Below are 57,671 nucleotides of genomic sequence, written 5' to 3'. Positions count from 1 at the left end.
GAATAAACTTCATGAAGTGAACCTTTCCGCCTAAATATTTGTACGAAATAGTTTGGGCGGAAGGCTCATTTTGGTAAAATATATAATAAAGTAAAATGAGGCTTTTGGGAGGTATGATTGTATGTCAAAAAAAGTACATGAATTTAATGATATGATACGAAAACTTCGAAAAGAACTTTTCGGAAAAGGACCAGAACGAATTCATACTGTTTTTGCAGAAAATATGGCTATAGCGACTCTTTATGGAAACTTAACACCTACTGAAAAATTTATTTCAAGTACGATGGACGGTGCGGAAATGGTTCATATGGCTAGAACGAAAATGATTCAAGAGGTGTATGCTGTGAATTCACGTGAACATTTGGAGGAACTTGTTGGAGCGAAATTAGTGAATTTGTTTTCAGATATGAAAGTAGAAGAAGATATTGCAGTTTCTGTATTTGTTTTTGATAAAAATATAACGTGAGAGAAGGATACTGATCGTGAAACCGATACAGGTAGAAAGAGAAATCTTTCGTTATGAACAAGGAGCATTTAAACATATAGAGGACAGCATTGTAACAGAGTTTCCTGTCACCATTAAAATGAACGGACAGGAGTTTGTTACAATGGTTAGTACTCCAGAATATATAGAAGATATGGTAATAGGCTTCTTAGCGTCTGAAGGAATCATTCGGAAGTATGAAGATATTGATAGTGTATGGGTGCAGGAGAAAGAAGGATTTGTGCATGTAACAACGACAAAAGTAAATCCGTATTATGAACAAATGCAAAATAAACGCTATATTACGTCTTGTTGTGGTATGAGTAGGCAAGGGTTTGTTTTTGCAAATGATGCACTAAGTGCAAAAAAAATGAAGGGTGTCCATGTACAGGTTGCTGCAGAGGATTGTTTTCGGTTAATGAAAGAAATGCAGCAATCTGCGGATACGTTTCATCATACTGGTGGGGTTCATAATGCAGCTTTATGTGATGTGAATGGTATTATTTTAAGTCGAATGGATATTGGTAGGCATAATGCATTAGACAAAATTTACGGTTATTGTTTAAGAAACGATATTTCTATAAAAGATAAAATCATTGTTTTTAGTGGTCGTATTTCTTCGGAAATATTATTGAAAGTTGCAAAAATCGGTTGTGAAATTATACTATCAAAATCAGCTCCAACTGAGTTAGCTTTGCAACTAGCGGAAGATTTAGGTATTACGACAATAGGATTTATTCGTAATCACTCCTTAAATGTATATACCCATCCAGAACGTGTTTTAAATATAAAATAAAAGTGAGGCAATGAAGATGAAATCAGTTACATTAGACAAGTTGCAACGTCCGTTAAAGGATTTACGTATTTCAGTTACTGATCGCTGTAATTTTCGCTGTCGATATTGTATGCCAGAAGAAATATTTGGTCCTGATTACTCGTTTTTGTCTAATGATAAAATTTTATCTTTTGATGAAATTGAAAGGATAACACGTATTTTCGTTTCTTTAGGTGTGAGAAAATTACGGATTACGGGCGGAGAACCGTTACTTCGAAGAGGGCTTCCAAAGCTTATTGAGCGCCTTAATAAAATTGATGGTGTAGAAGATATCGGTTTAACAACCAATGGATCGTTACTTAAAAAGTTTGCTCCTGATTTATATAAGGCGGGACTATCACGTGTAACAGTTAGCTTAGATTCCTTAGAAGAAGAGCGGTTTTTCTATTTAAATGGTAATAGGAGCAAAGTGCAAAGGGTTCTGGAAGGAATACAGGCTGCAGCTGAAGTTGGAATGAAAATTAAAATAAACATGGTCGTTCAAAAGGGAAAAAACGAACAGGACATTTTGCAGATGGCGCAATATTTTAAGGAAAATAAGCATATTCTTCGTTTTATTGAGTATATGGATGTTGGAAATTATAATGGTTGGGATTTAAAAGAGGTCGTCTCTAAACAAGAAATAGTAGATACGATTCATCAAGTTATGCCGTTAGAACGGATAGAAGCAAATTATTCTGGTGAAGTGGCTACTAGGTATCGTTATATAGGAAGCGATGAGGAAATAGGTATTATTTCATCAGTAACAGATTCTTTTTGCTCATCATGTACGAGAGCTCGTATTTCTGCAGAAGGAAAATTATATACTTGCTTATTTGCTTCTAAAGGAAATGATTTAAGAGAATTGCTTCGTTCTGAACATACAGATGAGGACATTACAGATGTAGTACGCGATATATGGAATAATAGGGAAGATCGTTATTCAGATGAACGCTTAAATCATACAAATAAGAAAACAATACCTAAAATTGAAATGTCACATATCGGTGGTTAATATATAAAGCTAGCTTCATAGTGAAAAATGGAAAATTTACAAGAGTTGTGGATTTTCTATTTTATAGTAAAAGTGATGATTGATATCTCTGTAAAAGATGTGCAGAGAAATTAAGCAGCATTCAAAAACCTTTATTTTGAGGAGGTTTTTTGAAGCTGCTTTTTTATTTGGAGAAAATGGAGGAATGGGTAATGGCATTTCATAAGCCGGAACAAATTGCTGAGCTTGTCATTGAGGCCGGTGTTCAAAAAGTAAGACAGACATTGCCAGCGATGCTTATTCTCGGTTTTTTAGGAGGAGCGTTTATTGCGATAGGTTTTTTACTTAACATTCGAGTTTTAGGGAATTTACCTGAGCGCTGGGGAAGTCTAGTGAATGTTTTAGGAGGAGCAGTATTTCCTGTTGGACTCATGCTCGTAGTATTAGCAGGAGGAGAATTAATTACGGGAAATATGATGTCACTGTCTATGGCGCTTTATGCAAAGAAAATTACATTGATAAGCGTACTGAATAACTGGGTTTGGATTACTGTCATGAATTTTATTGGGGCAATTTTCGTTGCGTATTGCTTTGGGCATCTTGGCGGATTAACAGAGGGAGAGTATTTAAATAAAACGGTAGCGATAGCGGAAGGGAAGTTACATGAATCATTTGGGAGAACTTTAATTTTAGCAATTGGTTGTAATTGGCTCGTTTGTCTTGCTCTTTGGCTCGCTTACGGGACGAGTGATTTTGTTGGAAAAATCATCGGAATTTGGATTCCAATTATGGCATTTGTAGTGATTGGATTTCAGCAAGTAGTAGCAAATATGTTTGTCATTTCCGCTGTTATTTTTGCTGGTCATCTAACGTGGATGGATTTGGCTAAAAATTTTGTTCCTGTTTTTATCGGAAATGTAATTGGAGGAGCTGGGTTTGTTGGTTTTGCTTACTTTGCTTGTTATCAGAAACAACATTCTAATATGAAATAGAGTTCTTGAGAGGAAGGGTATGTAATGGCTGATCGGTATTCACGACAACAGTTGTTCAAACCAATTGGGAGTAAAGGACAAGAAAAAATTCGAAATAAACATGTGTTAATTGTAGGGGCAGGCGCATTAGGAAGTGCAAGTGCCGAAAGTTTCGTACGTGCAGGTGTTGGCAAGTTGACGATTATTGATCGTGACTACGTTGAATGGAGTAATTTACAAAGGCAACAATTGTACTCTGAACAAAATGCGAGAGAGAAAATGCCGAAAGCAATTGCTGCAAAAAATCGGTTAGAACAAATTAATTCGGAAGTACAAATACATGCTTTCGTAATGGATGCAACTTCAGAAAATATGGAAGGTCTATTAAAAAATGTAGATGTAATCATTGATGCAGCAGATAATTTTGATATTCGATTTGTAATAAATGATTTATCACAAAAACATAATATTCCTTGGGTATATGGTTCTTGCGTTGGATCGTATGGTATGAGTTATACAATTATTCCGCAAGAGACACCGTGTTTACATTGTATGCTGAAAAATATTCCTGTTACAGGTGTGACATGTGATACCGCTGGAATTATTAGCCCGACTGTTCAAATCGTCGCAGCATATCAAGTGGCAGAAGCACTCAAAATTTTAGTGGAAGATTTCTCAGCAATTAGAAAAACATTTTTCATGTTTGATATATGGAGTAATCAAAATCATTTTATAAAATTAGGGAAAATAAAAACAGACGCTTGTCTCTCATGCGGTTCAAATCGAACTTATCCTTATTTATCATACGAAAACCAAACGAAAGCAGCTGTTTTATGCGGAAGAAATACAGTTCAAATTAGAACAGTAGACAATAAGAAATACAAGTTTGATGATATAGAAAAAGTATTAAAAAAATTGGGGAAAGTAGATCGGAATCCGTATTTACTATCTTGCCGATTCGATGATTACCGCATCGTTGTTTTTCAGGATGATCGTGTTTTTATTCATGGTACAAATGATATTTCGAAAGCGAAACAACTATATTATCGCGTATTCGGTTAATAGAGAGGGTGTCAATAATGGAAAGAAGAGTGCCAATTACGGTTGAAGAAGCTGTTCGTAAAGTGATGGGATTTGCTGATAAAGGCTTAAAGGAGCTATTACCAATTGAATTAGCTTATGGACGTATATTAGCAGAGGATTTAGTAGCTGACCATGATGTACCGTCATTTAATCGTTCGCCATATGACGGATTTGCTATTCGAGCAGAAGATACTAATTTAGCAAGTTATGAAACGCCAATTGTATTTGAAGTAGTGGGTGAAATTGGTGCAGGATCGCTATTCCATGAGAAAGTAGCTCCGTTTCAAGCAGTTCGAATTATGACGGGAGCACAAATTCCGAATGGGTGTGATGCGGTTGTTATGTTAGAGCTGACTTGTCAATATGAGAAGAATGGCAACAATTATATGGAAGTGAAGCGATCATTCAAAAAGGGCGACAATATTTCTTTTCAAGGTGAAGATGCTCGTAAAGGAACGGTTCTTGCAAAGAAAGGATCGTACATTAATCCAGGTATTTCAGCTCTTCTTGCTACATTCGGTTATAGTGAAGTACCAGTTGCGAGAAAGCCTGTAATTGGACTGTTAGCGACTGGGAGTGAATTACTGGATGTCAATGATTCATTACAGCCAGGGAAAATCCGAAACAGTAATACGTACATGATATTGTCTCAAATTCGAAGAGCGGGCGGAAGAGTAAAATATTTTGGGAAGTTTAGTGATGATTTTAATACGTGTTTTACAGCTGTGAAAGAAGCGCTTGGCCAAGTAGATATGTTAATTACAACGGGCGGTGTATCAGTAGGAGATTATGATTATTTACCAGCTATTTACGAAAAGTTAGGTGCATCTGTTCTTTTTAATAAAGTTGCAATGCGACCAGGAAGTGTTACGACTGTAGCACAATTAAATGGCAAGTTATTATTTGGTTTATCAGGAAATCCATCAGCTTGTTACGTAGGGTTTGAATTATTCGTAAGACCGTGTATTCGGACGTATATGTTTAGTGAAAAAGTACATTTAAAAAGAGAAAAAGCGTTATTAGGAGAAGATTTTCTAAAACCGAATCCATTTACAAGATTTGTACGAGCAAAATTGCAATATGATGAGGGGAAATTAATCGCTTATCCATCAGGGTTTGATAAATCTAGCTCAGTTTCTTCATTGGCAAAATCCAACGCGTTTATCGTATTGCCGGGCGGGACAAGAGGATATAAAAAAGATATGTTTGTCGATGTTCTTTTATTAGAAGATAACGAAGGTAGTGAATGGCCTTGGACATTTCATAAAGTGAGAGGTGGTTTTAATGGAACAAGTGCTATTTGAGATTGTAGATAATCCGATTTTAGTTGAAGAAGTAACGAATAAAGTCGCAAGAAGAGAAGCAGGTGCGATTACAACATTTATTGGTACGGTGAGAGAATTAACAAAAGGAAAACGAACGCTACATTTAGAGTATGAAGCATATAAACCGATGGCAGTAAAACAACTTATGAGAATTGGAGAAGAAATTAGTGAAAGATGGCCGGATACAAAAGTAGCAATTACGCACCGTGTAGGGCGGCTAGAAATAATGGATATTGCGGTAGTCATTGCAGTTTCATCACCGCATCGTAAAGTAGCTTATGAAGCGAATGAGTACGCGATTGAACGTATAAAACGAATTGTTCCAATTTGGAAAAAAGAATTTTGGGAAGATGGAACGATGTGGATTGGAGATCAACTTGAAAATACACCATATCCAGAAGGAAAACCAAAGAAGGAAGAATGAGAAAATGATTATAATTTTATTGTTTGCAAATTTGCGTGAGGAAGTTGGATCGGATCGATTAGTGATTTCAGAAAAGCAAGAAATGACAGTGCAACAATTAAAAGAATGGCTCAAAGCCAGCTATTGTTTACAATCGTTGGATAAAGTGATGGTCGCTGTTAACGAAGAGTTTGTAATGAATGAAGAGATGATAAAAGCTGGAGATATAGTCGCATTAATCCCGCCTGTTAGCGGTGGATGATAAGCTTTTTCACCAGATGAAGCGCCAAGAAAATGTTGTATATAAATTAGAATAAGAGAAGGGATGAATTCTATGCTTACTCAAGAACAAATAATGAATGCATTAAAACATGTAGAGGATCCAGAGTTACACAAAAGTGTTGTAGAATTAAATATGGTTAGAAATATACAAATGAACGGAACAGAGGTTAAACTTGAAGTAGTACTAACAATCCAAGGTTGTCCGTTAAAAGCAAAAATTCAACAAGATATTGAAGAATCACTTCACGCAATTGGTGCCTCTAAAGTGGAGGTAACATTTGGTTCTATGACACAAGAAGAACGTACAGCTTTAACAGAGAAATTAAAGAAAAATACTAGAACAGAAACTGGTATGCCGAGCATGCTTCGCCCGGATTCAGGAGTACGTTTTATTACTGTAACGAGCGGAAAAGGCGGAGTTGGAAAATCAACGGTGACAATTAATCTTGCAACTGCACTAGCGCGTATGGGCAAAAAAGTGGGGATATTAGATGCAGATATATATGGTTTTAGTATTCCAGCTATGATGGAAACGAATAAGAAACCAACGATGATTGATCAAACGGCAATTCCAGTCATTAGTCACGGTGTTAAAATCATGTCGATGGGATTTTTTACAGAAGGAAATAACCCAGTTATGTGGCGCGGACCGATGCTAAATAAATGGATTCAAAATTTTCTTGCGAATACGCACTGGGGAGAATTAGATTATTTATTACTTGATTTACCACCAGGTACAGGAGATGTTGCGATCGATGTTGCAGCGATGATTCCGCAAGCGAAAGAAATAATTGTTACAACTCCGCACAATGTAGCTTCATTCGTTGCTTCAAGAGTCGGTGTAATGGCAAAACATACGAAGCATGAGATTTTAGGTATTGTGGAAAATATGGCTTATTATGAAGAACAAGATGGATCGAAAAATTATCTCTTCGGAAAAGGCGGCGGCGAAATGCTTGCAGAACAATTGCAAACAGAAGTAATTGCTCAAATACCTTTTGCGAAACGTGAAGAAAATAATGGTTCATCTGTATATGATGAAGATTCTCTTGTTGGAGAAGTGTTTACATCGTTAGCTGAGGATATTATTTATAGAGGATAGAGGGGGAAGTTTAGTATGGCATGTAACATTGATCATTCTATTGAAGATGTGATGAATAAGCTTGAAAGTCAAAAGAGTTTTTTATCAGAAGGGATTTTTAAAGGGTTAAAAAATTTTTTACAAGGTAATCACTCACAAGAAATATTAAATGATGTATTTCATCTTTTAAAAAAGTATGACTTAGTAAGTGAAGAAGAAAGAGAGACGAGAAATAATCAATTATTGTTGATTATAAAATAAGTATACTTTGGCTTTTGTTTTGTAACAGGAGGGGTAAATGGAATGGATATGAAAAAGATGATTGAAATGATAGAAGCAACAAAAGTGACTAAAGAAGAATTATCAATTTCTACTTTACATCAAGAGCTTGTGAAGTTATATAGTCAAAAAAATGTTGCTCATTATACCGAGTTATTAAAGTATATTTTATCATTATCCGTGCAGCTCAACCTACATCTTGTATTGAAATATTTTGGCGTGCGACCGGTTGTTGCGACAGATGAGCGTATGCAATTTCAAGAGATATTTAAATGCTTAGCTAAGAAAGATGAGAATGGGGAATGGTTTCTAAATTTTGTTTCTTTATATGTAGGGCTAATTGTAGTTCTTCGTTTTGATGAGAAAGTGATTGAGAGCAATTTTTTTGATGATATGGTAGTGGATGAATGTAATGAAATATAGGATTCTGCTCATAACATTTTTCTATATTAAATGCTTTAACTGCGATTTTAGTTGGTTATGTAAATATGAAGGTAACTAATTAAGAAAAAGGAATGAAACTAGTTGGATAAAAAGAGTTCTTCAGTTGTTTCCGTCGTTTTTTCGTGTTACCATTAAGCGAATTTTTCATAAGGAGAGAAAGCGATGAAATGGATTTATTTTCTTATTATTAACATTATAGCTTTTAGCCTTATGGGGCTTGATAAACGAAAAGCGAAGAAGAAACAGTGGAGAACGCCAGAAAGTACGTTGTTTTTATCAGCGGCAGCTGGGGGAGCAGTTGGAGCTTGGATTGGCATGTATATGTTTCATCATAAAACTCATAAAAAGAAATTTGTTTTCGGCATACCGTTACTTGTTGTAATAACGGTATGTTTATTATTCGTTGTATGAGAAATGTCGAAAGAAATGCAGATTGATTATTGGTAAAGTGAGCATGTGAGACCGTATAATGGAGAAAAAATGAGAAGAGGAGAAAAAGGAAGATGGGGAGTCAATCAGCAGAGCAAAAAAAAGGGATACTATATGCGGCTGGTGCTTACACGATGTGGGGAATCCTACCGATTTATTGGAAATGGGTTGAGGAAGTTCCAGCAGATGAAATATTAGCACACCGCATCGTTTGGGCGTTTGTTTTTATGTTACTCGTATTAGGTGTTACGAAGAGGTTTCGCCAGTTTATTGGGGAATTTGTGAATCTTTTTAAACGACCTAAATTATTAATGTCATTAACAATAGCTTCAGTCTTGATTAGTGGAAACTGGTTTGTTTACATATGGGCCGTTAATCATAATCATGTTATTGAAGCGAGTCTTGGCTATTATATTAATCCGCTTATTAGTATTTTACTTGGTACAGTCGTTTTAAAGGAAAAGTTAAACTTCTGGCAATATGTTGCAGTTGGTTTAGCTGGAGTGGGGGTTATCATTTTAACAGTACGTTTCGGGGCTATCCCGTGGGTTTCTTTATCACTTGCCCTTTCATTTGGATTATACGGATTAACGAAAAAATTGTTAAACTATGATGCGACAATTGGACTTACGATGGAAACGATGTTAGTAACGCCGTTTGCGATTATTTATCTAGTAATGACAGGAGTACATGGTTTCGGCTCATTTGGCTCTATCTCAATGTTATCGACATTACTATTAATAGGAGCGGGTATTGTTACAGCTCTACCACTTTTTTATTTTGCAAAAGGAGCCCAACTTATTCCGCTTTATATGGTAGGTTTTTTACAATATATTGCACCAACAATTAGCTTAATTTTAGGTGTATTCGTATTTGGTGAACATTTCACATCTACTCATATGATTGCATTTTTCTGTATATGGGTTGCATTATTTGTATTCTCGGTAGCGAAGACTAAGTTTTTAGTGCAGAAACAACCGAAATTTATAAAAAATAAATCAGCAAAAGTATCATAATGCGTAGTATTTTCTACGCATTTTTCTTTATACTGATACTATATAGGATTTCCATTATAGCTAGTAAGGAGCTGAGAACATGGAAACAATTTTACATAATGATCCGCTTATGGCAGCTGTAATTTCATGGTTTTTAGCACAATTAACGAAAGTAGTCTTTAAATTAGTTAAAACAGGTGAATTTGATTTTGCAAAGTTTTTTGCTTCAGGTGGGATGCCAAGTTCTCATGCTTCAACAGTTACAGCGCTTGCTACAGGAGTTGGAGTAGTGGAAGGTGTGGAAAGCTCGATGTTTGCGGTTGCTACTATTTTTGCCATTATTGTTATGTATGATGCTTCAGGAGTAAGGCTTGCAGTAAGTAAACAAGCAAAAATATTGAATGACTTTTTTCACGGTAGAGAAACAGAATATAAGAAGTTAAATGAACTTGTTGGGCATACACCGTATGAAGTAGTAGTCGGTGCTTTATTAGGAATTATTGTCGGAGTAGGGTATTGTTTATGAGCAGAACATTTTATATGTTCTGCTTTTCTTTGTTTTTATACATATTCAGCTACCTTTTTGAATATCGTTATACGGATTTCGAAAGGGTGGGTGAGTAACTTGTTATTATATGAAAAAGTGCATGAAGAAATAGCGAGAAGAACAACTGCACTTCAAACAATGCAACGGCAAGATGGTACGTGGCGGTTTTGTTTTGAAGGAGCTCCATTAACAGATTGCCATATGATTTTTTTATTAAAATTATTAGGTAGAGATAAAGAGATAGAACCGTTTGTGAAAAGATTAGCATCACTTCAAACAAATGAAGGAACATGGAAATTGTATGAAGATGAGGTGGGAGGTAATTTATCAGCTACCATTCAATCTTATGCCGCCTTACTTGCATCGGAAAAATACACAAAAGAAGATGCGAATATGAAGCGAGCGGAAATGTTTATAAATGAGCGCGGTGGGGTAGCACGTGCTCATTTTATGACGAAGTTTTTATTAGCGATTCATGGAGAATATGAATATCCTTCTCTTTTTCATTTGCCAACACCAATTATGTTTCTGCAGAATGATTCCCCTCTCAGTATATTTGAATTGAGTAGCTCAGCACGTATTCATTTAATTCCGATGATGTTGTGTTTAAATAAAAGATTTCGAGTAGGGAAAAAGTTATTGCCAAATTTAAATCACATTGCAGGCGGGGGCGGAGAATGGTTTCGAGAGGATCGGTCTCCAGTTTTTCAAACGTTAGTAAGTGACGTGAAGAAAATTATAACGTATCCACTTTCTTTGCATCATAAAGGATATGAGGAAGTAGAACGTTTTATGAAAGAGCGTATTGATGAAAATGGAACATTATATAGCTACGCAACTGCCTCGTTTTATATGATTTATGCTTTACTTGCATTAGGACATTCTATTCAATCACCAATTATTGAGAAGGCTATAATGGGAATTACATCTTATATATGGAAGGTGGAGAGAGGGAGCCATTTGCAAAACTCTCCATCAACTATATGGGATACAGCTTTACTCAGTTATGCTTTGCAAGAAGCTCAAGTTCCGAAAGTAAGTAAAGTGATTCAAAATGCATCAGCATATTTACTAAGAAAACAGCAAAGGAAGAAAGTAGATTGGAGTGTACATGCACCGGATCTCTTCCCGGGTGGTTGGGGCTTTTCGGATGTGAATACGACGATTCCAGATATTGATGATACAACTGCTGTGTTAAGAGCATTGGCGCGAAGTAGAGGGAACGAACATGTAGATAATGCTTGGAAGCGAGCGGTTAATTGGGTTAAAGGATTGCAAAATAATGATGGTGGTTGGGGAGCTTTTGAAAAAGGGGTAACGAGCCGTATATTAGCAAATTTACCAATCGAGAATGCAAGTGATATGATTACAGATCCTTCTACACCAGATATTACAGGAAGAGTGCTAGAATTTTTTGGGACGTATACGCAAAATGAATTGCCCGAGAAACAAAAACAAAGTGCGATAAATTGGTTAATGAATGTACAGGAAGAAAATGGATCGTGGTATGGGAAATGGGGAATTTGTTATATATATGGTACGTGGGCAGTGTTGACTGGTTTACGGTCACTAGGAATACCATCTAGCGATTCATCATTGAAACGAGCCGTTTTATGGCTTGAACATATACAGCATGAAGATGGTGGCTGGGGAGAATCTTGCCAAAGTAGTGTGGAAAAAAGATTTGTTACTTTGCCATTTAGTACACCATCCCAAACAGCATGGGCGTTAGATGCCCTCATTTCTTACTATGATAAAGAAACGCCAGTTATTCGAAAAGGTATTTCATATTTGCTCTCCAACCCTTATATAAATGAAAAATATCCTACTGGAACAGGTTTACCAGGTGGGTTTTATATTCGTTATCATAGTTATGCTCATATATATCCGTTGCTTACTTTGGCTCATTATGCAAAAAAATATAGAAAATAAACCGAGAGATGTCTCTCGGTTTATTTTGTTGGGTAGTAGGTCCCTTTTGAAAAGAATAAGGTTGTGATGTACCTTATTTTTCGGTTGATTGGCGCTTTTGACGTGCATCAGCGGCATTTGCACGTGCGTTTGCTTCTAAGTCATTGTGGTCAGCGAGTTCGCGAGAGAACTCAACATCAATGCCATCAGTTGTTTTGCTTTGTTTGAAATTTTTTTTATTCATTCGACACAATCTCCTTGCAATTTATCCCGCATAACGGGTAGTAAAACTCCCACCTTAAAACTCAGATGGAACAAAGAAGCTAGGTGGGAGATTAAATGCCCGATTGGTTCAACTAATAATCAGTGGGGGATGAACAAACTTCCCACTGATTAAAGTTTCACTTTATGCGACGTTGCAAAGTTAGTTTGACACAAATAGACTTTTTTATACAAAGAGGAGTTGGAAAGTAAAAAGCCGAAATATACAGTATAAGTAATAGAAATGGGGGATAGGAATGGAGTTTTTAAATGGGAAAACAGCTGTTGTAACAGGAGCTGCACAGGGAATTGGAAAAGAGATTGCAAGGGTTTATGCAAAGCTAGGGGCGAAAGTATTAATTAGCGATGTAAATGAAGAGACGCTACAAAAAACGACACGTGAGTTATCAGATGAAGGATATGAAGTGTGCTCATATCGATGTGATGTGAGTAATCAAAATGAAGCAAAGTCGTTAATTGAATATGCGGTTCAAAAATTTGGTACATTACATATTTTGGTGAATAATGCTGGAATTACAAGAGACGCAATGTTACATAAAATGGAGAAATCTGCTTGGGAACAAGTATTACAAGTGAATTTAACTGGTGTTTTTTATTGTATGCAACCAGCACTTCTTTATATGAGACAACAAGGATATGGAAGAATTATTAATATTTCTTCTATAAGTAGAGAGGGGAATATTGGACAGGCAAATTATGCTGCAACGAAAGCTGGAGTTGTAGGATTAACGAAAACAGCAGCGAAAGAAGTTGGAAGTTTCGGTATTACTTGTAATGCGATTTGTCCGGGGTTTATGGATACAGATATGACCAAAACGATACCAGATAAAGTGAAAGAAAAGATGGTTGGCGCTATTCCAGTTGGTAGAATTGGAACGCCAGAAGATATTGCGAACGCAGCAGCCTTTTTAGCATCAGAATACGCATCTTATATTACAGGTGAAGTATTAAATGTGAGCGGAGGACTGCAAGTTTAAAGGAATACATAATGAAAAGAACCTGACCGGATAGGTCAGGTTCTTTTCATTAATTTAAGTTAAGCCAAACGCTCTTTACTTCTGTATAGTTATTTAATGCATAAGATCCCATTTCACGGCCAAGACCAGATTGTTTAAATCCTCCAAATGGAGATGCTGCATCAAACACGTTATAACAGTTTACCCACACTGTACCTGCACGTACTTTACTTGCAACATAGTGTGCTGTTTTAACATTTTCTGTCCACACACCAGCCGCTAAGCCGAATTGTGATTTATTTGCACGTTCAATTACTTCATCAATATCGTTAAATGGTATTGCAGAAATAACTGGACCGAAAATTTCTTCTTTTGCGATCGTCATTTCATCATTTACGTCAGCGAATACTGTAGGAGAAACGAAGTAGCCTTGATCGAATGGATTACTTCCTCCGCAAAGTACTTCAGCGCCTTCTTCAATCCCTTTTTCAATGTAGCCCATTACACGTTTTTGTTGTTCTTCAGAAACGAGAGGACCAATTGTTGTTTCAGGGTTAAGACCGACACCTTGATTTAGTTTTTTAGAATAGAGGACGAGATCAGCCATGACATTATCATACATTTTCTTCGGAACAAATAAGCGTGATCCAGCAGAGCATACTTGTCCTTGGTTAAACATAACACCAGAAAGTGCACCAGGAATCGCGCGAGATAAATCAGCATCCGGCAAGATGATATTTGGTGATTTACCGCCTAACTCAAGTGTAACGCGTTTTAATGATTCGGATGCTTGTCGCATAATTTGTTTACCGACAGGAGTAGAACCGGTAAATGCAATTTTATCAACGAGTGGATGATTAACGAGAGCTTGTCCAGCTGATTCACCGAATCCAGGTACGATATTAATAACACCTTTCGGGAATCCAGCTTCTTCAATTAATTCAGCTAAGTATAGAGCAGATAGTGGAGTTTGTTCTGCAGGTTTTAAAACGATTGTACATCCTGTAGCAAGCGCTGCTCCCATTTTCCACATTGCCATAAGAAGCGGGAAGTTCCAAGGAATAATTTGACCAACGACACCAACAGCTTCATGGCGTGTATAGTTAAAGTAATCACCGGAAACAGGAATTGTTTGACCAACGATTTTCGTAGCCCAGCCAGCGTAATAGCGCATATGCTCAATTGCAAGTGGGATGTCTGCTGCCATTGTTTCACGGATTGGCTTTCCGTTATCTAATGTTTCGAGCTGTGCGAGCTCTTCTTTATGTTCTTCCATTAAATCAGCTAACTTGTACATGAGACGGCTTCGCTCAGCAGTGCTCATACGAGACCAAGGACCTTCGTCAAAAGCCATACGAGCTGCGACTACAGCTTTATGAATATCTTCGCGACCAGCTTCAGAAACGACGGCAAGTGTTTCACCAGTTGCTGGGTTAGGTGTTTTAAATGTTTTGCCGGAAGCGCTTTCAATGAAAGATCCATTCACATATAACTTTTTTGTACCTTGAAGAAACTTCTCTACCTTTTCATGAAGATTTACAGCTAGTTGACTCATTGTATAACCCCCTTGAAAATATAATGTAAACGCAGTACGAGACGGCGCTTATTCCGAAATCAAGGATGTGGAAACTAGATGGAAAGCCTCTAATTAAAATCATAATTAAGAAATACTGAAAATTCAAATTTCATTTGTGTTACAATTGTAAAAAATATGTAATGTAAGAGAATCTTCTATATGATTATAAAAAAATCCTGCTTGTTTTTGCTTTCTAGTAGGAAAAACTAGAAGAACAATGGTACAATAATACATCGTGAGAGGAGGGGTAAAAATGAAAGATTATCATGATGATCCACGCTTTCGAATAGCCCATAGAGAAGCGTTAATTGGTCTTGGACTTGCTATTATTAATTTTATAATTTGGTACGGATTTGCTTATGGGCTTGGTAGTAAAAATCCGAATGAATATACATATGTATTAGGTTTTCCCGCATGGTTTTTTTATAGCTGTATCGTTGGATTTATCGTTATGGTTATTTTACTTAGTTTAGTTGTTCGTTTTGTATTTCAAGATATTTCACTCGATGAGGAAGAAAAAAGTGAGGAATAATAGATGAATTGGTATGTAATCATTCCAATGATAATTTCGTTTATCGTTGTATTTTTAATTGGTGTATATGCTTCAAGACGCGTGCAAGCAACTGCTCATAATAAATTTTTGCAAGAATATTTTCTTGGTGGGCGTGAGCTAGGCGGTTTATTATTAGCGATGACAATGATTGCTACGTACGGTAGTGCAAGTAGCTTTATTGGTGGCCCTGGTATTGCTTACAATATGGGTCTTGGATGGGTACTGTTATCTGCGATTCAAGTTGTAACAGGGTATATCGTTTTAACGGTTATCGGTAAAAAGTTTGCAATTATCGCTAGGAAGATGGAAGCAATTACTCTTATCGATTATTTAAAAGGGAGATACAATAATAAAGCAGTTGTTATACTTTCTGCGTTATGTATTATTATCTTTTTATTTTCAGCGACAGTAGCCCAGTGGGTCGGTGGTGGACGATTAATTGAGTCACTAACGGGGCTATCGTATACAACAGCACTATTTTTATTTACTTTTTCTGTACTTGTGTACGTATTAATTGGTGGATTTCGTGCAGTTGCTCTATCAGATACATTATTAGGAATCATTATGTTAGTTGGAACAACAATCATTTTAATTGCTACTGTCATTGCTGGTGGTGGAATTGAAAAGATTATGCAGGAACTTGTTCAAATTAATCCAAAGTTAATTACACCATTCGGAGCAGATGGCAGTTTAACGAAATCATATGTTACATCATTTTGGATTTTAATTGGAATTGGCGTTGTCGGTTTACCGCAAATTAGCGTGCGTGCCATGTCTTATAAAAATTCAAAAGCGATGCACCAAGCTTTAATAATTGGAACCGTTGTCGTTGGCACAATTATGATCGGTATGCATTTAACAGGTGTATTTGCAAGAGTAGTACTTCCAGGTATAACGGTACCAGATAAAGTAATGCCGCTACTTGCGATGGAAGTGTTGCCACCTTGGTTAGCTGGAGTTTTCTTAGCTGCACCGATGGCAGCGATTATGTCTACAGTAAACTCTTTATTATTACTTGTAAGCTCGTCAATTATTAAAGATATATACGTAAATTACATAAATAAAGATGCAGCAGACAGTACGATAAAAAAAGGAAGTTTGTGGATTACGGGTATTGTAGGACTACTCGTTTATGCAGCGGCAATTAAACCACCAGATTTTTTAATATGGCTAAATTTATTTTCTTTCGGTGGATTAGAAGCAGCATTCATTTGGCCAATCGTATTAGGGTTATATTGGAGGAAAGGAAATGCTACAGGAGCGCTTGCGTCTATTTTAGTTGGGGTAGGCTCATATATGTGTATTCATCTTTTCTATCCAAATCCGTTCGGTATACATACAGTTGTCTTCCCGATTTGTTTTGCGTTTATCGCTTACATCATTGGAAGTATGAGTGCTGTAAAAAAAACAGTATAGGTTAGCTGAAGAAACGTAGTCCTTATAAGACTGCGTTTTTTTGTGTGAATTTGTTCATTTTTTATTCTGTATATCCACGGTTATTCATAAATTAATAACAACTGAGGGGATGGAGTTGAGGTCGATGAAAAAAGTATTATTTTTAGGAGACCCAGGCATTGATGACTCTTTAGCAATTATGTATGGATTGTTGCATCCTGATATTGATATTGTTGGTGTAGTAACGGGATATGGAAATGTAACACAAGAAAAGGCGACAAGTAATGCCGCATATTTATTGCAAATGGCAGGACGGGAAGATATACCTGTTATTAATGGTGCGAAAATTCCTTTATCCGGAGATATTACGACGTATTATCCAGAAATTCATGGGACAGACGGTTTAGGGCCAATTAAACCTCCAAAAACTTTTTCACCAAATATAAAGCCTTTTTGTACATTTTTTGATCTTCTTGAAAAATATAAAGGAGAATTAATAATAGTCGATGCTGGTAGATCAACAACATTAGCGACAGCATTTATTTTAGAAAAGCCGATGATGAAGTATGTGAAAGAATATTATATAATGGGCGGTGCTTTCTTAATGCCTGGCAATGTAACACCAGTCGCAGAGGCGAATTTTCATGGTGATCCCATTGCGTCACAATTAGTTATGCAAAATGCCAAAAATGTAACATTAGTGCCACTTAACGTTACATCTGAAGCAATTATTACACCGGAAATGGTAAAATATATTACGAAACACTCTAAAACGAGTTTTAATAAGTTAATCGAGCCGATATTTACGTACTATTATAAAGCTTATAGAAAGTTAAATCCGAAAATAAAAGGAAGTCCAGTACATGACGTCGTTACAATGATGGTTGCGGCAAATCCATCCCTTTTAGATTATGTATATCGTCGTGTCGATGTAGATACAGTTGGAATTGCAAAAGGAGAGAGTATTGCTGATTTTCGGCCTCAACCTGATGCAAAAGCATTAAAAAATTGGGTGCGAATTGGTTGGTCGTTACATTATAAAAAGTTTCTTGAGGATTTTGTGAAATTTATGACGTAGACATAATAGGAGCATACAAGTTAAAATAATGGAGATGGTTATTTAAATGACCATCTCCATTATTTTGTTTTTAAATGATAAATAGAGAAGAGTTACACAATAGGAGAGGAATTTTACTTGAAAAAAACTATAGTATGCGCAGTAATTGTGGGTATTTTTGTTTTGCTAATATCGGGTAACTTTTTAGTGAAAAAAGTGTGGAGTTCAAATAATGATGATGCACAGTATATTGCATCTTTTATTGAAGAACATAAAGATGAAAAAAATAGTGCGCTTCTAGTAAAGAGAAATGATAAAGTTGTTTATTCTGTAAACCCAAATGTTGTATTGCCAGTTGCTAGTACGATGAAATTAATTGTGGCGCTTGAATATACGAAACAAGTTACTGAAGGGAAAATTGATTCTTCTAGTTTCGTGTCGATTAATGATGTGAATCGTTATTATGTGCCGAATACAGATGGTGGTGCACAAGATAGATGGCAAAAGTATTTGGAGAAGACGGGCAAGATAACTGAAGGAGCGGTTTCTTTAGAAGAAGTGGCAAAAGGAATGGTTAAGTTTAGTTCGAATGCAAATGCTGAATACTTAATGGAATTGTTAGGATTAGATAACATCAATCGAAATTTACAAAGTTTATCACTTCCTGCACATCAACCACTATTTCCAATCGTTTCATCTTTGTATATCCCGGGATATTTGCATAAAGAATTACATGTTCCAAAATATAAAATAGAGAAAAAGTTAAAAGAAATGTCTCAAGAGCAATATCGTGAATATGCGATGATTATTCATGAACGCTTAAAGAAGAAGGGACCATTATTACAGAAGGAAATTCCGCTTTATTTAGAGGAACGTTACGACAAAATTTGGTCAGATAGATTACCAGCAGCTTCTGCAAATGATTATATGGTATTACTTCAAAAGGCAAACCATAAAGGTGGCTTGACAGAGGCTGAAGAAAAAGTGTGGGCAAATATCGTTGAAACAGACATGAGTGCCAAGAAATACCGTAAAACATTCAGACATGCGGGGCAAAAGAATGGTTACACACCATGGACGGTTACAAAAGCAGTTTATGCTATGGATAAACGTGGAAACTGTACAGAAATTGTGTTTTTGGCGAATAATTTAAATGAAGACGATAGTGCAGAAATACGGAAGCATTTAGCAAACTTGCATTTCCAAGTGTTGCAAAGTGATAAGTATGATGCGACTTTTATTAAATAAACTCGGTGCAGAGAGCACCGAGTTTATTTTTATGTACAAGCACTTTTTTTCTATCTCTGGGTATGATGGGTAGTAATACTTAGGTGAGAGGGGAAAAGGTGATGAAACAAAGTAAAGAAGAGTTTATAAAGAGTGAAGGCGCTGATTTCCCTGGGAAAACATATGTGGATTGTGTATTACAACATGTATTTGATTTTCAACGAAATTACTTATTGAAAGATATGTTTCAAGTGCATAAAGCACATATTACGATGCTGACGGAAGAAAATTTAATGAAAAAGGAAGAAGCTAAAGTTATATTACACGCATTAAAAAAGGTAGAGGGAATTCCAGAAGAGCAATTGCTCTATACAGAGCAGCATGAAGATCTCTTTTTTTTAGTCGAACATTTAATTTCTCAAGAAGCGAAATGCGATTTTGTAAGTAATATGCATATTGGTAGAAGTAGAAATGATATGGGCGTAACGATGTATCGCATGAGTTTAAGGCGATATGTATTACGATTAATAGAACATCATTTGTTATTGCAAGAAAGTGTACTGCAACTTGCTGCTGATCATAAGGAAACGATCATGCCAGCTTATACACATACACAACCAGCACAGCCAACAACATTTGGTCATTATACGTTAGCAATTTATGATACGATGCAAAGAGATTTAGAACGAATGAAAAAAACGTACCAGCTTTTAAATCAGTCTCCAATGGGGGCGGCTGCACTCTCTACAACAAGTTTCCCGATTAAACGAGAACGAGTTGCTCATCTACTTGGATTTACAAATGTAATTGAGAACTCATATGATGCTGTTGCTGGAGCGGATTATTTATTAGAAGTTAGCTCGCTACTTATGGTAATGATGACGAATACGAGTAGATGGATTCATGACTTTTTGTTGTTAGCAACGAAAGAATATGACGGTATTACTGTTGCAAAGTCATATGTACAAATCAGTAGTATTATGCCGCAAAAACGAAACCCGGTTTCAATTGAACATGCTCGTGCAATTACGAGTAGTGCTTTAGGAGAAGCATTTACAGTATTTCAAATGATTCATAATACACCATTTGGTGATATTGTCGATACGGAAGATGACTTGCAGCCATATTTATATAAAGGGATTGAAAAGGCAATTCGTGTTTTTTGTATGATGAATGCAGTGATCCGAACGATGAAAGTAGAAGAAGAAACGTTAAAAAGTCGTTCCTATAAACATGCAATAACGATAACGGATTTCGCCGATGTTTTAACAAAAAACTATGGAATTCCATTTCGGCATGCTCATCATGCAGCAAGTGCTATTGCAAATATGTCATTGGAGCAGAAAAAAGAACTACATGAATTACACTTCAAAGAGGTAAATATGTACTTGCAAGAACATTTTAAAATAAATTTATTAGAAAAAGAGTGGAAAGAAATTATATCGCCAGAAGCTTTTATTCAAAAAAGAAATGTATACGGTGGACCGAGTAAAAAAGAGATGGAGCGCATGATCAAAAATCGAAAAGAGTCATTTCAAAAAGAAGAAGATGTATTTGAAAAGGAAAAACAGAGAATTTTACAAGCTGAAAATGCTTTGAATACATTAGCTTTGAATATTATTGAATCGTAAAAGAGGGATTTGATGAATTAATCGCCAATACTTAATTAAACTATGAATAGAGAGAAGAGATTGTCGATGATTCAATTACATGTATATGAAGAGATTTTTCATTTTAAAGAAGATGTTACACCATTTCTAGAAAAGAATGAGCAGGAAAACAATCTCATATTAGGTGTATTACAAATGGTCCAAGAACCGATATTTATGGGGATAGCGAAACAAGGAGAAGAAATTGCGGTTGTATTTCTGCAAACAGAAGAGAAGAAACAAATCATTGTTGCAACTTCTGAAATTGCGGGAGTAACTATTGAGGAACTTGCAAAAGAATTAACGAAAGTATATCCGGATATTCCTGGATTGATCGGTAATAAGAAAATTGTACAGAAATTAGCGGAAGAGATTGCCGTATTAGAAAATAAAAAAACGAATGTTGCAATGGAGCAAGGTGTGTATGAGCTGAACAGAGTAAAGAAGAAGTGTAATGCGAATGGACTTTTCCGAGCGGTAAATAATGATGAATTACCATTAATAGAACAGTGGATATATCAATTTTGTGAAGACGTAAAGCTTCCTACTACGAAAGAAGAAGCAAAACAAACTGCGTATACATTAATAATTACAAATCGACTGTTTGGTTTGGAAGTAGATGGGAAACTCGTTTCTGTAGCTGCAAAAACGAGACCAACTAAAAATAATATAACAGTCAATTTTGTATATACGCCGAAAGAAGCAAGGAAAAAAGGGTATGCATCTCATTGTGTAGCAGCACTTAGTCAACGTATGTTAGATGAAGGCTATCAGACGACTACGTTATATACTGATCTAGCGAATCCGACATCTAATAAAATTTATCAAGAAATTGGTTATGAACAAATTGCGGAATCTGTGCTCATATTTTTAGAGAAGTAAAACAAAAAGGCGTGCTATTTTAGCACGCCTTTTTGTTATTCATCAATTCTAATAACCTCGCCTTGAGGGAATTCCTCAGTTTCTAGTAAGTTACGAATAGCTTTCGCAACATATTCAGGTGATAATAGCTTTCCTTCTTCTTTTAATGCAATGAAGCGGTCTAAATTTGTGAAGTCTTCTTTAGCTGTTTCACGAATTTGTGCTTGCATATTTGTATCAACAACACCGGGGGCAAAAGCGACGATTTTTACTGGATATTCTTTTTCCCATTCTTCAGTTGCTACGCATTGTGTAAACATATTTACACCAGCTTTCGTCGTACAATAAGCGCCCCATCCGAAATAAGGATTTTTTCCTGCACCAGATGAAATATTTATAACGCGTTTATCTACTTTCCATTCTTTCGTATGTTTCATAAACGTAGATGTAAGAATCATAGGTGCAAGTAAATTAATGTGAACGTTCGTAATGAATTGTTCACTTTCTGCTTTTTCAATCGGCTTCATAGGTGCAACTGTACCTGCATTATTAATTAAATGAATAGAGGATACATTGTCTTCTTTAATGGATGAAATGATTTCTTTAAAGTTAGTTTCTAAGTTATGTACATCTTGAAGATCTAAGGAATGAAAAATGCAATTGCTGTTATATTGCTCTGCAAGTTTAGTAAGTTCTTTATTTTCTCTTCTAGAAATAGAGATGACAGTTGTACTTTCTTCTAACAACTGAGTGGCAATAGCCTCACCTAAACCTTGTGAAGTTCCTGTTATGATAACGTAGCGCATAGTTTTATAAACTCCTCTCGTATGTGCGGAATTTTGTTGGACAACGTACATTGCATAGTTTGTCTACATTTTATAGTATAGAGCACTTTTTACTATAAATGAAATGAGATGATTGTGTGCCTTTTATAAACCGTTTTACAACAACAGTACCTGGTGCCGTCACGTTCACTGGGAACACGTTAGGGCTTAGCCCTACATCACCTGCGCCAGGTAATATTTTTGGTACACTTGCTGTATTTACTACGGTAAATACAGCGCTGCAAGTACCAGGGTTCCCAGCAGGAACGACGGATGAATGGCAATTGAATTCTTCAAGTGCAATTTTAAATCTTCCGGCGGGGAGTAGTGTACTATATGCAGAGTTAGTTTGGGCTGGTACTTTTCGGACTGATACGGAAGATGTTTTACCATTTTTAAATGATGATATTACATTTACAACACCATCAGGGACGTTTGCTGTTACGCCAGATCCCGCTACCGCGCAGCAAGGTTCAGTAGGAAATCAGTTTTATTATGCTCGCTCTGCTAATGTAACGAATCTTGTTAGTGCAGGTGGGGCAGGCACATATACAACAGGTGCTGTGCCCGCTGCAAGAACTTCAGCTGATCCAACAATCAGTCGTTCAGCTGGCTGGACGCTTGAGGTTGTATATCAAAATGCAAGTTTACCTCTTCGGAATTTGTCAGTTTATGCAGGCCAAGAAATTATTGATGCTTCATCCCCGCCTGTTGATGCTACTATTTCAGGATTTGCTACTCCAGCTACAGGAGCTGTTACAGGAAGAGTACTCGTAACTGTTCAAGAGGGAGATTCCAACATTTCTGGAGATCAACTTCGCTTTGGACCAAACCCAAATGCTACAGTTGCATTATTCGGACCGAGAAATCCGGCAAATAATTTCTTTCAATCTCAAATTTGTAATGACTTTGGGGAATTAGATACAACCGGAACGTTTGGAGATTTGAATCAGCCATTAGGGATAGCTTTGGCTGTTCGAAGACAAGGATGGGATATTACAAACGTAGATGCTTCATCATCATTAGTAAATAATCAAACGTCAGCAACCGTTCGGTTCGTTACAAATGGTGATGGTTATGCAGCGGCTGGTTTTGGTGTTCAAATTGATGCGACGGGACCGATTATAAATCCTGTCAAATCTGTTGATAAAGCAGTTGCAGGTATAGGAGATATTCTCACTTATACGATTACAGTTCCGAATACAGGAACAGGAAGTGCGGACAACGTTATATTACAAGATAGTATTCCGAACGGCACAGCATTTATAGCTGGTAGTGTAACGGTTGGTGGAGTAACACAACCAAGTGCGAATCCAGCTAGTGGAATTAATTTAGGAACGATACCAAATAATGCTCAAAGAATCGTTACATTCCAAGTAAGAATTACATCGTTTCCAAATCCAAATCCTATTTCAAATCGTGCAATGGTGTCTTACCAATTTCGTCCTTTCGTTGGTAGCCTTCCTATTGCAAGTACGTCTTCTTCAAATACAGTACAAACGACAGTGAATCAAGCAACTATAAGTATGCAAAAGTCTGTAGATCTACAGACGGCAACACTTAATGATGTATTAACGTACACGGTTAATGTAACGAATAATGGAAACATCACTGCAAACAATGTTATTTTTGTTGATAGTATCCCTGCTGGAACAACATTTGTCGCAAATAGCGTTACGGTAAACGGGGTAGCACGTCCAGGAGCGAATCCAGCAAGTAGTATTAATCTTGGAAGTATTAATGCATCGCAAACGACTGTAGTGCGCTTTCAAGTTCGAGTGACATCAAACCCTCTTGTCAATCCAATTCCAAACCGTGCGAGTGTAACATTTAACTTTACTCCAGTACCTGGTCAACCACCAGTTTCAGGGCAAGCGACAAGCAATACTGTAGTTACGACAATTAATATAGCTGATATAACAACGAGAAAAACAGTGGATAAAGCTTTTGCAACGGTTAACGACGTTCTTACGTACACGGTAACAATTCAAAATACAGGAAATGTACTTGCGACGAATGTTATTTTTCAAGATCCAATCCCAACTGGAACGACTTTTATCACAAATAGTGTAACTGTAGATGGAATTTCGCAACCTGGGGCAAATCCGGCAACTGGCTTTACAGTTGCTAACATATCTCCAGGTGGGACTAGGACAGTTACATTTCAAGTACGAGTAACTTCTACGCCATCAGGAGGTACGATTCCGAATCGCGGAAATGTGTCTGCTAATTTCGTCGTTATTCCGAATCAGCCGCCAATAACGATTAATAGACAAACGAATACAGTTGTAACACAAGTTAATACAGGCGGTTTAAATGTAATAAAAGAAGTGAATACAACACAAGCAGCAGTAGGAGATACTTTAACATATACGATTGCCGTTCAAAATACAGGAAACGTTCCGCTAACAAATGTGTTATTTCAAGACACTATTTCTTCCGCTGTTTCCTTCGTTGCAAATTCTGTAACAATTAATGGAGTACAGCAAAGTGGACTAAATCCGAATACAGGATTCTCTCTTCCGAATATTCCTGCGGCTCAAACGGTTGTAGTCACATTTGACGTAGTAATTGTACAGAATCCAGAAAATGAAGATATTTTAAATCAAGCAAATGTAACAGCAAGCTTTCAAGTGAATCCGAATGAACCACCAGTAACAATCAATGTACCGAGTAACGTTGTGAATACGACAGTACAATCAGGGAACTTTGAAGTTGTGAAAGCAGTGAATACGAATGTGGCAACGGTAGGAGATGTTTTAGTATATACAATCGAAGTTATAAATGCAGGTAGTGTACCAGCTACAAGTATATTTTTCCAAGATTCAATTCCGCCAGGGACATTATTTATTGAAAATAGTGTATTGGTTAATGGTGTTTTACAAGAGGGGGCAGATCCAGGACTAGGATTCCCATTAAATGATTTACCTACTGGCGCGAGTGTAATTATTTCATTTGAAGTATTAATTGATGAAATTCCGCCAGGGAATAATGTTGTAAATAACGCGAATGTAACTGGAGATTTTCTTGTAAATCCAACAGAGCCACCAATTACTGTGACGGTTCCAAGTAATACTGTTATGACAGTTGTTAATTCCTCAGGACTAAATGTAATGAAGAGTGTAAGCGCTACTGAAGCAGGTGTAGGAGATACACTAACATATACAGTTGCTATACAAAATAGTGGAACGGTAGTAGCGACAAATGTATCATTCCTTGATCCGATTCCAGTTGGAACCACTTTTGTAGCGAATAGTGTAACAATAAACGGGACACCTCAACCAGGTTTAAACCCGACAACTGGATTTCCACTTGCTAATATTCCAGTAGGAGGTATAGTAACAGTTACTTTCCAAGTGGCAATCACGAGTGTACCACCAAATAGAGTTCTTCCGAATAATGCGAATGTAACTGCTGATTTCCAAGTAAGTCCTCTCCAGCCACCAATTACAATTGTAACGATTAGTAATATTGTTGTGACGCGAGTGAATGTAGGATCAATTAATGTAATAAAAAGTGTAAATACACCACAAGCAGGTGTAGGAGATACGTTAACGTATACGATTCTTATTCAAAATACAGGAACTGTCCCCGCAACGAATATTATTTTTCAAGATCCAATCCCATCTGGAGCTACATTTGTAGCGAATAGTGTAACGATTAATGGAGTCGTTCAGCAAGGTGCGAATCCTATAGTGGGTTTTCCTGTTACAAATATTCCAGTTGGGCAAACTGCTACAATTACGTTCCAAGTGACAGTGACAAGCGTTCCGAGTGGTGGAAATATAAGAAATCAATCGAATGTTACTGCAAATTTCCTTATAAATCCGGCAGGACCTCCTATAACGACTACTACAAATAGTAATTTTGTAGTAACACAAGTAAATACAGCGAGACTAACTATACAAAAATCTTCATCTGTACAACAAGCAGCACTTGGAGAGACTTACACATATTCTGTTGTTATACGAAATACAGGTACAGTTGCAGCTACAAATATTTCTTTCATTGACACGATTGCTCCAGAAACAACATTTGTAGCAAATAGTGTAACGATAAATGGAACGCCTCAACCTGGATTTGATCCAAATATTGGTTTCCCGCTTCCTAATATTGCAGCTGGCACATCATTGACAGTAACATTCCAAGTGATAGTTGTTGCACCATCAACGCTTGGGGCAGTTCTAAACACAGCGTCTGCTACAGCTACTTTCTTATTGAATCCTTTACAACCACCTGTAACAACAACGAACTCAAGTAATACAACGGTAGTTACAATACCGTTACCTCCTCCTGGTGAAGTGACAGCAATAAAAACAGTAAATATTGCAACTGGGGCTGTTGGGGATGTATTAACGTATACAGTGCTAATAACGAATGTAGGAATTATCCCTGTTACAGATGTACTCTTCCAAGATGTCATTCCAGAAGGGACGACGTTTGTTGACAACAGTGTAACGATAGGTGGAATACAGCAACCTGGATTAAATCCAGAAATAGGCTTTACAGTTAGTCCGTTATTAAATGCTGGTGCGAGTATTTCTGTAACGTTCCAAGTGACCATTACGGAAATTCCTGATAATGAAGTCATATTAAATGATGCTGACGTTACATTTACTTCACAACCGAATCCGCAGGAGCCACCGATTACGCAAACGATATTAACGAATTTAGTCGTTACGACAATTAATATAGCTTCAATTTTTCCAGTAAAAATAGTAGATAAAGAGGCAGCGACGGTTGGGGAAATATTAACCTATGATGTACTAATTTTTAACTTTGGAACGGTACCGGCAACGAATGTCCAATTTCTTGATTCTAGTACGAGTGGTGTAGCATTTGTTCCAGGAAGTGTGAGTATAAACGGAGTGCCAGAACCAGGATTAGATCCGTTCATAGGCTTTGCAGTTCCAGATATACCTGTAGGTGATTTTGTACTTGTCACATACCAAGAGATGGTAACGAGCATACCTCAAGGTGGAACAGTTGTTAACTTTGTGGACGTTACGGCTACGTTTGCTGTAAGTGAAACAGAGCCGCCTATTACTGAAACGACGACAAGTAACACGACATTAACAGAAATAAATGAATCTGGTTTGAATGTTTTAAAATCAGTAAGTCAGCCGGTTGTTGCAGTAGGCGATACAATCACATATACAACAGTAGTTCAAAATACGGGAACAGTGATAGCGACGAATGTTCAATATAGTGATGTATTACCATCCTCTATAACATTCGTACCGAATAGTGTAACGATAAACGGTGTGTTACAGCCTGGATTAGATCCTAACACTGGCTTCTCACTTCCGGATATAACTCCAGGTGAAAGTGTAGAAGTCACATTCCAAGTAACAGTTGTTAGCGTTCCGTCAAACGGAACAATTGCCAATACGGCAAATGTTACCGGAAACTTTATTTTAGTACCAGGAGAACCACCAGTTATAGTAAATCAGCCAAGTAATACAACACTCACAACTGTAAATAGAGGACGCTTTAATGTTATTAAACAAGTAAATAGAGCCGCTACTCTAGTTGGAGATGTATTGACGTATACAGTGCAAATAACGAATACAGGAACAGTAACAGCTAACAATGTTCAGTTTATTGATACGATTTCAACAGGTGCGTCATTTGTACCAAATAGTGTAACGATAAATGGAGCCCCGCAACCAAACTTAAATCCGATTCCTGGATTTGGAGTTGGAGATATCCCAGTTGGTGAAACAGTTATAGTGACGTTTCAAGCGACAGTTACAAACATCCCGTCATCAGGAACAATTACGAACGTTGCAAATATAACAGGAAGCTTTACTTTAGTGCCAGGAGAGCCACCGGTTGTAGTAACAGAGCCGAGTAATACGACGATAACTAGAGTGAATAGAGGACGATTCAGCGTTATAAAAGCTGTAAATAAAGAAGCGACACGATTAGGAGATACGTTAACGTATAGTGTGCAAGTTACAAATACGGGAACGGTAACAGCGACGAACGTTCAGTTTAGCGATATTCCATCACCTAGTTTAGAATTCGTTCCTGGAAGTGTACAAATAAATGGGATTCCGCAAGTAGGTTTAGATCCATTTGTAGGCTTTGCATTGCCTAATCTTGCAGTAGGGGATAGCGTATTAATTACATTTGAAGTAAATGTAATCGCAGTTCCGCCTTCTAGTAGCATTATGAATACAGCAAGAGTAACGGGTGATTTTGAATTAATTCCAGGAGAACCTCCGTTTACAATTACGAATTCAAGTAATACGACAGTCACACCAGTAAATAGAGGCAGTTTAGATATGCAAAAAGAAGTAGATCATTCAATTATTGGAGTAGGAGAAACAGTAAAGTATACGGTTCGAATATTAAATACTGGTACTGCTGATGCGATGAATATTCAATTTATCGATGTCCTATCTCCGGAAGCTGTTTTTGTACCAAATAGTGTAACTGTAAATGGAGTAGCTCGTCCGGGAGTAAATCCGCAGGTTGGATTTACGATTGTAGACATTCCAGTCGGTGAGACGGCGATTGTAACATATGAAGCTACGATTACGAGCTTTCCAGATGGTGGTACAGTAGTGAACGTTGCTGGGGCGTTAGCAGAATATATTTTAGTACCAGGGGAGCCTCCAGTTATAGTGATGGATACGAGCAATACAGTTATAGTGACGGTAAATACTGCAATCTTATTTGTTGCAAAAGGAGCAAACTTTGAAGTAGCGATGGTAGGAGATGTTGTCACTTATGGAATTGCCGTTATAAATGACAGTACAGTTCCTGTGACGAATATTGTTTTAACAGATATCATTGATTCGAATACTTTATTTATAAATGGCACGGTAACGGTAAATGATGTACCTCTTCCATTTGCTAATCCGAATACCGGTATTCCGTTAGGTGATTTTCAGCCAAATGACGCAGCAATTATTAATTTCCAAGTTGTAATAACAGGAGGACAAATAAATAATTTAGTTACAAATACTGCTATAGCAAATGGGCTTGCAACTGTAAATCCGAATGAGCCGCCAGTAGTAGTTGAAGGTGATAGCAATACAGTTGTTATCCCGTTTATTTCTCAAAATGTCTCAACGACAGTCGTAAAAACGGCAAATTTACAGGCAGCAACAATTGGCGATGTTATTACGTTTACGACAGTTATTACAAATACGGGGGATACAGCAATACAAAATATTCGTTTTCAAGATATGTTAGATAGTAGTGTTCAATTTGTCCTTGGAACTGTAACGATTGATAATACGCCAGTGCCAAATGTAAACCCAGTATCAGGTTTTATTATAGGAAATTTAAATCCAGGTGAAGCACGGACAGTTTCGTTCCAAGTAGTAGTGCAGAGCGCGCCAAATGGTTCAGGAAATTATATAAATCAAGCGAGTATTCGTTTCGAACATCAAGTAGGCACAGTATTGCCACCTGTTACACAAATGGTAGAAAGTAACATAGTTGTCATTCCATTTGTTCCAACGATAGAACAAATTTGTGAAACGAATCTTAATTGCTTAGGGAAAATTCCTTTTCAATGTTCTCCGTGTAATCATTTGCAAATAAATAAAAAATAAATACAGAAAGAGCATCCGGAAAAAAGGATGCTCTTTCTGTATTTATCATGTAGATTCTTTTTCGGGTGAGGTGAAAAATTCGTCGATTTTGTCGGAGAGTAGTAATGGAATGGCTCCTTTTATAACAGAAATGTCCCAGTCCCACCATGCGAGATTCTCTAGTTTGTCAATCGTTTCTTGCGGGAAACGATATCGAACAAATTTTGCAGGATTACCAGCTACAATTGCATACGGGGGTACATCTTTTGTAACAATGCTCCTGGCGCCGATAATGGCCCCGTTACCAATTGTAACACCAGATAAAATGCAGGATTGATAACCAATCCATACATCATTGCCGACTACGATATCACCTTTTGAAGAAGGGTGACCAGTAATATGTGCTCCTTCATCAAAAAGTGCATTAAATGGATAAGTTGTTATCCAGTCTGCGCGATGTTCACCGCCAAGTATGAAAACGACTTCTTCTGCTAATGAACAAAACTTACCTATTTTTAATTTTGTTTCATCGTTCCAAGAAAAAATGGTTGGCCCTACTTTACTATAAGTATAATCACCAATATCATATTTATTATATTCAGGTTTTTGATTTAAATATAACATGCTTCTTCAGCCTCCTTTCTCAATTAAGTGATACGTATGGAATATTATATGCAAGATGTAGTAATGTGAACTGTATTAATAGGTGAAATGAACAAAAGGAAGTGGGATGTATGCGATACGAAATGGGTCTATATAATAAACCGTTTCAGTCAATTCAATCAGGAAAAAAAGTATATGAAGTACGCCTATACGATGAAAAACGTCAACTAATAAACAAAGGCGATGAAATCGTATTTACGAATCTTACGACAAAAGAAATGATGACGGTAAAAGTAACGGAAATAAAGCGATACGAGAGCTTTAAAGCCATGTATGAACAAATCGATAAAAAATTATTGGATTGTGAAAATGATAGTTTAGAGGAAATGTTAGAAAGTACATACAAAATATATACGAAAGAACAAGAAAAAGAGTGGGGAACAGTTGCGATTCGTATTGAGGTAATAAAATGATAAGAAATCGCGGAGCGGCTATCATTGTACAGGAAGGAAAAATCGCTCTTATAAAACGTATTCGAGAAGAGGAAACATATTATGTGTTTCCTGGCGGAGGGATTGAGGAAGGTGAAACGCCTGAAGAGGCAACGAAAAGAGAGGTATACGAAGAATTAGGGGTACATATAAAAGTGGAGCACCTTATTGCAAAGGTAAAATATAAAGGAAATGAATATTATTATGCTGCCTATATTACAGGCGGAGTGTTCGGAAGTGGAACAGCTGAGGAATTTCAGTGGGAAGGTAGAGGAAGTTATATTCCGTTATGGCTACCGATAAATGAGTTGGAAAAAGTGAATATAAAACCTTATGAAGTGGTCGGAAATATATTTAATCATTATAAAATATAACGTCTGACAACATACAAAAAAAACCATTGACATAGGCTTCTGATTTAAGTATTGTATTCGAGTATGTTTATAATCAGGAGGTTTATATGAGCAATCAAACTACTACACATCATGTGAAAATGACAACAGCAGATCCATCTGGAATTGGTCTATTTGGATTAGCGATGGTAACACTTGTAGCATCATCTCAAAAGTTAGGCTTAACAGATGGCGTTTCACTTGTATTACCGTGGGCAATCTTTTTAGGAGGATTTGCACAAATCTTTGCTTGCATTCATGATGCAAAGCATAATAATACATTCGGTACAACAGCATTCGGTGCGTACGGTCTATTTTGGCTAGGTGTTGGAATGACTTGGTTAATTCAACTTGGAGTATTTGGCGAAAAATTAGCACAAGCTGCAGATTCAAAACAGCTTGGTGTAGCCTTTATCGGATATTTGATTTTCACAATCTTTATGACAATTGGTGCAATGGAAACACATAAAGTATTATTTATGATTTTCGTCCTTATTGATTTCTTATTTATCGGTCTTTCATTAAGTACTTTAGGTGTTATGCCGCATGCAATGCATAATTTAGCAGCATATTCTGAACTTCTTATTTCATTATTATCTTTCTATGGTTCAGCAGCAGCAGTGTTAAACACACACTTTGGAAAAGTTGTTTTACCAGTTGGAAAGCCGTTTGGTATTTTTAAAAAGTAATAAAAGAGCACAGATGATTGTATAGTCATCTGTGCTTTTTTATTTATTGAAAGCTATAGCAGTCGTCCTTGTTAATTCAGAAATTTTTTGAGAGCTCGCAGAATTACCGTCTATTGTTACATGAACTTGTTGCTTAGGGTTCGCTGTAACTACCCATGCGTTTGGTAAATAGCGTGATTTATGAGATAAGGTGGAAGGGATATTTAAAATATCTCCCATTGCATATAATGTTGCTGATGATCCACCGTCCATTGCCATCGCATTGACAGCACCTTTTTCATAAAGAATATCTTGACAATCTCTCAAGGAAGCACCAATGCTATGAGGTTGTCTACCATCAATGACGAAAAACATAATCGATCCATCTTTTTTCTGAGCCATAATGCTTCGAGGGCCATATCCCCAACCACCATCATTTGTAATCATTTTTTCTCCATTTACAATTAGCTGAGGCATAAATCCAGCAGCGGAAACAACATTTTTATTTAACAATTGGTTAGCAGAAAACTCTCCAGAAACCATTTGTCCATATTTTGTAATACCACTAGTGAGGGTAGGGGTATTAATATCTTTCGGCGTGTTTATAACTTTACCGTTTTCAATAACAATACCGATTCCGGTTTTACCACCACCATGCCCGGTTTCATCCCAAAAACCACTGGCATTGACAGCGGCAACTGCATGGTTTCGCTTTGCCATTACGTATATTTTTTCTCCGACGTCTTTACCTTCTGAACCTTGCTGGGTAACAAGTTTTACGTTGAATGGATTACTAATTGTCATTAATTTCCCTTCGAAAAAATGATCATTATATTTTTTCTTTATTGTTTCAATAGAAACATCTAGTGGTAAATCTTTTCGTCTTTCTAACTCTTTTTTTGAAAGTTTAGAAGTTAAAAATTCACTATTTTTCCATTTTGGATTTGTGATGGATTGAGAAATATCATTTAATTCTTCATCAGACAATAACGTGAATTTTGCATATTGTGGATGCTGAGAAGTTAAAATACTCTCGGCTGCGATAACACGTAAATTATGACCGTATGAAGTACCGAATAAAATAATAGCAGCTCCTATTAGTAAGAATATTGTTAAAAGGGAGGTTGCTTTTAAAAATCTAATAAAATACTTTCTCATCATAAGGACTCCTCTTTCTGTAAAGTGAACAATTGATTAGAGATTGAGCATGATACAAAAACATTTTTTATTTGAAATAAGTAATGTGAAATGATGATAATACAATAATGTTTGAAGATAGATTTGGCAATAGTTGAATATGAATGTAGATATTTAAAATGAAATATAAATAGTCAGATGTGAAATGTAAATAAAAGTAGAAAAAAATCAATTGAAATTGATTCTCATTATTAATATAATGAGAATGAGAATCATTTATTGTTAGAGGGGGATGCCAAAGTGGCAAAAATTTTAATAGCTTATGCAAGTATGTCAGGAAATACAGAGAGTATTGCTGATTTAATTAAAGTTAGTTTAGATGCTTTTGATTATGAAGTAGTATTGCAAGAAATGGAAGGCATGGATGCTGAAGAATTATTAGCTTATGATGGAATCATTTTAGGATCTTATACGTGGGGCGATGGTGAATTACCATTTGAAGCGGAAGATTTTCATGATGACTTAGAAAATATAGATTTAGCTGGGAAAAAGGTAGCGGTGTTCGGATCGGGTGATACAGCGTATGAACTGTTTTGTGAAGCGGTAACGATATTTGAAGAACGTCTTGTAGAGCGCGGTGCAGAGCTTGTACAAGAAGGGCTAAAAATTGAATTAGCTCCAGAAGATGAAGAGGATGTTGAAAAATGCAGTAATTTTGCAATTGCATTTGCTGAGAAGTTCTAAGAATGGGAGTGTCAACGTGGAGACAATGTTAAGTGTAACTGCTATTACAAAGTTAAGAGATGGAAAACTGTTGTTAGCTACTACATATAATGGCTTATTTGTTGAACAAGACGGAGAATGGAAACGAATTTTAAATGGTTTTCAAAAACGAATTAGGGATTTACATAGCGAAGATAATGTAGTTTATGGTGTAGGTGACGAAGGGATTTTTATTCGTAGTATGAATGGTGGAGAGAACTGGACAATTCAGCGTTTTCCAACAAAAGCAACGAGTTGGAATGTATGTAGCAATGTACAAGGAAATGTTGTTGCTCATGGAGAAAAAACGCTGTATCTTTCTAATAATTTCGGTTCGACATGGGAAACTATTCATCCGTTTCTTGAGTATGGCAGTGCGGCACCGTCTATTCGATCGTTATTTTTATATAAACATTACTTATTTATTGGTACGAAAATACATGCTAAATATGGTGGTGTTTGGCTCTTTGATTTGAAGACACGTAAATTAAAGAGGATTAAAATTGCGATGAATCAAATGATCTCCGCGTTGACTTTACACAATTCTTATTTAGTAGCGGCAAGTGGATCGTGCAAGGGAGTTAGCGGGAATATTTCTTATTGTAAAATAGATGAAAGTATTGCAAGTGAAAAAATATATTGGCACACATGTCAAAGTGAGCAGAAAGCAAGTAGTTATTTAGACTTAAGTGTAGATCAACATGTTTTATATACAACTTCAACGCAAAATAAGGCGGGTATTAGTAGTGTGTGCCGTGTGCTTCTTGAAGAAGGTATTGTTACAGTATGTGATTCAGTTAAAGGGCACGGATGGCGCATTGTTAATCAAAAAGAGGGTTATGTAGTAGCCGGATCAGGTGAATTAAAAGCAATGCAGTGGGAACAAAAAATAATTTAAGAAAAAACTTTACTTTTATTATATTGATATGATATAGTATGTTTAAACCATTTTACTTTTAATAATATAGAGATTTAAATGAGCTGTAACTTCCGAGGAGGATAGCAATGTTAAATCTCCTCAGGGGTTGCAGTTTTTTAATATCTGGCTTATTATTGTAAGGTGGTTGAAAATGAATATGTACATATAGGTACATTGTAGGAGGATTTTTTTCATGCAAAACGGTAAAGTAAAATGGTTTAACTCAGAAAAAGGTTTCGGTTTCATCGAAGTTGAAGGCGGAGAAGACGTATTCGTTCATTTCTCAGCTATCCAAGGCGAAGGCTTCAAAACTTTAGAAGAAGGTCAAGAAGTTACTTTCGAAGTAGAACAAGGTAACCGTGGACCTCAAGCTACTAACGTAAACAAGAAGTAATTTTTGAAAAAAGAAGGGCTCGCCCTTCTTTTTTTTTGCACTTTTATAGATGTCCTCCTACTTACATATCATAACAAGACTGAATTTTCATTTATTTATTCGGAGTATTTTTGTATAAAGTACATGAATAAATAAATACTGAAAATAAAGTGTTTGTGTGAAAAGGAATTTAGAAAGAGGTAAATAAATTGAAAAACGCTACACATTTCATTGTGTTTGATATTGAAAGGAATTTCAGACCGTATAAATCAGAAGATCCATCAGAAATAGTTGATATCGGAGCTGTAAAAATAGAAATAGGTACAATGAAGATAATTGAAGAATTTTCGGAGTTAGTAAAACCAAGTGCACGATTAACTCGTCATACAACAAAATTAACCGGTATTACGAAAAAAGATTTAATGGGTGTAGAAAAATTCCCTCAGATTATAGAGAAATTTATTCAGTTCATCGGCGAAGGTTCTATATTTGTTTCATGGGGAAAAGAAGATTATCGCTTTCTATCTCATGATTGTACATTATATGGTGTTGAATGCCCAAGTATAGAAAAAGAAAATAGAATTGATTTGCAAAAATTTGTTTTCCAAGCATATGAGGAATTGTTTGAACATACGCCAAGTTTACAATTTGCGGTAGAACAGCTCGCTTTAACGTGGGAAGGAAAACAGCACCGTGCTTTAGCAGATGCTGAAAATACAGCAAATATACTTCTTAAAGTGTATAGCGAGAGAGATATTAATAAGCGATACAAAAGACATGGTGAACTTGAACTTGTAAAAAACGGAAAACTAACAGAAAAAGCGAAAAAAAAGATGCGAAAATGGGTGTTTAAAGAACTAAAGAAAAATACAGAACGCCCTTTTGAATGGAGTACATTTGAAAGTGGTGACACGTGGGAAAGTATAACGGAAAGATATTATATAAGTGAAAATACAGTAGAACTCCTGAAAAAACATTTTCGTACAGCAGTGAGAAAAGCGGAACGACAGATTAGGTATTTGGCTGAGATGGAGGAGAATACAGAGGTTAAATGAATTGCTCCTCCATCTCTAACTACATACATGTAATAACAGCGTATTGATATTAAATAGGCATCAACTTGTTGTTGTGATTGTACATTATAATTGCTTTGGGAGTGTTAAGACGTAATAAGAGTTTTAAACTGTATTAATAAAATAAAAATATATATAAAGAAAAGAGTGTAGTTTAATGGAAACAATCTTTAACATTTTAACTGTTTTAGTTTTTGGGATAATATTTACCACACAATTAGCATTAACTACACTTTCTTTCATAGTAAAGAAGAATTGGAAAAAACTTAATATCTCTTTAAGTTGTGGTGTATTAAAGTTTAAAATAGAAGAGTAAGATTGAGTTTTGTACAAGGGAGGTATGCTAGTGGTAGACTTGGATATTAAAGATGTCACAGTAAAGATGGAATTAAACGGTGTCTTTTGGAATGAGGATCGGATTGCTGAAATGAAGGTGACTACAAAAGAAGAGCATTCTGTTATTCTTCGTCTAGTAGTTGATTTAGAAAGTAAAACTATTAGGGCGACGAGTGCGGAAATAGTGAATGGATTCTGCCCTCTGTGCAAACAGAAAAGGGACGAATGTAGTGAACTTAATGACTTGCAAAACAAAATGGAAATTTTAGAAGAAGCCTACGATTGGGTGAGAGAACATCCGGAATATCGTTTTCAATTATCTTTTTACGAGTACAATAAATTTGAGGTAGTAAAGTGAAATTTGCATTTTAACAACTTATAGAAGGACTTGGTCAACTAGAAATATTGAAGTAGATATTTCTAATGGAAATAAGCCTGTATAACAAGGAAGGGATATATTTGATTCTGCAACAAATGTCATCTTGCATCAAAAAAATTTAAAAATAAACATGTTTTATTATAAAGCAGAAAAATCGATTCTTAGTAGAATCGGTTTTTAATATAAATAAAAGAGCGCTTATTAAAAGCGCCCAGTAACAACAGTTATATGGAAGTATTTATCCCGTAAAAGCCCGATTGGTGAGGGCTAATAATTAGTGGGGGATGAACAAAACCCCACTGATTAAAGTTTCACTTTATTCAATACCGCTCGGATCAAACGAATACTGCTGCTTATTCTCAATCCGCTCAATCACATCTTGCAGCTCATCTGGCTTCAGAAACTCAATAGGAGAGAAGCCTTTTTCAAATGTAAGTGTGTCTGCTTCAATCATAAGTACATATCGATCATTTACCTTCGCAATATGTATTTGATCCCCAAAATCCGCAAGCAACGCCTTCACAGAGATATGATCGGCTTTTAGTTTTAATTCCACTTCAGGAGCATGCTCGACGATTTGAGCGGTTGCTTCCATTACTTCTTCAGTTGAAAATTGTTCCATAATTTCGCGTTTCGGACTGGCAGCCCATACTTCCATCGCTTGGTCGAATTGTTCGCGTTCTTCCGTACCTTCTTCAAATACATCTTCAATTTGGTCGTATACCATGTCCATTACTTGTGTTTTCATAATTTCAGGCATAGAGCGTTCATATTCGACGAATTTTAAGAAGTCTTCAAAGTAGCGGGCATGTGATGCTTGATGTATTTTTAGTTCGCCTACTTCAACCATTCCTTCTTCAGGCATGTACGGATATTGGATAGATTTCATATTCTTTGTTGTGATGGCCATTTCAACGTTACGAATCAGTGTTGATTCATCAGAAATAGAAGCAACCTTTGGTTCAAAGTCGCATTTCATTACGAATACGAATGGATCATCAAAGTATTTGCGTAGTTTTGCCTGAGCAATTAAAAATACACCACCACGTACAGCGCTTGTGTCAAGATATGTATAAACGAGAGGTTCGCTCATATCTTTAAAGTTTTCTTTTGTTTCTGCAAAGCGAATACGATTAAAAAGGTTGTAATGAGGGTTTGAATCAAGTTCGTGCCCTTCTTCTACAATAAAGCGACCAATTTTTGTTGGGGCTTGTTCTGTTTTTGCATGACGTTCTACTTTTCGCTTCGATATTTTTAATAACTCACCATTCAAAAATTCTTTTAAGGAACTATCTTCATATTCTTCAGCGTCTAAAGTTTGAAAATGTTTGTAGCGTTTATCAACTGCTTCACCTTTTCCTTCTACTTGTACAACATAAAAGGAAAGATAATTTATTTCAAAATCCATATTTATCACCTTGTTTCATTTCATTAACTCTTATCAGTATAGAGATGGAAAAAACTTTCGTCAATTTATATAAGGAAGGGGAAGCCCCTTCCTTTATATAATCTTTATTTTCTCGATTAAAATCCGTCTTCTAATGCTGCGAATGGAATGTTTAGTCTGTTTTCTACTGTGCGTAAACGTTGGTTTAAGCGGTTTAGTCTACGTGTATGGCGCTCAACTGTATTTTCTAGTTGACGAACTCTTTGTTCAAGCTCATTTACGCGTCTTTCTAATTGACGATTTCCAGTGCCAGGAAAAGAGATTGGAAGTTGGAATTGTCTATTTTGGTCATATGGATTCGTATGCTCTGCTTGATCTATATAAGATTGATATTGTGTTTGTAAGTCATACTGTGGTTGTTGGTACGCATATTGATTATATGGATCATATGGATTGTAGGGATACATAATAACATCCTCCATTTCTTTAAAATAGGTTGAATTCACCATAATGTATGTGCAAAAGCGGAGCGGTGGCACGGCAAATACCTATTTATGTTGACGGGATTTCTCTTTATCCCGCTATTTGCTGGGCAATAAGACCCCCACTGATTACAGTTTCACTTTATAAAAAATAGCTTGAGGGTTTTTGATTTGTATTTCTTTTGTGTAATGGTATATACTGGATAAAAGGGAGAGTTTACATAAAAGTTACAATTCTATCAAACTCAAACTTTTATGTAAATATGTATAGACATTTATAAAAGAAAAGAGTAATTTATATAGAGTGAAAAATAACTTGTAACATTTTATAAACATATTGTAAAATGATTGTAACAAAACATACATAAAAATGAAATAAATACATAATAGTGATGTTGGGGAAAGGGAGAGAGTATATTGTTCCGTAAAGTAAAGGGTATATTAGTTGGGGTGTTATGTGTAGCTATAATGAGTGGCTGTGGTGCAAAAGTAAGTGATGTTGCATTGGTAAGTGATATTGGTGGGCACACTGTAGAGGCTAAAGCAGAAGTACAGGATACTATTAGTTTAGTTGATGGTCGAACTGGTACTGAAGTGAAAAAATTAGATTTATCTAGTTTAGGCTATTTTGAAGATGAAGCGAAATTTAAAAAGTCTGTCACAAAGGTTGTTGGTGAGATTGGAAAAAGCGTAGACAAAAAAATGGTTCCTTCACGTATAGCACCTGATGGAAGTTGGCAAGAAGGAAAACCTTCTTATGAATTAATGGAAAAAGAATTAGTAGATAAATTGTTAAATGTTGGTATGTGGGATGCTACGTATCAGTTGCCGATCGTGGAGAAAAAACCAGTCGCAACATTAAGTGATGCGCAAGGAAATGGTGCGGTAATTGGTAGATATGAAACGAACTTAGGTGGTTCAACAGGTGGCCGTATTGAGAATATTCGTTTGTCAGCAGCGAGCATAAATGGAGTTGTGTTAGCAAAAGGAGACCGTTTCTCTTTTAATTCATTAATCGGTGATACAACACCAGATAAAGGATATCAATTAGGGAAAGAAATAGTTGATGGTAAATTAGTAGATGGATATGGCGGTGGTGTTTGTCAAACATCTTCAACTTTATACAATGCAGCAGATCAAGCTGGCCTGAAAATGGTGGAGAGAACTACACATTCTAAAACGGTAGGTTATGTTCCACAAGGAAGAGATGCTACAATTGCATATCCATATTTAGATTTAGTATTTGAAAATACGAATGATGCACCTGTGAAGCTTTATATGGGCATTCAGGGTGGAAAGCTAGTTGCTGAAGTACATAAAATGAGATAAGAGTTATAAAGCCACCTTTTCTGAAATTTAGAAAAGGTGGCATTTTTATTATGAAAATAAAAATGTATATAAATTCTGACTTTTCTTATTTACATAGGATGATTTTAGTTGTATCCTTCATAGTAACGGTTATATGTAATGGAAAAATATAGGGATAAGGAGATGGAGTTATTCATGGTACAAATTCATCCGAAAACACGTATTGGTCATGTTGAATTTAAAGTGAAAGACTTAGAGCGTCAAATTGCTTTTTATGAGAATGTTGTAGGATTAGAGGTAATTAAGCAAGAGGGGAATAAAGCATATTTATCTGGAAAAGGTGGAAAGAACGCGTTACTTGTTCTTGAAAAGTTAGAGGACGGGGTACTGCAAGAACCGCGTACGACTGGTATATATCATGTAGCCTTTTTAGTTCCGACTCGTGAAGCTTTTGCTTCTGCGCTATTTGGGGTTCTTCGTAATAAGAATGTAATTGACAGCCCGGATGAGCAAGAAGGGCGTTATACATATTCAAATGAAATTTTACCAATTTCAAGGTTTAATAGTGCAAGTGATCATACATATAGCGAAGCTTTTTATTTGCAAGATTTAGAGGGGAATGGTATTGAAATTTATGCAGACCGTCCGCGTGATCAATGGGGAGAAGGGTCAGGAGGAAGTACACCACTTGATTTAAAAGAATTGGCGACACTCGTTGATTATGAGTTTGATGGTTTGCCTGCTAATACTGTCGTTGGGCACGTACATTTACGAATAGCTGATGTAGAGAAATCACATGAATTTTATGTGGAAACAGTAGGTTTTGAAGTACAACAGCGTGAAGAGGATTGCTTATTTATTTCAGCAGGGGGATATCATCACCATATTGGTGCAAATACGTGGAACGGAGTAAACAATCCACACCCACCAGTATATGCAACTGGACTAAAGGTATATGCTATTGTACTACCGCATAAAGAAGCGTTAGACGAAGTGAAAGAAAGATTAATAGAAAAACAACATGAAATAAATGAAACTACAAATGGGTTTGTGGTGGTAGATCCAAGTGGTATTACAGTGCAGTTTGAAATAGAAGCAGTGTAAAATAAGCGAGAAAGTGTATAATCACTTTCTCGCTTATTTGTGATTATTCATAGCTCAATCCAATATCTTCTTACTATATTCCCATCTTCCTCAGTGAAATCATCATCACGAATCCCGCCGTTATGCAAAATCGTTTTTTCAGAAGCGGTATTCACAGCGTCGCAAACGACAAGTACTTTCGTGATGTCTAACTCCTTCGTTTTTTCTAATGATAATGCTAGTAACTTCGTAGCATAACCTTTTCTTCTTTCAGAAGGGCGAATGCCATAACCAATGTGACCGCCAGCGTTAAATAAATGTTTGGTTAAACTATGACGTATATTAACAGCTCCCACAATTTTATTTTCATCTGTAACAAGCCAATATGTAGAGTCTGGTACCCAAGTTTCAGGGATATTTATTCCGTTATGCGCATCGAGAAGTTCTTGAACCATAGCTGGGAAGTTGGCAGGATTTTTTGAGATAACCCACGGGATCATTGTTTCACCGCTATCTTTCCATTCGTTATAGAAATCTAAGTATTCTTCTTGTAAATCAGTAGTAGGTGTGAGTAATGAGACGTTCATTGTTAGTAAGCTCCTTTATTTATATAGTTTTTATAAAAAATTACGATACAAAGTGAAAGCGTTTTCCATGATTTCTCAACCTAATTTCATGTAATCCATCTTTGTTTTTTTAGAAAATTAGTGGAGGTTTAAAATTAGAAGTTATTTATTTTATGTTAATATTTAAAATATTAACATAAAACGGTCGGTATTTTAGTAGTATCCCTACATGTAAATAAAAGGATGTTTGTGATAATTTTTGTTTTATCTATCTATAATGAATGAAAGGGGGAAGTGCCCGTGAGTGTAGATTTTGATTTTATTATACGAATCGGTGTTGCTGGCTTGTTAGGAGCAATGATTGGTATTGAAAGAGAAATTCGATCGAAAGAAGCTGGATTAAAGACTCATTTCCTCGTAGCGGTAGGAAGTGCGTTAATAATGGTTGTTTCGAAATATGCCTTTTCAGATATTGTGTTTGAAGAGCATATGTCTCTAGATCCAAGTCGTATTGCAGCACAAGTCGTTAGTGGAGTTGGTTTTTTAGGTGCAGGCACAATTATTATTCAAAAGCAGGCGGTGAAAGGATTAACGACTGCGGCTGGTTTATGGGCTACTGCCGGCATAGGATTAGCAATTGGAGCGGGAATGTATGTAGTAGGCATTGGAGCGACGATTCTCGTTTTAATTGGTTTAGAAATTGTAAGTCGTATTTTTAAGGTACAATTTTTATTTCCACAAAATATAACAGTGCAAATGTTTGTAAATAAACATGAAGCGGTACAACAAATATTAGAAACACTACAAGTGAAAGGCATCCCAATACTCTCATATGAGGTGGAAGCTTCACAGCAAGGTACAGAAACTGTTTATAAGGTAGGGATGCAACTGAAAAATATATCGTCAGAAGAAAAGAATGAGTTTATTCAGCATATGCAAACATTACCGGAAGTTACATTTATAAAGTTAAAATTATAGTGTTGAAAACGAGGATAGATGTAGCAGGAATTTTGCTATTATCTATCTTTTTTTGATATAAAATGCACGGAAAGTCAAGCGTTAATTTTATATGGAATGGATACATGTGTGAACGTTACCTTATTTTTTCTCAATACAGGACAAAAAGTAAAAATAGTAAAATAATGGAGCGGGACACTAAAAATGTAAGGTAGGGGAGAGCATGAAAGGCTATTCAAAGAAAATGTTAGTAGGGGTAAGTTTTGCTAGTTTAATGTTAGGGAGTTTTCAAGGGGTAAGTTTGGCAGAAGATACTAAGGGAGAGCAAGTTTCTTATCGAAATGTGCTCAAAATGGAGCCAGTCGGTGTACAACTACCAGTACAAGAATTAGCTCATTCATCGAAAGTGCTCGAAAGCAAGTCTTTTGAGAAAAGGTTACAATTTGCCGATTTATCACAAAGACCACCTGAGGTGAAAAAAGGAAGTAAGCAATTAGCTGTAGCGAAAACTTATACAATTGCCGAATTAAATCAATTAAGCAATCAGCAGTTAGTAGATTTACTTGTAACAATTGATTGGGAGCAAATTACGGGGCTATTTCAGTTTAATACAGACAGTCTAGCATTCTATCAAAATGATAGTAGGATGCAGGCGATTATTGATAAATTGAAGCAGCAAGGACAAGCCTATACGAAGGATGATTCAAAAGGGATTGAGACATTAGTAGAGGTATTACGTTCAGGATTTTATTTAGGATTTTATAATTCAGAACTTAGTAAATTAAATGAACGGAGTTATCATGATAAATGCTTACCTGCATTAAAAGCGATGGCTAACAATTCAAATTTCAAGCTGGGTACATTAGAGCAAAATAGAGTGGTATCATCATACGGAAAGTTAATAGGAAACGCTTCAAGTGATGTGGAAACGATAACATCAGCTGCAAAGATTTTTAAACAATATAATGATAATTTTTCTACATTAGTAGATAATCTTTCAGCTGGAAATGCTATTTACGATATTATGCAAGGTGTTGATTACGACATTCAATCGTATTTGTACGATACGAGGAAAGCACCGAAAGATACAGTATGGTATCAGAAAATAGATAGTTATATTAATGAATTAAGTCGTTTTGCATTAATGGGAACGATTACAGAAAAAACCGGTTGGCTTATTAATAATGGCATTTATTATACAGGTAGACTCGGTATGTTCCATAGTACAGGAACGAAAGGGTTACAAGTTGTAACAGATGCGATGAAAATGTATCCGTATTTAGGGGAGCAATATTTCGTAGCTGCTGAGCAAATTGCAACGAATTATGGCGGAAAAGATGCAAATGGTAAAGTAGTGAATTTAGATCAAATAAGAGAAGATGGAAAGAAAAAATATTTGCCAAAAACGTATACGTTTGATGATGGGGCAATTGTTTTAAAAGCTGGAGATAAAGTGACAGAAGAAAAAGTAAAACGTTTATATTGGGCGGCAAAAGAAGTAAAGGCACAATTCCATCGTACGGTTGAAAGTGATCAACCTTTAGAAAAAGGAAATCCTGATGATGTATTAACGATGGTTATTTATAATAGCCCAGCAGAATATCAATTTAATCGTCAATTGTACGGTTATGAAACGAATAACGGTGGTCTTTATATAGAAGGAACAGGTACGTTCTTTACTTATGAGCGTACGCCAGAAGAAAGTATTTATAGTTTAGAAGAATTATTCAGACACGAGTTCACGCATTATTTACAAGGTAGATATGAAGTACCAGGGTTATGGGGACAAGGGAAAATATATGAAAATGAAAGATTATCTTGGTTTGAAGAAGGAAATGCTGAATTTTTTGCAGGGGCAACGAGAACGGATAATGTTGTACCGAGAAAGAGTATTATAGGAGGATTATCTTCAAATCCAGCAGAGCGTTATACGGCAGAGCGAACGTTAAATGCAAAGTATGGAACGTGGGATTTCTATAATTATTCCTTTGCTTTACAATCGTATATGTACAATAAGAGATATGATATGTTCGATAAAATACATGATCTTATTAGGAAAAATGATGTAACAGCATATGATGCATATCGCTCTACATTAAGTAAAGATGCGAATTTAAATAAAGAATATCAGGACTATATGCAAATGCTAGTTGATAATCGTGAGAAATATAATGTGCCATTAGTATCAGACGATTATTTAGCGAATCATGCATCGAAGCCAGTTTCAGATATTGCAGCAGAAATAACAGCGGAAGCAAAATTGAAAAATGTATCAGTGAAGAAAAATAAATCACAGTTCTTTAATACATTCACACTACAAGGAACATATACAGGAACTGCAGCAAAAGGAGAATATGAAGATTGGAAAACAATTACACAAAACGTTAATGATACGTTAAAACGTTTAAGTGCAAAGGAATGGACAGGCTATAAAACAGTAACAGCATACTTTGTAAAATATCGCGTGAATACATCAGGACAATTTGAATATGATGTTGTGTTCCACGGTATTAATACAGAAGAAGGTGCAGAGAATAAAGCACCAGTTGCAGTTATAAACGGTCCGTATAGCGGAAATGTAAATGAAGCAATTTTATTTACAAGCGACGGATCAAAAGATGAAGACGGGAAAATTACTTCGTATAAATGGGAGTTTGGTGATGGAGCAGTAAGTAATGAGCAAAATCCAACTCACGTATATACAAAAGAAGGAACGTATACGACGAAATTAACGGTAACAGACGATAAAGGAGCAACTAATACTGCTACAGCGACTGTAACTGTTCAAAAGAAAGAAGATAACAGTGTAGAAAAAGAACCGAATAACTCATTCCAAACAGCAAACCAATTGCAGTTAAATCAAGTTTTACGTGCTAGTTTAGGAAATGGCGATACAAGTGATTTCTTTGAATTTAATGTGGAGACTGCTAAAAACCTTCAAATTAACGTAACGAATGAAAATAATATTGGAATGAACTGGGTACTTTATTCTGAAGCAGATTTAAATAATTATGTTACGTATGCTCAGCAACAAGGGAATAAACTAGTAGGTAGTTACTATACGTATCCAGGGAAGTATTATTTACATGTGTATCAGTATGGCGGGGGGACAGGGAATTATACGGTGGAAGTGAAGTAGTAAAAGGGGAGTTGTCTTTTTCAATGAATGGAAAAAGGTCTGTACTTTAATGAAAAAACAACTGCAGGCAATGTCTCTAATGATAATAACAAATTAAGTGTCGCGAGATGTTATATTTATATTAAACCAATCTAATCAGTAAATAAGATAAAATCGATGAACTAGTATTTCATCACGATGTAAGAAAAGTTATAAATATTAAGTGTTTTTAATTGAATTAAACTAAAGGATCAGAGTGTATCTGTAACAATAGATAGGCTCTGATCCTTATTATATTTAATTAACGCATATGAATTTAAGATAATTAATAAGTAAGCTAGCTAGCGGGATTCTTAAAATTCATTTATGTAATTAACTAAACAGAAAATTGTTATCACATTAGCAAGGGATACTAATAGAAAAGCGTGTCCCTTTACCTAATTCACTCTCTATTTCTATATCTCCGTTTAATTCTTTAATAATACTATAAGCAATCATAGTACCAAGCCCAGTTCCTTTTTCTGTTGTTGAATAGAATGGCAAAGCAATTCGTTTTATTTGTTGAGATGACATCCCAATTCCTGAATCAATAATATCAATCATGATATTTCCTTTTACTTTTTGTATATTTATTTGTAATAATCCACCATTTTTCATAGCCTCAATTCCGTTTTGGATGATGTTGTTTAGACAGAGTTTGAATTTTTCGGGGTCTCCATTTATATAAAAGGAATCTGTACTATTTTGTTTGATTTCAACTTTGTATGATAGAGCGAGTGGTGAAATAGTATCTTTCACCTGATTTAAAATGTGATTAATATCTATTTTTTCTTTTAGGGTATTCTGTGGTTTGGTTAAAGATAAATAGTTATTAATAGTAGATTGTATTTGCTGCATTTCAATTAACATGATTTCTAAGTATTGATCCTGAGATAGCTTAGAGGCATGTTTTTCATTTAATAATTGAGTGAATCCATGTACCGTGGTTAGTGGATTGTGGATTTCGTGTGCAATTGACGCTGCTAGTTCGCTAGCTATATAAAATTTTTCAGCCCGTTGCAGTTTTTCTTTCATTTTATATTTCTCAATCATTTCCTCTATAAAATAAACTGATAATAATACTGTGAAAATATTAATGACTATATAATTTAATAAAAATTCTATGAGAGTAGAGTCTATTTTACCTCCTGTATTTATTTGAGTTACAATACCGCAAATAGAAAGGGAAGCTGTACATACTAAAATAAGAAGTAAGCTTAATAATATCTTTTTTTCTTTAAAATACATAGGTAATAAGTAACGAAAGAGCATTGTTATAACAGAAATGATAGTAAAGATAATAAATGATGGAAGAACGCCATTTCCGCCTAAGTAAAACCGGTAAGAAAGATATAAAATTCCTATAAAAACAATGTTTTTTGTATTTCCATATAGAAAAACTAATATTATAGGAATAAAACGTAAATCATAAATAAATCCCACATGTAAATGAAAAGGAAAAGTCATACAAAAAATAATAGCAATGGAGGAAAGAATAGAAAATAACATATTATTACATGTTATTTTTTCTTTAAACTCTAGCCAAAATACGTGATAGCTAAGGATACAAATTATTATAATAAAGGTATTTAATAAAAGAGTAGAAATTCCCATAGTTTTGCATCTCCGATAGTTTGTAAGTAGAATTATGTATGAGTTGGACATAGATGTTTAGTATTAGTAGACTTTTTATCTAAAAAAGGAAGGGTACTTGAAAAGTGCTGTTATATTACTCGTATTAAAATTGATAAGGAAAATAGAAAAAAATAATAGATAAAAAATCTATTTAAATTTATGTACATATGAAATCATAAACTAACTTTTGTATAGGTGAAATTTGGATTGAGTTACTGATAAAATAAGTCTTTTTAAGTATGAATATTCTGTGAAAATGATATGCGTGGTGACTCCTGTTTTGTAGCCTTCGTTATATTAACATGGAATATATCAAATTACAAAGTGAAATTTTAGAAAAATTTTATTAGTACATTTTATCTGAAATAGAAATGCTATTTATTTGAGTATTTTGGTACTTACTCGTATAAAACTTTGTTAGAAAAAGACTTTAAAATTTACATGTTTTTTATGAAGTGTAATATTGTAGCTTTATCTATGTGGCTTTCTCAATAACTATTAAGGCGAAAAGTTAAAATATATAGGTTTATAGATATGAATTATTACATAAAAACGCACTTAAAAAAGGATGTATGATGGTAATAGAATACAAACATCAAGGGGGAACTTAAAATGAAGTTAAATAAACTAGTGCTTAGTTGTGGAGTAGTTTCAGCATTAACACTTGGTGTGTTAGGGAATAATACTTATGCTGAAGAAGTACACAAAACGAATGATCCAATTCATGTAGTTGAACATGTTTCTGCAGACTTATTATTAACCCAAACAATGAATTATAGTGGCGAGGCTGTAACTTCTTTCGTATATGATGGGAGTACTGACTTAAGCTTCTCTATGAAAAATAATGGTCAAAATACAATGGGATATAGTGTAAAAGGTCCAAATACAGAGCTAATTGTTGGTGGTTATATAAAACCTGGAGAACAACAAATTAATGTTACAAATGTACGGAATGCTTTATCTCCATTACCGAATGGAACATATAAAATTTACGTTTCAAATGATGATGGTTCTAAGGGGCAATTCCAAGTTTCAGTAAGATCTATGAATTAAATTTAAAACGCTTTGTTTTTAAGTTAATTTAATCTTTGCTTATTGGAAAGAAGCTAAAATGAATTGAGAATTACCGATAAAAATGAAAACGAGCACCTTATCTAGTTGTGAGAGGGTGTTCGTTTTTTGCTATTAAACAGAAAATAATTATAAATATATTTTGATATCCCCATTGCTAACCTACTAGATTGTGTCAACGAGAGAATGTCTACTATAAAAGATATTAAAATAAAGATGATGTAACATTCCGCTAAATTATATGGGGAAATAGAAAAACCACCCTTATATGAGTGGTTTTTAGTAATTATTTTTAGGTTATACATTTAAAATTAGGCTAAGTTATAGAAATAATAAACATTTAATCCGTTGTTATTATTTTGGTTCTGGATAATGATTGTAGTATGAGATTCTAATAAATTCTTGGTAGACATTTGTTAATTTGGCATCTCTAAGAGCATCGTTGAATTTTTGCATACGTACACTCCCTTGAGCGTAGCCTCCACCTGGAGTATAAGGGTTTCTAGCTTCAAAGTCATCCAAAAATACTTTTAATTTTTTATAGTCTTGAGATTGATAGAAAGCCACGGCCTCTTCAGGAGTGACATCAAAGTAAGAGGATGACGTTGAGTTATAAGAAACTGCTTGAGCAGTAGGTGCCTCTAGCATAGTTGCAGCTCCACCGAACATAGTAAGCGCCATAGAAGATACAATAATTTTTTTAAACATAATAAAACCTCCATGTAGAATATTAGATTAATAGTAATCCTGTAATCATTATAGTTACAACGAAAAAGATTATCAAATGCAATATTGCATAATATATCCCGTTATTTTTGGGCAGTAAGACTCCCGCCCAAAAATTCAATGAAAGCAAAGAAGTTAGGTGGGAATCGGGCGGATTAAAGTTTCGCTTTATTATTTGAACGAGAAGTCACCTTTATATTTAAATGGAGGAGTGTAATAGATTAAAAGAGGTGTATAAATTACTCAGGTTAACAAGAAAATGAAAAGGCTATTTTTAATAGGGGAAAGCTTAATAACTGGAGTAAAGGAATTGCTATTTATATATTTAACATACATATTTGTCTTTTAAATTGTAGGCGTGTTTTAGAATTTGTATATAGTAAATTCGTTAAAAAACTTGATAAATAATAAAATGTGTAAATTTTTTGACTATTTTATTAAAATTATTTAATATTTGTAATTTATTGTTTTATAATGATAATTGGGTCGATCGTGAATGTTTTAGATATTGCGATATATACTCGGATTAATTTATTCTAGGGAGGTTACAAAATTGGGTAAGAGAGTCATTATAAGAGTTTTTACATTATTATCAGTACTGGCATTATTCCTTAATGTATTTTTACCTAGGGCTAGTGCAGAGGTTATGACGCATGAGAAATATTCAATGGACTGGAGTTATAGTAATAGTCTAGGTAAGTACATTCGCACTGAAATGATTAAAAATTCAAGTGGTCAAATTGCTTATTGCTTAACCCTTGGATTAAAATCACCAAATGGTGAAGATCTTCCTGAAATGGGGAAAACAGATAATGTAGTATATAGAGTCTTATTAAATGGTTTCCCGCAAAAAAGTGCTGAACAGCTGGGAGTAGCTAATAAAAATGAAGCGCATTATGCAACGCAACTTGCGGTTTGGAATGCACTAGGTCAACTTGATGTAAATGAACTGAAACATGCGAATAAAAATGTTGAAAAAGCGGCTAAGACAATTATCAATGCTGCTAATAATAGTGGGGATACGCAAGATATTTATATGAATGTTATCCCAGCTGAAAAACAAAAAGCAGAATTAAAAGGTGAATTCTTCGAAACGAATCTATATACAGTACAAACAAATGCTAAGAGTGGTTCTTATAAAGTAGTAGCGAAAAATGCACCTAATGGAGTTAGAATTGTTAGTGAAAATGGAGAAGTGAAAGATCAGCTTTCAGTTGGAGAAAAATTTCGTATCCAAATTCCTAAGAATACAAAAACGGGTGAATTTAATTTAAGTGTTGCTGCTAATTTAACTAAAGTTCAAGCAATTGCTTATCGTGGTACGGATACTGTTCAGAATGCTACAGTACTATTAGAGAGAAATGAAGAAAAGCTTAGTAGTGATCTTGCAGTAAATTGGGAAGCAGCTGGTTCTTTAAAAATTAAAAAGGTTGGAGAAAATGGAGAAGTTTTAGCTGGTGCAGTATTTGAGGTCTTTAATGCAAATAATGAATCAGTCGGAAAAATCACGACTGGTGCTGATGGTATGGCAGAATTAAACAACTTACCAATTGGTACTTACACATTAAAAGAAATTAAAGCACCAACAGGCTATGTTTCAGATGATAAACCACAAACTATTGAAGTTAAGACAGGGGAAACAGGAGCTGTCCAAATAGTAAATAACAAAGTAAAAGGTAACATCGAAATTAAAAAGCTTAGTGATTCAGGAAAGATTTTACCAAATGTTGAATTCACAGTCTTCACTGAAGATGGAAAAGAAGTGAAAAAAGTAGTAACAAAAGAAAATGGAATTGCAAACGTTGAAGATCTTACGTATGGTAAATATTATTTCTTAGAGACAAAAACACCTAATGGATATATTGGAAATAAAACAAAGTATCCTTTTGAAATTAAAGAGCACAATAAAACACTTACTTTTACAGTGGAAAATACCGAAGTGAAAGGTAGTGTAAAATTACTAAAAGTAGATAATGAAGATATTAGTAAAAAATTAGAAGGTGCAGCATTCGAGCTAAAAGATGCAAGTGGAAAAGTAGTTGGGGAATATAAGACAGATAAAAATGGTGAGATTAACGTCAAAGATTTAGCGTATGGTAAATATTCATTTGTAGAAAAGGCTTCTCCAAATGGTTACGTTCTTGTTAAAGAACAGATTATGTTCGAAATAAAGGAACATGGAAAGGTTATTGAGTTATTGGCAGTTAATCATCTTATCAAAGGTGATCTAGAAATTACAAAGGTAGATGTAGCTGATGGAAATAACAAGCTTCCAAATGCAGAATTTACGATTTATAACGAAGCAGGAAAAGAAGTAGTAAAAGGAAAAACAGACGATAAAGGAATCGCTAAATTTGAAAAGTTACCATTTGGAAAATACACATATAAAGAAACTGTTGCACCAAACGGTTATGTATTAAATGAAGAAACGTTCTCTTTTGAAATTAAAGAGAATGGTCAAATCATTAAACACATTGTCAAAGATGAAAAGATTCCTTCAATAAAAACAACAGCTACTGATAAAATAGATGGTACAAAAGAAATGCACACGTCTAAGTCTGTAACAATCCAAGATAAAGTGGAATACAAAGATCTACAAGTAGGTAAAGAGTACACTTTAAAAGGTAAATTAATGAATAAAGAGACTAATAAACCATTAGTTGTAAATGGTAAAGAAGTAACTGTTGAAACGAAGTTTACACCAAAAGAAGCAAATGCTTCTATTACACTAGATTTCACTTTTGATGCAACTGGTTTAGAAGAAAAAGAAGTAGTAGTATTCGAAGAGTTACTGAAAGACGGAAAAGTTGTTACGACACATGCTGATATCAATGATAAAGGTCAAACAGTTAAATTCGTTAAGCCATCAGTAAAAACGACAGCAACAAACAAAGCTGATGGTTCTAAAGAGTTAGATGCTTCTAAAACTGTAACAATCCAAGATAAAGTGGAATACAAAGACTTAATCGTGGGTAAAGAGTACGTAGTAAAAGGTAAACTAGTGGATAAAGCAACAAACAAGCCATTATTAGTTGATGGTAAAGAAGTAACAGTAGAATCTAAGTTTACTGCTAAAGAGAAGAATGGTTCTATCACATTAGACTTCACTTTCAATGCTTCTGCATTACAAGGTAAAGAAGTAGTAGTATTTGAAGAACTGTATCAAGATAATATATTAGTAGCTATTCACGCTGAAATTGAAGATAAGGGACAAACAGTGAAATTTAAAGAGGGAAAATCAGAACAACCAAAACCAGAACAGCCAAATTCAGGTAAAAATACGCCAACACCAGAGCAACCTAACGAGCAAGTAAAAGAACAACCACAACTTAAGAAAGAAATTCAATCTAAAATTGGATGGTTACCGCAAACAGGTACTAATCTTACAAGTTGGATCTCTATGGCTGCAGGAGCATTACTGTTAATTGTTGGTGGAGTGATTTTCTTAAAACGTAAAAATGCATAGAAATTAAAAAATAAGCACATCTGTTTTTATAACAAGATGTGCTTATTTTTATCATTTTAGCCAAGAAGACTCCTATATTTAAGCGTGAATGGCATTTAAAATAGCAACCATATTTTATAGGTAATTTTGAACAGTTAAAAGAAATATTACAGGAGGGTGAAAAGCAAGGAATTTTTCATTTCTTCTCCATAAATCATACAATACATTGGATCACTTCTATTGTTTTATTTCCAAAGTTTAAAAAGTTTATTGATTTTTTAGGACCAAATGAAACGAATGATACAAATCATGAATGGATGCCAGAAAACTTAGTGGACAGGATTGTTACTACATTAACAGATAAACCTAATGTGTAAATTATTCAGTATTTATGAATTCTATTATTACTATTTAAAGCCTAATTTCTCAATGTATTGTAGAGAAATTAGGCTTTTTTTATCAATTCATTAAAGTTTTTATAATTCAAAGACTCAAGTTAATGATTATATTTTCAAGTATTCGTTTTGAGCTACATAGATATAGTTTTCGTTGCAACTGTTTGTTGAAATATTTTATCATGCTCAACAATAACCATTGTGGGATTAAATTGTTGAATAAGTTCTTCAATCTGCATGCGGGAATAGATATCTATAAAATTTAGTGGTTCGTCCCATATATATATATGAGCTTTTTCACATAAACTTTTAGCGATAAGCAGTTTTTTCTTTTGTCCACCAGAATAATGAGATATATCTTTTTCAAATTGAATTCGGTCAAAGTCCATCTTACTTAGGATGGACTTAAATAAGGTTTCATCAATCTTGTGCTCTTCAATAAAGCCTGATAGCGATCCCTTCAAATGAGAAGTATCTTGTTGGACATAGGAAATGATGAGTCCTGTACCTAAAGTAACTAAGCCTGTATGCTGTATCGGATGTCCTAGAATTAGTTTTAGGATACTACTTTTTCCGCTCCCATTCGTTCCATCAAGTACAATTCGGTCACCTTGTTCAACTATGAAGCTAATCGGCTCATTCACAATTTGATCATTGTACTTAACGGACACGTCAACTAAAGTAACCAATTCATTTGATTTAAATTGCAATTGTTCCAATTTTAATGACTCAGTTTTTTCCACATTTTTTAGTAATTTTGATTTTTCCTCAATAGCTTTTTGTTGCCTTGATTCAAGGTTTTTTGCTCTTTTCATCATCTTGGCTGCTTTATGTCCTACAAACCCCTTATCCAACTTAGAGCCTGAATTCCTCGTTCCATTTTTTGAAGCTTCCACGTCATGAGACCAACTTGCTGAACGTTTGGAAGACTGTTTTAATCGCCCTATGTCTTTTTGTAGACGCTCATTTGTAGCCTTCTCGTGTTCTTGCTGTCTATCAAAATTTAACTTCCAAGAAGAATAGTTACCACTTTGAACTTCAATATTTGCTCTATTAATAGATAGGATATGGTCAACGCACCCATCTAAAAAGATTCTGTCATGTGAAATTAAAATAAATCCTTTTTTCTTCCTTAGATAATTGGAGACTATCTTTCGTGCATCTGTATCTAAGTGATTTGTTGGTTCATCAATTAATAGAAATTGACCCGCATTTAAAAACAGTGCAGCAAGCAACACTTTTGTTTGTTCCCCATTTGATAATGTTTTAAATGGTCTGTACATGACCTCAGCATCAACATTTAAATAGGATATCTCACGTAGAAGTTCCCAATCTGCAGCTTGGGGACAAATTTCTTCAAGGATTTCATGAGTGAATTTGTTCTTATCTGAAACAGAGTAGGGGAAATAATTGAATTCTACTGAAGCAAGGATTTTCCCGCTATACTCATAATTCCCTAACAATAAATTAAAGAATGTCGTTTTACCTCGTCCGTTTCTACCAATAAATCCTAGCTTCCAATCCGTATCTATTTGGAAGTTTACACTTTCAAAAATATTATCAAAGCTACCTGGGTATGAAAAAGTTAAGTCTTGGACCTTTATCATTGACATAATAATTCCTCCTTTATATATCGAAACGTTTCATATAAAGTCGGAACATCCATCCATTTTTTAATTCCTCTATATAAGTTTGATGGATATTAACGACTTATATAGAGCATTACATGTGTAACAATAGTATCTGAAGTACTCATTTTTCTCGCTCCTTTATTTGTGAAGTACATTTAACAATTAGTAAGTTTCAACTAAGACAAACGGGAATAAAAAAATCCCCCAATTTGTAATCGGAAGGATTAGTCTTTCGTCTATACTTAATAAGTACTTATTAATCATTTGAATCATGACAAATAAAGTATGAACTGAATTTTAAAAATGGATAGACTAACCCTATATTTTGTAGTTTGAAGTTATAAAATTCAACTTAAAATATAAATTAGTTAATCATTATTCATCCATCATTCCTTTCATAATTCTATTTTTAGAGTAACATTCTTTTTAGGGAGATGCAATATTAGCTTCAATTTCATCTAATTCTAAATCATTTATAATTCTTTGAGTAAGGAGATAAAACTTTACCGCCCTTTTTATAAACATCACATTTTTGTTCAATAGGTCATGTCTTTTGTCCGTTAAAAAGAGAGGATATGAAATTGACATCAACTTTTTGTGTAACTATAATAGTTACAGTTGGTTTCGTAAACTAATTTGAATTTCTATTTTAATGATAGTATATTTTCATTCCTTTTTAAGTGTGACAGATAGCAACTATAATCCAATAGAGGAGTAGATTCTATCTCATATGTAAAGAGTAGATAAGTTGTACCCGCCAAATTTACGATGCTCAAATACTTAAAAAATTACATTTTTCAGCTTATCCTTTTTAGAATCCTCAGTATTGATAATTGTAAACATCTACAAAAAGTTAATAAGATTGTTGTGTATAGAAAGAAATCTTTTAAAAAGGTCATAATATGGATAATAGGTAGCACACATTTTAATTAGTAGGACTTGTGCCACCATCAAGCCATTTTTTAATAAAAGTATAGAAAAATCAAGAAGGTGAATCCATTGCGTAAACATGTATATGTGCAATTTTATGTATTGATATTGGCTTTAATAACTTATATAAGCTTTTGCTTTATATTTTTATTTGTTTTTCCGAATCATTATTTCGTATCAGATTTTAATATCCGACTATCATCTTTAGTCGTTGAAACTACTGTATTTATCTCATTACTGTATTCTATATTATCCCAAAAAATTAAGTTAGGAGTATTCTGGGTTTGCATTACTATTGCAATAGGGTGTTTTTTGATAGGAAATTTCATATCCGCTTTTCAAGTACTTAATGTAGAATTACCAATACAAAATTTTAATATTTCTGATGTATTTCTACTGTTTTTCTTATTCTTCTTTCTTTTTGCGTTCTTTTATAAAATTATGATGGAATGTAACAAATGGGAGAAAGCGTATTTACTTTGTGATTTATGCATTGTTGTTACTGCTATTTTTACATTAGAGTGGTACCTATTTAATAAACCATCTGCAAATATTTTATTCTTATCAATTGGAGATGTTTTTCTCTCATTTATTTTTCCGATTATAGATTTATTGCTTCTATTACTTGGAGTTACACTGATCTTTCGACCTGCTATTTTCAATGCAAAAAGTAAATTGTTTATTTTTATCCTAGTATTAACTGGATTGGCTATTACGGACTATTTGTATTTTTACTTACAAGGTGATTTATCAGAGCGTTCAGTTATATTTTTAAGGTGTTTGTATAGAGTTTTCCTATTATTTATCGCTATTGCTGCTACAATCCCAAAGAATACTTCTTCTAAAAGAAATTATTTTATTATTAATCCGACATTTGGAGAGAAACTTCTTGGTATATTCCCTTATCTTGCAGTTGCAGTCTTAATTGGCTTTACTTTGAAAGAGCAAACTTCTTCAGCTACATTAATTACGGGAAATTGTATTGCTTTTGTATTTGTACTGATTCGTCATACAATCGTACGAATGCAAAACAAAGAGTTAACTAAAACATTAAAAGTGTTTAATAATCAATTAGAACAAACAGTATCTCAAAGAACAAGGGATTTAATAAATAAATCTAATGATTTAGTAAAAAATCAAGAGAGATTTAAGTCATTATATGAGTATCATCCGGATCCTATTTTAACGATTGATTCAAACGGTATCGTATTAAATATAAACCAGGCTGGAAGTATGTTATTAGGAAAAGAAAGTGCTGCATTAATAGGGAAAGAGTGCTTCTCTATTTTTTTAGATGAAGATAAATCTGAATTGGAAGCAGCTATAAAGAAAGGGAAACGATGTAGTTCATCTTCACTACAGTTACGTGTGAAAAATAACAATGAGAAGGATATACTCTTTTGGTATGTCACTATAGTTCCTATTATGATAGAAGGACAAACCTTTGGGAGCTATGTAATGGTAAAAGACATAACAAGGATGAAACAACAACAGGAAGAGATAAATTACCTTGCATTCCATGATACGGTGACGGAGATTGGAAATCGTATATTCTTCCAAAAAGAATTAGATAGATCTATTAAGCGTGCACAAAAAACACAGGATAAGTTTGGGCTCCTGTATATTGATTTAAATCGCTTTAAGACTATTAATGATACATTGGGTCATTCGATTGGTGACAAGGTTTTAAAAGAAGTTGCCAAACGTTTTAGGACATGTCTGTCACCGACTATTCCTCTAGCAAGAATAGGTGGTGATGAGTTTGCGATCATTGTCCATAACCAAACAGAGCA

The 57,671-nt window shown here is 35.0% G+C and carries 50 protein-coding genes and 1 pseudogene (1 of these 51 running past the window's edge); 40 read left to right on the top strand and 11 right to left on the bottom strand.

From position 1 onward, the window contains the following. From ES895_RS17870 to ES895_RS17795, 16 genes are all read left to right on the top strand, one after another. Nucleotides 1-6 carry the 3' end of a helical membrane plugin domain-containing protein gene (locus ES895_RS17870; protein WP_000729897.1) on the top strand. 477 nt of this gene lie to the left of the window's left edge, so only the last 6 of its 483 coding nucleotides appear in the window; its start codon lies off the left edge, out of view; its stop codon occupies nucleotides 4-6. 115 nt (nucleotides 7-121) lie between these two features. After that, nucleotides 122-466, top strand: a complete 345-nt coding sequence (locus ES895_RS17865) for a Na-translocating system protein MpsC family protein (RefSeq protein ID WP_000039583.1) — start codon at nucleotides 122-124, stop codon at nucleotides 464-466. A 16-nt stretch (nucleotides 467-482) separates the two neighbouring features. Then, a complete protein-coding gene (gene fdhD / locus ES895_RS17860; RefSeq protein WP_000802689.1) occupies nucleotides 483-1,280 on the top strand; it encodes a formate dehydrogenase accessory sulfurtransferase FdhD in 798 nt (265 codons plus the stop codon). 16 nt (nucleotides 1,281-1,296) lie between these two features. Further along, nucleotides 1,297-2,313, top strand: a complete 1,017-nt coding sequence (gene moaA, locus ES895_RS17855; protein ID WP_000844124.1) for a GTP 3',8-cyclase MoaA — start codon at nucleotides 1,297-1,299, stop codon at nucleotides 2,311-2,313. Between the two features lie 191 nt (nucleotides 2,314-2,504). Next, nucleotides 2,505-3,284, top strand: coding sequence for a formate channel (locus ES895_RS17850; protein ID WP_135238537.1), 780 nt, complete (start codon nucleotides 2,505-2,507; stop codon nucleotides 3,282-3,284). A 24-nt stretch (nucleotides 3,285-3,308) separates the two neighbouring features. Then, complete coding sequence (locus tag ES895_RS17845; RefSeq protein WP_135238536.1) at nucleotides 3,309-4,325, top strand: molybdopterin-synthase adenylyltransferase MoeB; 1,017 nt, start codon at nucleotides 3,309-3,311, stop codon at nucleotides 4,323-4,325. A gap of 17 nt (nucleotides 4,326-4,342) precedes the next feature. Continuing rightward, entirely contained in the window at nucleotides 4,343-5,650 is a 1,308-nt protein-coding gene (locus ES895_RS17840) for a molybdopterin molybdotransferase MoeA (protein WP_000442193.1), read from the top strand. After that, complete coding sequence (gene moaE, locus ES895_RS17835) at nucleotides 5,631-6,095, top strand: molybdopterin synthase catalytic subunit MoaE (RefSeq protein ID WP_000438665.1); 465 nt, start codon at nucleotides 5,631-5,633, stop codon at nucleotides 6,093-6,095. Before ES895_RS17840 ends, moaE begins: the two co-directional genes overlap by 20 nt. A 4-nt stretch (nucleotides 6,096-6,099) precedes the next feature. Next, nucleotides 6,100-6,336, top strand: coding sequence for a molybdopterin converting factor subunit 1 (gene moaD, locus ES895_RS17830; protein ID WP_000583943.1), 237 nt, complete (start codon nucleotides 6,100-6,102; stop codon nucleotides 6,334-6,336). Nucleotides 6,337-6,408: 72 nt separating this feature from the next. Then, on the top strand, nucleotides 6,409-7,458 hold the full coding sequence (locus ES895_RS17825) for a P-loop NTPase (protein ID WP_000957509.1): 1,050 nt from the start codon (nucleotides 6,409-6,411) through the stop codon (nucleotides 7,456-7,458). Nucleotides 7,459-7,473: 15 nt separating this feature from the next. Then, complete coding sequence (locus ES895_RS17820; RefSeq protein WP_000752386.1) at nucleotides 7,474-7,698, top strand: hypothetical protein; 225 nt, start codon at nucleotides 7,474-7,476, stop codon at nucleotides 7,696-7,698. A gap of 42 nt (nucleotides 7,699-7,740) precedes the next feature. Next, complete coding sequence (locus tag ES895_RS17815; RefSeq protein ID WP_000367289.1) at nucleotides 7,741-8,139, top strand: hypothetical protein; 399 nt, start codon at nucleotides 7,741-7,743, stop codon at nucleotides 8,137-8,139. 183 nt (nucleotides 8,140-8,322) lie between these two features. Further along, a complete protein-coding gene (locus tag ES895_RS17810; RefSeq protein ID WP_000871346.1) occupies nucleotides 8,323-8,571 on the top strand; it encodes a DUF1294 domain-containing protein in 249 nt (82 codons plus the stop codon). 92 nt (nucleotides 8,572-8,663) lie between these two features. After that, entirely contained in the window at nucleotides 8,664-9,605 is a 942-nt protein-coding gene (rarD, locus tag ES895_RS17805; RefSeq protein ID WP_000535537.1) for an EamA family transporter RarD, read from the top strand. Nucleotides 9,606-9,684: 79 nt separating this feature from the next. Further along, on the top strand, nucleotides 9,685-10,110 hold the full coding sequence (locus ES895_RS17800) for a divergent PAP2 family protein (RefSeq protein ID WP_000447820.1): 426 nt from the start codon (nucleotides 9,685-9,687) through the stop codon (nucleotides 10,108-10,110). A 99-nt stretch (nucleotides 10,111-10,209) separates the two neighbouring features. Beyond that, nucleotides 10,210-12,063: a terpene cyclase/mutase family protein gene (locus ES895_RS17795; RefSeq protein ID WP_048568313.1), complete on the top strand. Its 1,854-nt coding sequence runs from the start codon at nucleotides 10,210-10,212 to the stop codon at nucleotides 12,061-12,063. Between the two features lie 73 nt (nucleotides 12,064-12,136). Here the strand turns inward: ES895_RS17795 and ES895_RS17790 are convergent, their stop codons facing one another. After that, nucleotides 12,137-12,286 carry a YfhD family protein gene (locus ES895_RS17790; RefSeq protein ID WP_001035818.1) on the bottom strand — a complete coding sequence of 50 codons (150 nt, stop codon included), beginning with the start codon at nucleotides 12,284-12,286 and terminating at the stop codon, nucleotides 12,137-12,139. Nucleotides 12,287-12,560: 274 nt separating this feature from the next. Between ES895_RS17790 and fabG the strand changes: the two genes are divergently transcribed. Beyond that, complete coding sequence (fabG, locus tag ES895_RS17785; RefSeq protein WP_000395043.1) at nucleotides 12,561-13,301, top strand: 3-oxoacyl-ACP reductase FabG; 741 nt, start codon at nucleotides 12,561-12,563, stop codon at nucleotides 13,299-13,301. A gap of 49 nt (nucleotides 13,302-13,350) precedes the next feature. On the opposite strand, the gene dhaS is transcribed toward fabG, so the two are convergent. Then, a complete protein-coding gene (dhaS, locus tag ES895_RS17780) occupies nucleotides 13,351-14,835 on the bottom strand; it encodes an aldehyde dehydrogenase DhaS (RefSeq protein WP_000080279.1) in 1,485 nt (494 codons plus the stop codon). A gap of 274 nt (nucleotides 14,836-15,109) precedes the next feature. On the opposite strand from dhaS, the gene ES895_RS17775 reads away from it, so the two are divergent. The 6 genes from ES895_RS17775 (at nucleotide 15,110) to ES895_RS17750 (ending at nucleotide 21,619) form a co-directional block, all read left to right on the top strand. Next, nucleotides 15,110-15,388 carry a YhdT family protein gene (locus ES895_RS17775; protein ID WP_000656239.1) on the top strand — a complete coding sequence of 93 codons (279 nt, stop codon included), beginning with the start codon at nucleotides 15,110-15,112 and terminating at the stop codon, nucleotides 15,386-15,388. A 3-nt stretch (nucleotides 15,389-15,391) separates the two neighbouring features. Continuing rightward, complete coding sequence (gene panF / locus ES895_RS17770; protein ID WP_001104819.1) at nucleotides 15,392-16,825, top strand: sodium/pantothenate symporter; 1,434 nt, start codon at nucleotides 15,392-15,394, stop codon at nucleotides 16,823-16,825. Nucleotides 16,826-16,949: 124 nt separating this feature from the next. After that, complete coding sequence (locus ES895_RS17765; RefSeq protein WP_000756459.1) at nucleotides 16,950-17,882, top strand: nucleoside hydrolase; 933 nt, start codon at nucleotides 16,950-16,952, stop codon at nucleotides 17,880-17,882. A 117-nt stretch (nucleotides 17,883-17,999) separates the two neighbouring features. Continuing rightward, nucleotides 18,000-19,109, top strand: coding sequence for a serine hydrolase (locus ES895_RS17760; protein ID WP_000751366.1), 1,110 nt, complete (start codon nucleotides 18,000-18,002; stop codon nucleotides 19,107-19,109). Nucleotides 19,110-19,210: 101 nt separating this feature from the next. Then, nucleotides 19,211-20,719, top strand: a complete 1,509-nt coding sequence (gene argH, locus ES895_RS17755; RefSeq protein ID WP_000813964.1) for an argininosuccinate lyase — start codon at nucleotides 19,211-19,213, stop codon at nucleotides 20,717-20,719. 66 nt (nucleotides 20,720-20,785) lie between these two features. Continuing rightward, on the top strand, nucleotides 20,786-21,619 hold the full coding sequence (locus tag ES895_RS17750) for a GNAT family N-acetyltransferase (RefSeq protein ID WP_000615375.1): 834 nt from the start codon (nucleotides 20,786-20,788) through the stop codon (nucleotides 21,617-21,619). Nucleotides 21,620-21,654: 35 nt separating this feature from the next. Here ES895_RS17750 and ES895_RS17745 read toward each other — a convergent pair whose 3' ends face one another. Next, entirely contained in the window at nucleotides 21,655-22,404 is a 750-nt protein-coding gene (locus tag ES895_RS17745; protein ID WP_001271048.1) for a (S)-benzoin forming benzil reductase, read from the bottom strand. Nucleotides 22,405-22,520: 116 nt separating this feature from the next. On the opposite strand from ES895_RS17745, the gene ES895_RS17740 reads away from it, so the two are divergent. Beyond that, complete coding sequence (locus ES895_RS17740) at nucleotides 22,521-29,993, top strand: DUF7507 domain-containing protein (protein WP_135238535.1); 7,473 nt, start codon at nucleotides 22,521-22,523, stop codon at nucleotides 29,991-29,993. Nucleotides 29,994-30,038: 45 nt separating this feature from the next. On the opposite strand, the gene ES895_RS17735 is transcribed toward ES895_RS17740, so the two are convergent. After that, complete coding sequence (locus ES895_RS17735; protein ID WP_000966305.1) at nucleotides 30,039-30,596, bottom strand: CatB-related O-acetyltransferase; 558 nt, start codon at nucleotides 30,594-30,596, stop codon at nucleotides 30,039-30,041. A 110-nt stretch (nucleotides 30,597-30,706) separates the two neighbouring features. Between ES895_RS17735 and ES895_RS17730 the strand changes: the two genes are divergently transcribed. The 3 genes from ES895_RS17730 to ES895_RS17720 all read left to right on the top strand — a co-directional run bounded on the left by ES895_RS17730 (nucleotide 30,707) and on the right by ES895_RS17720 (nucleotide 32,147). After that, nucleotides 30,707-31,048 (top strand): ASCH domain-containing protein, encoded by a 342-nt coding sequence (locus ES895_RS17730; protein ID WP_001268348.1) that lies wholly within the window; start codon nucleotides 30,707-30,709, stop codon nucleotides 31,046-31,048. Next, complete coding sequence (locus ES895_RS17725; protein WP_000620829.1) at nucleotides 31,045-31,440, top strand: NUDIX hydrolase; 396 nt, start codon at nucleotides 31,045-31,047, stop codon at nucleotides 31,438-31,440. Before ES895_RS17730 ends, ES895_RS17725 begins: the two co-directional genes overlap by 4 nt. Nucleotides 31,441-31,526: 86 nt before the next feature. After that, nucleotides 31,527-32,147: an acetate uptake transporter gene (locus tag ES895_RS17720; RefSeq protein WP_000070938.1), complete on the top strand. Its 621-nt coding sequence runs from the start codon at nucleotides 31,527-31,529 to the stop codon at nucleotides 32,145-32,147. A 39-nt stretch (nucleotides 32,148-32,186) separates the two neighbouring features. Here ES895_RS17720 and ES895_RS17715 read toward each other — a convergent pair whose 3' ends face one another. After that, on the bottom strand, nucleotides 32,187-33,284 hold the full coding sequence (locus ES895_RS17715) for a phosphodiester glycosidase family protein (RefSeq protein ID WP_001233794.1): 1,098 nt from the start codon (nucleotides 33,282-33,284) through the stop codon (nucleotides 32,187-32,189). Between the two features lie 279 nt (nucleotides 33,285-33,563). Here ES895_RS17715 and ES895_RS17710 point away from each other — a divergent pair, with 279 nt between their 5' ends. From ES895_RS17710 to ES895_RS17690, 5 genes are all read left to right on the top strand, one after another. After that, nucleotides 33,564-34,007, top strand: coding sequence for a flavodoxin (locus ES895_RS17710; RefSeq protein WP_135238534.1), 444 nt, complete (start codon nucleotides 33,564-33,566; stop codon nucleotides 34,005-34,007). 16 nt (nucleotides 34,008-34,023) lie between these two features. Then, nucleotides 34,024-34,923: a WD40/YVTN/BNR-like repeat-containing protein gene (locus tag ES895_RS17705; protein ID WP_000449526.1), complete on the top strand. Its 900-nt coding sequence runs from the start codon at nucleotides 34,024-34,026 to the stop codon at nucleotides 34,921-34,923. 214 nt (nucleotides 34,924-35,137) lie between these two features. Continuing rightward, nucleotides 35,138-35,338: a cold shock-like protein CspB gene (gene cspB, locus ES895_RS17700; RefSeq protein WP_001179150.1), complete on the top strand. Its 201-nt coding sequence runs from the start codon at nucleotides 35,138-35,140 to the stop codon at nucleotides 35,336-35,338. Nucleotides 35,339-35,526: 188 nt separating this feature from the next. Next, nucleotides 35,527-36,372: an exonuclease gene (locus ES895_RS17695; protein WP_000786417.1), complete on the top strand. Its 846-nt coding sequence runs from the start codon at nucleotides 35,527-35,529 to the stop codon at nucleotides 36,370-36,372. Nucleotides 36,373-36,736: 364 nt separating this feature from the next. Next, nucleotides 36,737-37,084, top strand: a complete 348-nt coding sequence (locus ES895_RS17690; protein WP_000227983.1) for a hypothetical protein — start codon at nucleotides 36,737-36,739, stop codon at nucleotides 37,082-37,084. 337 nt (nucleotides 37,085-37,421) lie between these two features. Here ES895_RS17690 and ES895_RS17685 read toward each other — a convergent pair whose 3' ends face one another. Both ES895_RS17685 and ES895_RS17680 read right to left on the bottom strand, forming a co-directional pair. After that, on the bottom strand, nucleotides 37,422-38,513 hold the full coding sequence (locus ES895_RS17685; protein WP_000345046.1) for a DUF3900 domain-containing protein: 1,092 nt from the start codon (nucleotides 38,511-38,513) through the stop codon (nucleotides 37,422-37,424). 116 nt (nucleotides 38,514-38,629) lie between these two features. Further along, entirely contained in the window at nucleotides 38,630-38,959 is a 330-nt protein-coding gene (locus ES895_RS17680; protein WP_000283715.1) for a hypothetical protein, read from the bottom strand. Nucleotides 38,960-39,391: 432 nt separating this feature from the next. Here ES895_RS17680 and ES895_RS17675 point away from each other — a divergent pair, with 432 nt between their 5' ends. Together ES895_RS17675 and ES895_RS17670 are read left to right on the top strand one after the other, a co-directional pair. Beyond that, the gene (locus ES895_RS17675; protein WP_000488972.1) at nucleotides 39,392-40,303 is read left to right on the top strand and encodes a VanW family protein; all 912 of its coding nucleotides are present in this window, start codon (nucleotides 39,392-39,394) and stop codon (nucleotides 40,301-40,303) included. 174 nt (nucleotides 40,304-40,477) lie between these two features. Then, a complete protein-coding gene (locus ES895_RS17670; protein WP_000249877.1) occupies nucleotides 40,478-41,386 on the top strand; it encodes a VOC family protein in 909 nt (302 codons plus the stop codon). A 47-nt stretch (nucleotides 41,387-41,433) separates the two neighbouring features. Here the strand turns inward: ES895_RS17670 and ES895_RS17665 are convergent, their stop codons facing one another. Continuing rightward, on the bottom strand, nucleotides 41,434-41,952 hold the full coding sequence (locus ES895_RS17665) for a GNAT family N-acetyltransferase (RefSeq protein WP_001103121.1): 519 nt from the start codon (nucleotides 41,950-41,952) through the stop codon (nucleotides 41,434-41,436). Between the two features lie 279 nt (nucleotides 41,953-42,231). Between ES895_RS17665 and ES895_RS17660 the strand changes: the two genes are divergently transcribed. Together ES895_RS17660 and colA are read left to right on the top strand one after the other, a co-directional pair. Next, nucleotides 42,232-42,909, top strand: a complete 678-nt coding sequence (locus tag ES895_RS17660; RefSeq protein WP_135238533.1) for an MgtC/SapB family protein — start codon at nucleotides 42,232-42,234, stop codon at nucleotides 42,907-42,909. A 202-nt stretch (nucleotides 42,910-43,111) separates the two neighbouring features. Then, complete coding sequence (gene colA / locus ES895_RS17655; protein ID WP_000679530.1) at nucleotides 43,112-46,027, top strand: collagenase ColA; 2,916 nt, start codon at nucleotides 43,112-43,114, stop codon at nucleotides 46,025-46,027. Between the two features lie 378 nt (nucleotides 46,028-46,405). Here the strand turns inward: colA and ES895_RS17650 are convergent, their stop codons facing one another. Continuing rightward, nucleotides 46,406-47,659 carry a sensor histidine kinase gene (locus tag ES895_RS17650; protein WP_000513018.1) on the bottom strand — a complete coding sequence of 418 codons (1,254 nt, stop codon included), beginning with the start codon at nucleotides 47,657-47,659 and terminating at the stop codon, nucleotides 46,406-46,408. A gap of 633 nt (nucleotides 47,660-48,292) precedes the next feature. Here ES895_RS17650 and ES895_RS17645 point away from each other — a divergent pair. Then, on the top strand, nucleotides 48,293-48,733 hold the full coding sequence (locus tag ES895_RS17645) for a hypothetical protein (RefSeq protein WP_000773525.1): 441 nt from the start codon (nucleotides 48,293-48,295) through the stop codon (nucleotides 48,731-48,733). Nucleotides 48,734-49,105: 372 nt separating this feature from the next. Here the strand turns inward: ES895_RS17645 and ES895_RS17640 are convergent, their stop codons facing one another. Further along, a complete protein-coding gene (locus ES895_RS17640) occupies nucleotides 49,106-49,459 on the bottom strand; it encodes a hypothetical protein (RefSeq protein ID WP_000473485.1) in 354 nt (117 codons plus the stop codon). A gap of 571 nt (nucleotides 49,460-50,030) precedes the next feature. On the opposite strand from ES895_RS17640, the gene ES895_RS17635 reads away from it, so the two are divergent. Together ES895_RS17635 and ES895_RS17630 are read left to right on the top strand one after the other, a co-directional pair. Beyond that, nucleotides 50,031-52,943, top strand: coding sequence for a VaFE repeat-containing surface-anchored protein (locus ES895_RS17635; protein WP_135238532.1), 2,913 nt, complete (start codon nucleotides 50,031-50,033; stop codon nucleotides 52,941-52,943). Nucleotides 52,944-53,047: 104 nt separating this feature from the next. Next, nucleotides 53,048-53,299, top strand: a pseudogene (locus ES895_RS17630) (TetR/AcrR family transcriptional regulator); the annotation flags it as partial. Between the two features lie 152 nt (nucleotides 53,300-53,451). Here ES895_RS17630 and ES895_RS17625 read toward each other — a convergent pair. Continuing rightward, nucleotides 53,452-54,930: an Lsa family ABC-F type ribosomal protection protein gene (locus ES895_RS17625; protein WP_044584737.1), complete on the bottom strand. Its 1,479-nt coding sequence runs from the start codon at nucleotides 54,928-54,930 to the stop codon at nucleotides 53,452-53,454. A gap of 1,017 nt (nucleotides 54,931-55,947) precedes the next feature. Between ES895_RS17625 and ES895_RS17620 the strand changes: the two genes are divergently transcribed. After that, a partial coding sequence (locus ES895_RS17620) for a diguanylate cyclase domain-containing protein (protein WP_135238531.1) occupies nucleotides 55,948-57,671 on the top strand: 1,724 nt, incomplete at its 3' end.

Origin of the sequence: Bacillus sp. 007/AIA-02/001, assembly GCF_004634455.1 — a bacterium.
In the GTDB taxonomy this organism is placed as follows: Bacteria; Bacillota; Bacilli; order Bacillales; family Bacillaceae_G; genus Bacillus_A; species Bacillus_A cereus.
The sequence above is the reverse complement of the archived record's forward strand: the minus strand, read 5'-3'. Positions and strand labels throughout refer to the sequence as shown.

Bases quoted from the DNA above. Each gene is read 5' to 3' on its own strand.
- ES895_RS17715 (WP_001233794.1), bottom strand. From the start codon at position 33,284: ATGAGAAAGTATTTTATTAGATTTTTAAAAGCAACCTCCCTTTTAACA.
- ES895_RS17765 (WP_000756459.1), top strand. From the start codon at position 16,950: ATGAAAAAAGTATTATTTTTAGGAGACCCAGGCATTGATGACTCTTTA.
- ES895_RS17640 (WP_000473485.1), bottom strand. From the start codon at position 49,459: ATGTTTAAAAAAATTATTGTATCTTCTATGGCGCTTACTATGTTCGGT.
- ES895_RS17820 (WP_000752386.1), top strand. From the start codon at position 7,474: ATGGCATGTAACATTGATCATTCTATTGAAGATGTGATGAATAAGCTT.
- ES895_RS17725 (WP_000620829.1), top strand. From the start codon at position 31,045: ATGATAAGAAATCGCGGAGCGGCTATCATTGTACAGGAAGGAAAAATC.
- rarD (WP_000535537.1), top strand. From the start codon at position 8,664: ATGGGGAGTCAATCAGCAGAGCAAAAAAAAGGGATACTATATGCGGCT.
- ES895_RS17735 (WP_000966305.1), bottom strand. From the start codon at position 30,596: ATGTTATATTTAAATCAAAAACCTGAATATAATAAATATGATATTGGT.
- ES895_RS17645 (WP_000773525.1), top strand. From the start codon at position 48,293: ATGAAGTTAAATAAACTAGTGCTTAGTTGTGGAGTAGTTTCAGCATTA.
- moaE (WP_000438665.1), top strand. From the start codon at position 5,631: ATGGAACAAGTGCTATTTGAGATTGTAGATAATCCGATTTTAGTTGAA.
- ES895_RS17745 (WP_001271048.1), bottom strand. From the start codon at position 22,404: ATGCGCTACGTTATCATAACAGGAACTTCACAAGGTTTAGGTGAGGCT.
- ES895_RS17650 (WP_000513018.1), bottom strand. From the start codon at position 47,659: ATGGGAATTTCTACTCTTTTATTAAATACCTTTATTATAATAATTTGT.
- ES895_RS17685 (WP_000345046.1), bottom strand. From the start codon at position 38,513: ATGGATTTTGAAATAAATTATCTTTCCTTTTATGTTGTACAAGTAGAA.
- argH (WP_000813964.1), top strand. From the start codon at position 19,211: ATGAAACAAAGTAAAGAAGAGTTTATAAAGAGTGAAGGCGCTGATTTC.
- cspB (WP_001179150.1), top strand. From the start codon at position 35,138: ATGCAAAACGGTAAAGTAAAATGGTTTAACTCAGAAAAAGGTTTCGGT.
- ES895_RS17720 (WP_000070938.1), top strand. From the start codon at position 31,527: ATGAGCAATCAAACTACTACACATCATGTGAAAATGACAACAGCAGAT.
- ES895_RS17670 (WP_000249877.1), top strand. From the start codon at position 40,478: ATGGTACAAATTCATCCGAAAACACGTATTGGTCATGTTGAATTTAAA.
- ES895_RS17750 (WP_000615375.1), top strand. From the start codon at position 20,786: ATGATTCAATTACATGTATATGAAGAGATTTTTCATTTTAAAGAAGAT.
- moaA (WP_000844124.1), top strand. From the start codon at position 1,297: ATGAAATCAGTTACATTAGACAAGTTGCAACGTCCGTTAAAGGATTTA.
- ES895_RS17730 (WP_001268348.1), top strand. From the start codon at position 30,707: ATGCGATACGAAATGGGTCTATATAATAAACCGTTTCAGTCAATTCAA.
- ES895_RS17775 (WP_000656239.1), top strand. From the start codon at position 15,110: ATGAAAGATTATCATGATGATCCACGCTTTCGAATAGCCCATAGAGAA.
- ES895_RS17865 (WP_000039583.1), top strand. From the start codon at position 122: ATGTCAAAAAAAGTACATGAATTTAATGATATGATACGAAAACTTCGA.
- ES895_RS17850 (WP_135238537.1), top strand. From the start codon at position 2,505: ATGGCATTTCATAAGCCGGAACAAATTGCTGAGCTTGTCATTGAGGCC.
- ES895_RS17680 (WP_000283715.1), bottom strand. From the start codon at position 38,959: ATGTATCCCTACAATCCATATGATCCATATAATCAATATGCGTACCAA.
- moaD (WP_000583943.1), top strand. From the start codon at position 6,100: ATGATTATAATTTTATTGTTTGCAAATTTGCGTGAGGAAGTTGGATCG.
- ES895_RS17845 (WP_135238536.1), top strand. From the start codon at position 3,309: ATGGCTGATCGGTATTCACGACAACAGTTGTTCAAACCAATTGGGAGT.
- panF (WP_001104819.1), top strand. From the start codon at position 15,392: ATGAATTGGTATGTAATCATTCCAATGATAATTTCGTTTATCGTTGTA.
- ES895_RS17815 (WP_000367289.1), top strand. From the start codon at position 7,741: ATGGATATGAAAAAGATGATTGAAATGATAGAAGCAACAAAAGTGACT.
- ES895_RS17800 (WP_000447820.1), top strand. From the start codon at position 9,685: ATGGAAACAATTTTACATAATGATCCGCTTATGGCAGCTGTAATTTCA.
- fabG (WP_000395043.1), top strand. From the start codon at position 12,561: ATGGAGTTTTTAAATGGGAAAACAGCTGTTGTAACAGGAGCTGCACAG.
- ES895_RS17625 (WP_044584737.1), bottom strand. From the start codon at position 54,930: ATGTCAATGATAAAGGTCCAAGACTTAACTTTTTCATACCCAGGTAGC.
- dhaS (WP_000080279.1), bottom strand. From the start codon at position 14,835: ATGAGTCAACTAGCTGTAAATCTTCATGAAAAGGTAGAGAAGTTTCTT.
- ES895_RS17825 (WP_000957509.1), top strand. From the start codon at position 6,409: ATGCTTACTCAAGAACAAATAATGAATGCATTAAAACATGTAGAGGAT.
- ES895_RS17790 (WP_001035818.1), bottom strand. From the start codon at position 12,286: ATGAATAAAAAAAATTTCAAACAAAGCAAAACAACTGATGGCATTGAT.
- colA (WP_000679530.1), top strand. From the start codon at position 43,112: ATGAAAGGCTATTCAAAGAAAATGTTAGTAGGGGTAAGTTTTGCTAGT.
- ES895_RS17665 (WP_001103121.1), bottom strand. From the start codon at position 41,952: ATGAACGTCTCATTACTCACACCTACTACTGATTTACAAGAAGAATAC.
- ES895_RS17840 (WP_000442193.1), top strand. From the start codon at position 4,343: ATGGAAAGAAGAGTGCCAATTACGGTTGAAGAAGCTGTTCGTAAAGTG.
- ES895_RS17810 (WP_000871346.1), top strand. From the start codon at position 8,323: ATGAAATGGATTTATTTTCTTATTATTAACATTATAGCTTTTAGCCTT.